Below are 57,671 nucleotides of genomic sequence, written 5' to 3'. Positions count from 1 at the left end.
GCCGCCGAGGTCGAACAGGTTCTCGGCCAAGCCGACCCGGTCGCGTTCCAGCAGGTTGGCGAACAGCCCGGCGATGAGCGTTTCCAGCGGTGCCGCATCCTCCTCCGCTCCGGCGGTGGAGCGGGCCGTCTCCGGGAGGGCGGCCCGGTCGATCTTGCCGTTGCCGAGCCGCGGCAGACGGTCGAGCGGCAGCAGCGCCGCCGGGACCATGGCGTCGGGCAGACGGTGCCGCAGTTCCTCCCTCAGCGCGACCGGATCGAGCGTGGCCCCGGCGGACGGAACGGCATAGCCGACCAGCCGTCCTTCGCCCCAGATCTTCACCGCCGCCTGGGCGACGCCGGGCAGGGCGAGGATCGCGGCTTCGATCTCCGCCGGTTCGACGCGGAAGCCGCGGATCTTGACCTGATCGTCGGCGCGGCCGACCAGTTGGAGGCCGCCCTCCGGCAGCAGTCGGGCAAGGTCGCCGGTGCGGTACAGCCGCTCTCCGTCGCATTCCGGATCGGCGCGGAAAGCCGGATCGTCCGGGCGGCCGAGATAGCCGCGGGCGACCTGGGCACCGCCGACCACGAGTTCGCCGACGGCACCGATCGGCACCGGCCGTCCCGCCGGGTCGAGCAGCCGCACCCGGCTTCCCGCCAGCACGCGGTCGAGCGGCAGCCGCTCCGGCAGCGGGCTTTCCGGCGCCAGCGCGTGGACCATCACGCCGACGGTCGTCTCGGTCGGGCCGTAATGGTTGAAGACGCGGCAGCGGGGGGCCGCGGCGCGGATGGCCTGCAGCAGCGGCCGGCCGGTGGGCTCGCCGCCGAGGATGAGCGTGCCGGGAAGCGCCGGGGACGGCGTGTCGATCAGGGCCGCCAGATGGGACGGCACGATCTTCACGCAATCGATGGCCTCGTCGGCGATGAAGCCGGCGAAGGCGGCACCGTCGGTCATCGTCGCCTCGTCAGCCACCACGAGGCAGCCGCCGGCGGCCAGCACCCCGAACAGCGTGGTGTTGCCGAGATCGGCGGCGACGGTGGAGGTCAGGGCGAAACGGCGGCAGACGCCGAGGTCGAGCGCCGTGCCTGCCGCCGCTACATAGGCGGCAAGCTGCCCATGCTCGATCACCACGCCTTTCGGCGTGCCGGTGGAGCCGGAGGTGAACAGCACGTACGCGGCATCCCGCGCGGTGACGGCGGGCAATGCGGCTTCGGGCGCCGGCTGTGCCAGGAGGGCGGCCACATCGGCGGACTCCAGCACCCGGCACGGGGCGGCTGCCGCGATCACCGCGGCGCGGCGCGCTTCGGGCCAGTCCGGATCGACCGGCACATAGGCACCTCCGGCCCGCATCACCGCATGCAGGGCGATGACCAGTTCGGCGGAGCGGGGCAGGACCAGCGCCACGCGCTGTCCGGACCCGACCCCGTCGCGGTGCAGATGGTGGGCCAGACGCCCGACCAGTCCATCAAGTTCGCGATAGGTCCACCAGCGTGTGCCGTCCTGCAGCGCCGGGGCGTCGGGATGGCTGGCGGCGAGGCCCGACAGCAGGGAGGGAATGGTCGGCGCTGCGACGGGTTCAGGGCCGGTGAGAGCCGCATGGCAGCGAAGGTCGCGCTCCGCCAGCAGCGGCAGATCGGCGACGCGGCCGGCGCGATGGCCGGGAATAGCCGCCAGCGCGGCGAGATACTGGTCGGCCAGCGCCTCGACGGCGGCGGAGGCGATGCGGGTGGGGTCGGCGTGCAGGGCGATGCCCGCAGGCATGCCGCCGGCCATCGTCACCTCCAGGGTGAGGGCGCCGGCCGGTTGCGGCGCCGGCCAGTCCCGCGGCGTCCAGCGCAGGCCGCCGGCGGTGATGGATTCCGGAGCTTCCGTCAGGGCGAAGGCCACCGCGCCGGGCGACAGGACGCCGTCGGGGCGCTGTTCCTGCGCGTCGCGGTGGGCGTCCATCATCGACGCGACGCGGGCGAGCAGCCTGTCGACGGCTTCGTCGCCGTGCAAGTTCAGGGCAAGTGGCAGTGCGTCCTCGAAGGCGCCGACACCGTCGGCGAGCATGTCGTAGTCGCGGCGCGGGTCGTTGATCCACAGGCCGCGGAACGCCTCCTCACCGGTGATGCGCCCGATCAGCAACCACCACGCGGCCTGCAGCACGGCATCGACAGGCTGACCGAGGCTGGAGAGCCCGGCAGCGGTTTGCGGCGGGATGCTGCGGGTGGCGGTGCTGGTTCCCGGTACGACCGCTGCCGGGCCGGGGAGCCGCGGGTCGGTCAGGGCTTCCAGCCCCAACCCGGCCCAATAGGCGCGTGCGTGGGCCGCATCGTCCGACGCGTCCAGTTCCTCCCGCCATGCGGTGAAACGGGCAAGACCGATTCCGGTGGCGGGCGTCCTGCCGGCATAGAGGTCGGCGATGGCGGAGGCGAGCCGGGCCAGTCCGCCGCGGTCGCAGACCAGCGGCGAGACCGCCAGGGTCAGAGTAGCGCCTTCGGCCCCTTGCCGCGACAGCTGCGCGCGGAAGACCCGCCCGGTGGCGGGATCAAGCGGCATGGCCGCCTCGCCGTCGGTCTCCGTCCATGCGACCGGAGACTCGGCACCGACGACCTGCCGCGGGGTGCGGAAGCCCGGCACGGGCAGCAGTGCCGTGCGGAGCGCGTCGAAGGTCGCGGCGGCCTCCTCCACCGCCCGGCGCAGCTGGTCGGGGGCGAGCGGGCCGTCCAGATCGATGACTAATTCCAGCGGCGAACCGTCGGGAGCGCCGTTGGCGATGGCGTCGAGGATGTCGCGCTGGCGCGACGTCAGGGCGGTCGACTCGTCCATCACAGCACCTCCATGGCCCGGCGTTCGACGATGGCGCCCATGGCCACCACGATGCGGCGCGGCCCCTCGAACGGATCGCGGGCGTGGGCGGTCAGCATGTTGTCCACCATCACCACATCGCCGCGCTGCCACTGGAAGCGCACCGCACAGGCCTCGTACGCCTCACCGATCAGGGCCATGGTCTCATCAGGGATGGTCCCGCCGTCGCCGAACAGGACGTTGCGGGGGAAGCGCTCCATGCCGGCCATTTCCAGCAGGTCGGATCGCACCTCTGCTTCCAGGCAGGCGGGGTGGTGGAGTTGCATCTGGTTGAAGAAACTGCGCTCGCCGCTCAGCGGATGGCGGATCACCGCCGGGCAACGGGTCCGGGTCTGCGGCGTGTCGGGATCGAGCCAGCGCAGGTCGATCCCGCCGGCGGCGCAGTGGGCCTCCACCGCCGCGCGGTCGTCGGTCTTGAAGAAGTCGCGCCAATCGACGTCGAGACGCGGCGTGAAGGTGCGGACATAGAGCAGCCCGCGCGTTTCCAGCGTCGCCACCAGAGCGTCCGGCAGGTGGGTCAGCATCCGGCGGCAGTCGACGATGGGGGTGCAGCCGCCGACCGGCGCCACCTGCTCGGCGAAGAACCACTGCTTGCGCGGCCAGCGGTCCAGATGGCTGCTTTCGTTGTGGTAGAGGATCATCTGCCGCTCAGGATACGGCGTGGACCGGTAGGTATTGCGCCCGCCCTCCTTCTTCGGCAGGTCGCCGTAGGAACCGAACAGCCCACCCGGCTCCATCGCCTCGGCGAAACATTCGAAGGCCTGCGGATCGGGCAGGGCGAAACCGCGGAACAGGATGGCGCCGTGGCGCAGCAGCAGATCGTCGATCAGCCCGCGGTTGCCCTCAGCCCAGGCGACCGGGTCGAGGTCGGGGGCCGCCGGTTCCAGCATGATCGGGAAATCCGAGCCCGGTGTCAGGAACGAGCGGCGGATGGGATCGCCTGCTTGCAACCGGGCCGGACGGCAGGGGGCCGCAGGCCCGCCGAGACGGGAGAGCTTGGCGCTGGCGCGCCGGGTCTGGTCCATGGGGGGGAACTCCTGACCGGCAGAAGGGGCGGGGGATGGGGGAAGGATGGGCTGGGACGGGTCGGCGATCGCGCGTTCCAGCAGCCCGACCCAGGCGTCGTGGAACCGGCGCACGGTCGCGGAATCGAACAGGGAACTGGCGAACACCCAGTCGGCGGCCATACCGCCGGCCATCGGTTCAAGGAACAGAGCCATGTCGAACTTCGACTGGCGTTCGGCGGGCGGGGCTTCGGCGATTACGAGGTCCGGCAGTTCCAGCGGCTCGCCGGGTACGTTCTGCAGCACGAACAGGACCTGGACCAGCGGGTTGCGCCCGCGGTCGCGCGGCACCCCGACCGCTTCGACGATGCGGTCGAAGGGTAGGGCGTCATGCTCGAAGGCGTCGAGGGCCGTCTGCCGGGTGCGGTCGAGCAGCGCGTCGAAACTGACCCCAGGCTCCAGGCGGGAGCGCAGCGGCACGACATTGACGAAGAAGCCGATCAGCCCTTCAAGCGCGCGATCCGGCCGGCCGGCGGTGTCGGTGCCGACCAGCAGGTCGGCGGCGCCGGTTTCCCGATGCAGCATGGCATTGAAGGCGGCGAGCAGGGCCATGAAGGGCGTGGCGCCGCGGCGGCGCGCCCAATCCTCCACCCGGGCCAACAGGCCCGCATCAAGGCGCAGGCGCAGGGAGTCGCCGCGCGTCGAGGCGATGGCCGGGCGCGGCCGGTCGGTCGGCAGGGCGAGAGCGGTGGGCGCCCCGGCAAGGTGGTCGCGCCAGAAGGCGGTCTCGCGCGCCAGACGTTCGCCTGACAACAGGCTGCGTTGCCAAACCGCGTAATCCGCATATTGCACCGGCAGCGGCGGCCAGTCGGGAGCCCAGCCCGCCCGTGCCGCGCGGTAGGCGGTGGCGAGGTCGCGGCACAGGACACCGACCGACCAGCCGTCGGCGATCATGTGGTGCATGGCGAACAGCAGCCGGTGGCTGCGCTCGTCCATCCGCAGGAGACGGGCGCGCAGCAGCGGGCCGGCCGCGAGGTCGAAGGGGGGGCGCGCGTGCTCCTCTTCCCGCGCCCGGGCGCAGGACTCCCGTTCTTCCGGTGGCAGCCCGGACAGATCCTCCAGCGGCAGCGGGATCGACAGGGCTACGGCTGCGACGGCGGCGGGTTCCTCGTCGCGCTCCGGATAGGCGGTGCGCAGAATCTCGTGACGGGCGACAACGGCGTTGAGGGCCGTTTCCAGCGCCGCGGCGTCGAGGTCGCCGGAAAGGTCCAGTCGTGCCGCCATCAGATAGGCGGTGCCGTCGCCCGACAGGCGGTCGACCAGCCACAGGCGCTGCTGGGCCGGGGACAGCGGCATCGCCTCCCGCCGCTCCGCCGGACGCAGCGGCGGGGTGTCGTCGTCTCCCTTGCCGGCCAGGGCGTCGAGCCGGGCGGCGAGGGCGTGGAGTTCCGAAGCCTCGAACACTGTGCGCAGGGGCAGGCCGGGCCATCCGTCGCGGCGCAGCCGGGCGATCAGGCGGGCGGCGAGCAGGGAATGACCGCCAAGGGCGAAGAAGTCGGCGTTGCGGCCGATGTCGCTTCCCGGCAGCAGCTCCTGCCAGAGCAGCGCGAGCCGGCGTTCGGTTTCGGTGGCCGGCGGCTCGTCCGCCACGGCGGAAGATGCGGCCTCGGCATCGGGCAATGCCTTGCGGTCGAGCTTGCCGTTCGCGTTGCGCGGCCAGGCGGTCATGCGGACCCAGCGGGTCGGCACCATGTAGGGCGGCAGCGTTTCAGCTGCATGGGCGGCAAGGGTTTCAGCCAGGACTTCGACTAAACTATCGGCCGGTTCCCACCATGCGGTCAGATGGTCGGCGCGGACCTGGACGACGGCGCGGCGGACGGCCGGATGGCGTTCCAACGTCGCCTCGACCTCGCCGGCCTCGATGCGGAAGCCGCGCAGCTTCATCTGGAAGTCGCCGCGCCCGGCCCATTCGATGACGCCCTGCGTTGCCCAGCGGCCGAGATCGCCGGTGCGGTAGAGCCGGGCGCCCGGAGCGCCGTCCGGGTCGGGAATGAAGGACAATGCTGTCCGGCGCGGGTCGCCCAGATAACCGCGGCCGACCCCAATGCCGCCGATGGCGATCTCGCCGACCGTTCCAACCGGGACCGCGGCGAGGTCGCCATCGACGATGCGCAGCTCCGCACCGGCGGTCGGCCGGCCGATGGGAATGGTGGAGCCGGGGGCCGGTGCCGCGTGCAGCGGATGGAAGGCGACGTCGTCGGCGCACTCGGCCGGGCCGTAGGCGTTCATCAGCGGGATGGCGGGATAGGCGTCGAACCACGCCCCGGCATCGGCGGCGGACAGCGCCTCTCCCGTCGGCAGGACCCAGCGCAGCGCCGGCAGCGGCCGTGGGCACCCGCCGGCATCGCGCGTCTCCGCCAGGGTGCGCATCAGCGACGGCACCGGCTCGAACAGGGTGACACCCGCCTGCCCCAGCCGGTCGAGCAGGGCGTCGGGGTCGCGCACCACGCTGTCCGGCACGATCTCCACCACCGCACCCAGGAGCGGCGCGGTCAGGGTCTGCCAGACCGAAATGTCGAAGCAGGAGGGGGCGGTCTGGGCGATGACGTCCCCTTCGCCGAGTTGCAGCGGATCGACCTTCGCCAGCATGTTGTTCAGCATGCCGTCGCGGGTGACCATCGCCCCCTTGGGCGTCCCGGTGGAGCCGGAGGTGAACAGCACATAGGCGCGCTGGTCGCCGCGGAGCGGCATCGCCGGCAAGCGGCCCTCCCCGGCGCGGGCCAGCAGATCGGCGGTGGTGAGGGCGGGCAGGTCGCAAGCGACCGCCTCGTCACGGATCAGCAGCGGATGGCCGGCCTGCTCCATCACCTGGGCCCAGCGGGCCGGCGGATGGGCGGGATCGAGCGGCAGCCACGCGCCCCCGGCCCGCAACACCGCCACCATCAGGCACAGCAGGTCCAGGCCGCGGGGGGCGAGCAGGGCCACCGGTTCGTCGGGACGGAGGCCCGCCGCAACTAGGCCGCGGGCCAGCCGTTCCGAACGCCGCCAAAGCTCGCCATAAGTCAGGCTGGCGCCCTCGCACCGCGCGGCGATGCGGTCCGGATGGGCCTCGACGCGGGCGGCGACCCGCTCTACCCAGTCCGGCGACAGGCGAGGGGAGGCCGCGCCGACGCCCCAGCCCCGCAACGTCTTCGCCTCCGCCTCGCCCATCCGCGGCAGCGCGGCCAACGGGGTTCCGGCACCGCGGGTCAGCAACAGCAGGGCGGCGCGGAAACCGTCGGCGATCCGGGCGAGGGTGGCGGCGTCGATCCGGCGGCCATCGGCGTCGATGGCGACCGCGAGCCGGTCACCGGGGAACACCTCGACGGTGAGGGCGTAGTGCGTGCGCTCCACATTGTCGCGCTGGCGCAGGTCGAGCGCACCGACGCGCCGCCGCCGTCCTTCCAGCATCGGCAGATTCTGGAAGACCAGCAGCGTGTCGAACAGCGGCCCGACGCCGGCCTGTGCCTGGATGTCGGCAAGGGCGCTGTGTTCATGCTCGCGCATCGCGGCATTGTCGGCCTGGATGCCGCGCAGGTAATCACCGAGGCGGCGCTGGCCGGGCACGCGCACCCGCAGCGGCAGCGTGTTGATGAAGACGCCCAGCATATGCTCCGCCCCCTCCAGCTCGGCCGGCCGGCCGGAGGAGGTGACGCCGAACAGCACGTCGTCGCGTCCCGAACGGGCAGCCAGAACGAGGCCCCAGGCGCCCTGCACCAGCGTGTTCAGGGTCACGCCCAGCCCGCGGGCCGCGGCGGCCAGACGGATGGTTTCCGCCTCGTCCAGCAGGAGGGAGTGGCTGAGCGGAACCGCACTGCCGGTCTCGGGCGCCGGTGCCACCATCGGCAGCGGGGTGGCGCCCTCCACGCCGGCGAGGAAACTCCGCCAGAAGCCGGCGGCGCTGCGGTCGTCCTGGTGCAGGACCCAGGCGATGTGGTCGCGGAACGGGCGGCGGGCGGGCAGAGCCGGAGACTCGTTCGCCAAACGGGCGCGATAACGTTCCAGAACCTCGTCCACCAGCAGGATCGAACACCAGCCGTCGACCACGAGATGATGGCGGCTCCACAGAAGCCACCAGCGCCCATTGCCACAGCGGATCAGCGCAAGCCGCATGAGCGGAGCCCGGTCCAGCACGAAGCCGCGCGCCCGGTCCTCCGCCAGGAAGGCGGCAAGGGCCGCCTCGCGGCCGTCGTCGGGCAGGTCGCTCCAGTCGCGATGGGTGACGGGGAGCGTGGCGGTGCGCTCCACCAGCTGGAGGGGGCGGTCCACCCCCTCCCAGCGGAAGGATGTCCGCAGGATAGGGTTGGCGGCGACGGCGTCGTGCCAGGCATCGGTGAAGGCGTCGGCGTCGAAGGGGCCTTCCGCCTCGATCACCAGTTGGTTGACGTAGGCGCCGCCGGCAGGGTCGATCAGGCCGTGGAACAGCAGTCCCTGCTGCAGCGACGACAGCGGATAAGCGTCCTCCAGCCCCGGACGTTCGGCGCGCAGCGCCGCCACCGCATCGGCGTCGAGGCCGCTCAGGGCGAAGGGAGCGGATTCCACCGGGGCGGGCTTGCCCTCGGCCGGAGTCTTAGGCCGTGGGATGGCGGCGGCGATAGAGGCAATGGAGCGCTTCTGGAAGAACAGTTTCGGCTTCAGGGCGAGGCCCTTCGGCCGCGCCTTGGCGATGACCTGGAGCGCCAGGATCGAATCGCCACCGATGGCGAAGAAGTCTTCCTCGACCCCGACCGACGGGCGTCCCAGCACCTCCGCCCAGATGGCGGCGAGCGTCCGCTCGGCATCCGTCAGGGGGCGGCCGGCCGACGGGGCAGGCGGAGCGGCGGTTTCGTCGTCCGGCAGCGACTTGCGGTCGATCTTGCCGTTCGGCAGGCGGGGCAGCGCCGGCAGGACATGCAGTGCCGATGGCACCATCGCGTCCGGCAGGGCGGCGGTCATGGCGCTTCGCAGGGCGTCGCCGTCGAGCGTCGCCGGGGCGACGAAGGCCGTCAGGCGCAAGCCGGACCCGCCGCCAGAGGTCACCGGACGGGCGAGGACCGCCGCCTCCACCACGCCGGGCTGGCGGCGCAGCCAGGATTCGACCTCGCCCAGTTCGACGCGGAAGCCGCGGATCTTCACCTGATCGTCGGCGCGGCCAAGGAACTCCAAGAGGCCGGCGGCGGCGAGGCGTACGCGGTCGCCGGTGCGGTACAGCCGGCCGCCGCTGCGCCACGGGTCGGGCACGAAGCGCTCCGCGGTCAACGCCGGCCGGCCGAGATAGCCGGCGGCGACACCGCTGCCGCCGATGGCGAGTTCGCCGACGACGCCAAGGGGCACCGGGTCGCCGTGTCGGTCCAGCACCGCGGCATGCACGCCGGCCAGCGGGGCACCGATGGGAACCGGACCGCCGGTGTCTTGGGGGGCGGGGGCGGTCAGGCAGCCGACGGTGGTCTCGGTCGGACCATAATGGTTCAGAATCTGGCATCCAGGGGCGAGCGCCCGGAGGCGGGCGACGAAGCGGCCCTCCAGCGCCTCGCCGCCGAGGACGAGGCAGCGGCGCGGCAGCAGCCGGGCCGGATCGGCCACCGCCATCAGCGCGGCGAGGTGCGAGGGCACGATCTTCAGCGCGTCGACCGGCCGTTCGGCGAAGTGGCGGGCCAGCGCATCGGGGTCGTCGGCCAGCGCCGGCGCGATCACCCGCAAGGTGCGCCCGCCGAGCAGCGCCCCGAACCACGCGGTGTAGCCGAGGTCGGCGGTTACCGAAGCCAGCGTGGCAAGGGTGGCCTCCTCCGGCAACTCCATTGCCGCCAGCACGCCCTGGGCATACTGGGCAAGGTTCCCCTGGGTGACCACCACCCCCTTGGGCGTGCCGGTGGAGCCGGAGGTGTAGATCAGGTAGGCCGGCAGGTCGGGGCTGGCCGGGACGATGACGGTGGGGGCGGATTCGTCCGACCGACCGTCCAACTCCAGCCATGCCGCCCCGCCGAGCCAGCTGGGCGCAGCGCCATGACCCACGACGACGCGCGCGCCGCTGTCCGTCGCCAGGAAAGCGAGGCGCGCGTCGGGCAGCGCCGGGTCCAGGCAGAGATAGGCCGCCCCCGCCTTCCACGCGGCGATCATGCCGACGGCCAGCACTGCGCTGCGCGGCAGCCACAGTCCGACGCGGTCACCCGGCCGCACACCGGATTCGGCCAGCCGCCCCGCCAGCAGGCCGGCCGCGGCGTCGAGGTCGGCGTAGGTCAGGGTCCGGTCGCCGTCCTCCACCGCCGCGCGGCCGGGATGACGCGCGACAGCGGCCTCGAAAAGCGCAAGGGCAGGGGGCGGCGCACCGGCGGCTGGTCCCCGGCGCAGCGAACGGTCGGCATCGTCGGCGACCGCCTCCAGGGCGGCGATGGGAGCGTTGGGATCGGCAAGTGCGCGGTCGAGCAGCGCGAGGAAGCCGCGCCGCATGCGGGCGGAGGTCTCCGGTGCGAACACCGACGGGTCGGCGCGCCATTGGCCGGTCAGCCGCTCGCCGTCGTCCACCCAGCGCAGGTTCAGTTCGTTCGCCGCGCCGCGTTGCTGGGCGAACAGCTCCCGCCGGACGGCGCGGTTGACAGCGGCGCGCTCGCCCACCGGGACATAGGTGGTCATGTGGCGGAACAGCGGCCCGGTGTCGCCGGTCAGCGCCGTGATGCGGGCGAGCGGCAGGCGGCGGTGGCGCAGCAGCGCCTTCAACGTCCGCTGTGCGGTGCGCGCGAGGTCGGCGACGCTGGGGTTGCCGGACAGGTCGGCGGGCCAGGGCAAGGCGTTCAGCGTGTAGCCGATCATCGCGCGGTCGGCAGCGCCTTGCCGTCCCGACACCGGCGTTCCGATCGTGAAGCGGTCCTGGCCACTCCAGCGATGCAGGAAGATCTGGAAGACTGTGGTCAGCAGCGGGAAGACTCCCACGCCGGCCTTATCGGCCGCCGCGCGCACGCGCGCCGTTGTGGCGGCATCGAGCCGAAGGTCGGTCTCATTCGGCGGGCCCGGACGGTCGATGCGGTCAATCGGCAGCTCCGGCGGCGGTGTCGCGTCCGTCACAAGTCCGCGCCAGAAGGCGTCCAGCCGCGCGGCTTCGGGGCCGGATTGCAGCGCTCGCTGCCGTTCCAGCCAGTCGAAGTAGCGACCGCCTGCCTCGAAACCGGCGGCGGACGGTGCCTCGTAGGCGGTGAAGGCCTGTTCGCACAGGATCTCGAAGGACAGGTAATCGCCGGCGATGTGGTGCAGGACGACCAGCAGATGCACCGGCCCGTCCGGCTCCGCCAGCAGCCGCACACGGCAGGCGACGGCTCGGTCGAGCGGCAGCGGCAGGTCGGCTTCCCGTTCGAGCCAGCGCAGGCGCTCGGCGTCCGTCATCGCCTCGGCAGTGTGGACGGCGACATCGGCGACGAAACCGGGCCGCCGTTCCATGACGAGGCGTCCGTCGGCATCTTCGCGGTAATGGCTGGACAGCGCCTCGTGCCCGGCGATGACCTGGGCGAAGGCGTCGGCCAGCCGCTGCGGGTCGATGCCGGGCGCCAGTTCCACCGCATAGGTCATGTTGTAGGCCGGATCCTCCGGCGCCAGACGCCAGGCGGTCCACAGGGCGCGCTGTTCCTCGCCGGCGGGAATCGCGGCCGGAACCGCGGCGGGCATGATCGTCATGCTGTCCATGGCCGGGTCCTCAGGCGGCGGGAAGGTCGGGGGAGCGCACCGGGTCGGCCATGGCGACCACGACCTTGCGCCTGCCTGTGAAGGGCTCCCGCCCATGGGCCGCCAACATGTTGTCGAGCATCATCACGTCCCCCTCCTGCCAGGGGAAACTGCGGGTGCAGTCGTCCAGAACGGCGCGGATATGGTCCAGCGCCTCGGCCTCGATGGGCGTGCCGTCGCCGTAGAAGACATGGCGGGGAAGCTCGGACTCGTCCTCCACCACCGCCAGCAGGCTGTCGCGCACCGCGGGTGGCAGGTTGGAGACGTGGAACAGATGGGCCTGATTGAACCAGACCTCCTCGCCGGTCACCGGATGGCGGGCCACCGCCTGGCAGATCTGGCGGGTGCGCAGTTCACCGTCCTCGGTCCACTCCCAGGTGATGGCATTGGCGCGGCAGAAACGCTCGACCTCCGCCGGATTGTCGGTGTTGAAGGCGCGCTGCCAGGGCAGGTCGAGGCCGTTCCCGTAATTGCGCACATACATCAGGCGCTTGGCGGCGAAGCGGGCGCGGATCGCCGGGTCGATGCGCCGGGCGACCAGCCGGCTGTCGGCGATCGGCGTCGCCCCGCCGGTGGCGGCGGCGGTCACGCAGTGGAACCAGATCGTCTGCGGCCACTGCAGGGTATAGGCCTGCTCGTTGTGCAGCGGGATCGTCTGGTGGGCCGGATATTCGGTGGAGGTGTAGACGCCCTTGTCCACCGCGGAGCGCGGGGTGGAGCCGAAATCATAATCGAGCAGCGGCCGGCCGAAGCTCTCGGCGAAGGCGCGGAAGGGGGCGTCGCCAAGCAGCCCGAAACCGCGGAACAGCAGCCCCCCGGCAACCGGCAGCCGGTCGCGCACCACTGCGCGGATGTCCGGCAGCAAATTCCGCCATCCACCGTCGTCCAGCGCGCCGTCCTTCGGCGTCACCAGCAGCGGCAGATCGGCGCCGGGAAGCAGCGGCTGCACGGCCAGCGTTTCAGGGCTTGCGGCCGGGCTTGGATCGAAAATGCGTTGGTCCATGGGGTGATCGGTCCGTCCAATTGCGGGCAGGTCGAGACAGAAACGTCTTTACTGCGAGTGAGAATCGTTCTCATAGTGGGACAGAGCGTTGCTCCTGCCGGCAGGTGGGGCAGCAATCGCAGCGGGTTTTACGCCGTGCTTGGGACGGCTTTGGCGCAGAGGTCGGACAAACAACACAGATCTTGCGGGCAATCCCGCCGGGCCCTGCAGCCGGCACGGACGTTAGCGTACTGCAAATCGACTTGCAAACGAGAATCAATCGCATTATGCAGGAAGACAGGACGCGATCTTCCGAACGCGCATTCCCCGAACACGATTATCCCTTCCGCGCCCTGACCTGAAGGAGCTTCGGCATGAGCTGGGACAGCCCGGACACGCGATTTCACGTCGTGGTGAACGACGAGGAGCAGTACTCGATCTGGCCCGACCACAAGCCGGTTCCGGCCGGTTGGCGCACGGTCGGCGTCAGCGGTCCCAAGGAGGACTGCCTTGCCCACATCGAGCGGGTGTGGACCGACATGCGTCCGCTCAGCCTGCGCCGCGCCCTGGGCGATGCGGCCTGACCGGCCGTGCCCGATCCCGTTTTCCCGCCGAGGGAGATGTGCCCATGACCGCGACCATCACGGCGCCCACCATCGCAGCGCCGTTCGGCCTGGACGGCTTCCGTGCCCAGCCGGCGATCCGCCTCGGCGACGATCCGATGCTTCGCCGTCAGGAAGCGCGCGAGTCCAACGCGCGCTCCTATCCGCGGCGCATCCCGCTCGTGCTCACCGAAGGGCGTGGCATCTATCTGCGCGACAGTGCCGGGCAGCTTTTCATCGACTGCCTTGCCGGTGCCGGCACACTGGCGCTGGGACACAATCATCCGGATGTGGTGGCGGCGCTGCGCGCGACGCTCGACAGCGGATTGCCGTTGCACACGCTGGACCTGACCACCCCGGTCAAGGACCGGTTCGTCGAGGATCTGTTCGCGGCCCTGCCGCCGGCCTTCGCCCGCGATGCCCGGATTCAGTTCTGCGGCCCCACCGGCGCAGACGGGATCGAGGCGGCGATGAAGCTGGCCCGCACCGCCACCGGGCGGCGCACCATCGTCGGCTTCTCCGGCGGCTACCACGGCATGACCCAAGGCACGCTGGCGATCATGGGCAATCTGGGGCCGAAACGGCCACTGGGCGGCGGAACCGGCGACGCCCACATGCTGCCCTATCCCTACGACTACCGCTGCCCCTTCGGGCTTGGCGGCGAGGCCGGGGTGGATGCCGGCCTGTCGATGATCGAGCAACTTCTGAGCGATCCGGAATCGGGCGTCGTGACGCCCGCGGCCGTGGTGGTGGAGGTGGTGCAGGGCGAAGGCGGCGTGGTGCCGGCGCCGGTGCGCTGGCTGCAGGGGCTGCGGCGGCTGACCCGCGCCCATGGCGTCCCGCTGATCATCGACGAGGTGCAGACCGGACTCGGCCGCACCGGCCGGCTGTTCGCCTTCGAGCATGCGGGGATCGAGCCCGACATCCTGGTGCTGTCCAAGGCGATCGGCGGCAGCCTGCCGCTGTCGGTGGTGGTCTACAACGCCGGTCTCGACTGCTGGGCACCGGGCGCCCATGCCGGCACATTCCGCGGCAACCAGCTGGCGATGGCGGCGGGGTCGGCGACCCTGCACCGGATCCGCTCCGACCGCCTGGACGAGCATGCCGCCGCCATGGGCGCGCGGCTGACCGGCCATCTGCGGGCGATCCAGGCCGACCATCCCTGCCTGGGCGACGTGCGCGGGCCGGGCCTGATGATCGGCGTCGAGATCGTGGACGAGCGCCGGCCGCCCCTGCGGCTGGGTGCCCGTCCGGCCGACGGCGAACTGGCCCGGTCGCTGCAACGCCGCTGCCTGGAACAGGGCTTGATCCTGGAGCTGGGCGGGCGCCATGGCGCCGTGGTGCGGTTTCTGCCGCCGCTGATCGTCAGCGCCGCCGAGATCGACGAGATCGCCGACCGTTTCCGGACAGCCTTGCGGGCCGCACTGGCCGACCGGGCGGCCGGCGCGGCCTCCACCAGCCTTGCGGCGGAATAGGTGGGCCTAATCATGCAAATCACTATTAATCTCATAGATCAGGCAGCGCCGCTGTCGCTGGCGCAGGAGCGCCTGTGGCTGCTCAACCGCCTGAACCCGACGGATGCCGCTTACAACCTGACGCGCGCCTTCCGGCTGGACGGAGCGCTGGACGCCGCGGCTCTGGAGCGGGCGCTGGAAGCGCTGGCCTGGAGGCACGCCATCCTGCGGACGCGGTTCGAGGAGCGGGACGGGGCGCCGCAACAGGTCGTGCTGCCCCGTCCGACCCTCCGCCTGACGCGGAAAGCCGCCCAGCCCGACGACGCTGCGCTGGAGGAGCGCATCCGCGAGGAGACTCAGCGGCCATTCGACCTGTCCGCCGGCCCGCCGATCCGCGCGACGCTGCTGCCGCTGGCCGGCGGTGCGGCGGTGCTGCTGCTGGCGATGCACCACGTCCTGTCGGACGGCCCGTCCAACCCGATCCTGGCGCGCGACCTGATGACCGCCTATGTCGCAGCCCTGGCCGATTCGGAAGTCGAACCGGCTGCACTGCTGCCGCCGCTGGCCCTGCAATATGCCGATCATGCGCGGGCGCAGCGCGGCGAGGCGGCGCAGGCGCGCATCGAACGCGCGGTCGAGCGGGCCGTCGAACGGCTCGGCACCGGCATCCCGGCCCTGGAACTGCCCACAGACCGGCCGCGCCCGAGCCTTCGCGGCAGCGCCGGGGCGCGGGTCGAGTTCGCCCTGCCGGCAGAGACGGTTTCGGCCCTGCGCGCCCTGGCGCGGGCGGAATCCTGCACGCCCTTCATTCCGCTGCTGGCGGCATGGCAAGCGCTGCTCGGCCGCTGGTCCGGGCAGGATGATTTCGCCGTCGGCGTGCCGGACGCCGGACGGAACGACGAGGATTTGGAACCGCTGGTCGGCTTCTTCGTCGAGACCCAGGTCTTCCGGGCCCGCCTGACGCCCGGCCTGACCGGCCGCGCCCTCTGCCGGCGGCTGCGCGGCGAGGCGCTGGCGGCGCTGAGCGACGGGGCGGCCCCCATCGAGCGCCTGCTGGAACGGCTCGATCCGGTGCGGGACGGCAGCCGGACCCCGCTGTTCCAGACCCTGCTGAACCTGCGGATGGATGCCCCCGCTACTTTGCGGTTGCCGGGGCTGACCGTGACTGCGCTCCCGGTGCCGGAGACCACCGCCAAGCTGGATTTGGCGCTTGATGTGGCGGTGGGTGAGGCGGGGGCGGCCTGTGCGATCGACTATGCCACCGACCTGTTCGATGCCGCGACGGCCGAGCGTCTTGCCGACGGCTTCCGCACCCTGCTGGCCGGAATGCTGACCGATCCGGAGGCGGAACTGGCCGACCTGCCGCTGATGGCGCCGGCGGCGCGGGCGGAGGAGCTGACGCGCTGGAACGACACCGCCCTGGCGCAGGATCCGGCGGAGGACCTCGTGGCGATGGTGGAGCGCACCGCCGCCGATCTGCCGGACTGCGTCGCCCTGGTCTGCGGTGAAACGGCGCTGACCTTCCGCGCGCTGAATGCGCGGGCCAACCGGCTCGCCCGCTGGCTCGCCGCCCATGGGGTCGGTGCCGACAGTCTGGTGGCGGTGGGGCTGCCGCGCGGAGTCGACCTTCCGGTCGCGCTGCTGGCGATCCAGAAAGCGGGCGGCGCCTATCTGCCGCTCGATCCCGACCAGCCGGCGGCGCGCAATGCCCACATCCTGGCCCATGCCCGGCCGGTGCTGGTGATCGACGCGCCGCTGGCGGAGTTCGCCGCCGGATACGAGGAGTTGGCGGACGGCAATCTCGGCCGCCCGGTGCATCCGCGCCAGCTCGGCTACACGCTCTACACCTCGGGATCGACCGGCGTGCCGAAGGGCGTGCAGATCGACCGGCAGGCCTTCGCCAGCTTCCTCTACGCCATGCAGGCGCAGATCGGCCTCGCCGCCGACGACCGGCTGCTGGCGGTGACGACGCTGGGCTTCGACATCGCCGGGATGGAGCTGTTCCTGCCGCTGGTCGCCGGTGCCCGCGTCATCCTCGCCACGCGCGAGCAGGCCCATGATCCGCAAGCGCTCGCCGGGCTGATCGAACGCCACGGCGTCACCGTCCTGCAGGCGACGCCGGCAACCTGGCGCATGCTGCTGGACGCCACCGAGCAATCATGGCCGGGCCTGCGCGCGGTGTGCGGCGGCGAGGCGCTGGGTGCCGGGCTGGCCCGTCGCCTGCTGGCGCGCGGCGTGCGGCTGCTGAACGTCTATGGTCCCACCGAGACCACCGTCTGGTCCGCCGCCTGGCCGGTGGAGCGGGCCGGGGATGGCGACGGCACGGTTCCCATCGGCCATGCCGTCGCCAACAACCGGCTTTACATCCTGGACAGCCGGCTGGAACCGGTACCAAGCGGCGTGGCCGGCGATTTGTGGATCGGTGGGCTGGGGCTGGCGCGCGGCTATGGCGGACAACCGGGCCTGACCGCGGCCTCTTTCCTGCCGAACCCGTTCCCCGAGGACGGCGCACCCGGCGCCGGTGCCGGCAGCCGCATCTATCGCACCGGCGACCGCGCCCGGCGGCGCACCGACGGGGCCATCGAGTTCCTGGGCCGCAGCGACCATCAGATGAAGATCCGCGGCTTCCGCATCGAGGCGGCGGAGGTGGAAGCGGCGCTCGACAGCCACCCGCAGGTGCGCCAGTCCGTGGTCGCCGCCCATATGCCGGCCGCCGGCGATGCGCTGCTCTGCGCCTATCTGGTGACGGCCGACGGGACCGAGCCGCCGGATCTGCACGCCCATCTCGCCGCCCACCTGCCCGCCTACATGCTGCCGTCGGTCTGCGTCGTGCTGGACCGGCTGCCGCTGAACGCCAACGGCAAGATCGACCGCAAGGCGCTGCCGCTGCCAGACGCACCGGCGGGCTCCACCGGGTTCGAGCCGCCGGCCACCGACACCGAGGCGCGGCTGGCCGCGCTGTGGGAGGAGGTGCTGGAACGGCCGGGGCTCGGTGTCGCCGACGATTTCTTCCGGCTGGGCGGGCATTCCCTGCGGCTGGTCCGGCTGCAGACGCGCATCCGCGGCGCCTTCGGGCTCGACCTGCCGCTGGCCGAGCTGTTCCGCGCCCCGACCGTCCGCGCCATGGCCACCGTGATCGACTCCCGCGGCAGCCGGGACGAGGCGGACGACCTCGCCTTCATGGCCGGCCTGCTGGCAGGCGACGGGACGGCCGAATTGGGCGGTGCGCCATGAGCCTGCTGCTCTCCCTCCTGCGCCGCTTCCGCTGGCGCATGCCGCTGGCGCTGGGGTTGGGCGCCGCCGGGGCGCTGGCCGGTCTGTGGGTGATCGCGCTGGTCAACCGGCTGATCGCCGGGAGTGCGGCGCCCGACGCGCCGACCTTCGCGCTGATCGCCGTGCTGCTGGCGGCGGTGTTCGGCTTCGGCTTCGGTGCGCAGGCGATCCTGACGGCGCTGGGCCACCGTGTGGTGTGCGAGATGCGCACGGCGACGGTGAAGCGTCTGCTCGACACCGACGTGGAGCGGCTGGAGACCATCGGCGCCCCGGCGCTCTATGCCACCCTGACCAAGGACATCGCCACGGTCGGCCAGGCCTTCAACCGGCTGCCCTTCGTCTTCTGCAACGGCGTGCTGGTGCTGGGCGGCTTCCTCTATCTGGGCTGGCTGTCCTGGCAACTCTTCCTGCTCAGCGCCGCGGTGATCGGGCTGGGGGTGGGGGTTGCCTATGGCTGGGTGTCGGCGATGCGCCGGCTGATGGTCGAGGTGCGCGAAACCGACGACCGCCTGCTCGCCGGCTATCGCGGCGCGATCGAGGGCCGCAACGAACTGGCGCTGAACACGGTGCGCAAGCGCGTCTTCCACCGCCACGACGTTGCGGCGGCGGCGGAGCATGCCCGCGACACCGAGACCCGCGCCGACCGTTATTGGGTGCTGAGCCTGAGCTGGACCGCCCTGGTCATCCTCGGCCTGATCGCCGGCATCTTCGCCGCCGGCGAGGCGCTGGGCCTGCCGCGGCCGCACACCGCCGGCTTCGTGCTGGTGCTGATGTTCCTGCGCATGCCGCTGAACGATCTGGTCGGCACGCTGCCCATCCTGCTGTCCGGCAAGGTGGCGCTGGCGAAGGTCGAGGCGCTGCGCCTGGAAGCGCACCGCCCGGACTTCGACCGGCCGGAGCCGGCCTGCGCGGCGCTTCCCGCCAAGGGGCCGCTGCTCAGCCTGTCCGGTGTCGTCTACGACCATCCGGCCCAGGGCGACGAGCCCGGCTTCCACCTCGGCCCGGTCGAGCTGACGGTCGAGGCAGGAGAGACGCTGTTCATCGTCGGCGGCAACGGCGGCGGCAAGTCGACGCTGCTGACCCTGCTGGCCGGCCTGCGCCGGCCGGCCGCCGGCACCATCCGGCTGGGCGGGCTGGAGGTGACCGAGGAGCGTCGCGGCTGGCATCGCGAGCAGATCAGCGCCGTCTTCTCCACCCCCCACCTGTTCGACCGGCTGGTCGGCCCCGACGGCCGGCTGGACGAGGAGCTTGCCCAGGCATTCCTGCGCCGGTTGCGGCTGGACCGCAAGGTGGCGCTGGCCGGTGACCGCCTTTCCGACATCCGGCTGTCGCAGGGGCAGCGCAAGCGCATCGCCCTGCTGGCCGCGGTGGTGGAGGAACGGCCGATCCTGCTGCTCGACGAATGGGCGGCCGACCAGGATCCGCTGTTCCGCCGCTTCTTCTACGAGGAGCTGCTGCCCGAACTCAAACATGGCGGCCGCACCATCATCGCCGTCAGCCACGACGACCGCTTCTTCCACCTCGCCGACCGGGTGCTGCGCTGCGACGCCGGGGTGCTGTCGCCCTGGAGCGAGGTGCCGGTCCAGCCGGCGCATGCGGCGCAATGACCGCCGGGCGGCCGTCGGCCGAACCCCCATCCCTTTCCCAAACGCCTGTCGCCGCGCCTCGCGCGGCCGGACATGAGGAGGCGCTTTCGATGACCGCCGATTCCGACACCCTGACCGCGTCCGGCGGTGTTCCGGTGCCCTGCCGCGCGCTCGGCCGCCCGCTCCGCACCCTGTGGGACGGAGCCGACCTGACCGTCCGGCTGGACGGCGAGGTGCGGCAGCGCTGGCGGCTGTCCGGCGGGGCCGGGGCGGCCGAACTGACCCTGGTGGAGGATGCGGTGCCGGCGGCGGACGGCGACGGCCTCCGGCGTTTGAGCGCCTTCGCCGCGCTCGACGCGGCCTTCATCCGTGCCGACGACCCTGCGACCCTGCGGCTGACGGCTCCTGACCGCCTCGCCGAGGAGCTGCGCCTGGACGGCGTCGTGGTGGAGGATGCCGGCGGCACCCAGTTGGCGACGGCCGGCACCCTGTACCAGCGGCCCGACCTGTGGCTCCTGGGGGCCGGATCGGGCGGATATCCCCAGTCGCACATCGTCTCGAACGGCCGCTACCACCCGCGCCGGCCGCCCAAGCAGCAGGGCACGCTCTATGCCCGCCACATCCCCTGGCTGGAGCAGACGCTGTCCTTCCGGGTCGCCGACATCGGCATGGATCTGGAGCGCTTCCATCGCTGGCAGAACGACCCGCGGGTCGCCTTCTTCTGGCAGGAGGAGGGCGATCTGGCCAAGCACCGCGCCTATCTGGAGGCGCAGCTCGCCGATCCCCACACCATGCCGCTGATCGCCAGCCTGGACGGCGCGCCCTTCGGGTATTTCGAGGTCTATTGGGCCAAGGAGAACCGGATCGGCGCCTTCTATGACGCGCAGGATTACGACCGCGGCTGGCATGTGCTGATCGGCGAGGAGCATGTGCGCGGGCGGGCCTATGTCAGCGCGTGGCTGCCGTCGCTGGTGCATTTCATGTTCCTGGACGACCCGCGGACCCAGCGCATCGTCGGCGAACCGCGCGCCGACCATCACCAGCAGATCCGCAACCTCGACCGCTCCGGCTTCGCCAAGGTCAAGGAGTTCGATTTCCCGCACAAGCGGGCGATGCTGGTGATGCTGTTGCGCGAGCGCTATTTCGCCGACCGACTGTGGGTGCCGCGCGCCGACCCGGCGACGACGAAGCAGGGGGGCTGAGCGATGCACGGCATCCCCTCCCTCATCGGCGACAGCGGGCGGGTCCTGGACCTTGTCGGCGTCGGCTTTGGACCCTCGAACCTTGCCCTGGCGGTGGCGCTGCGCGAGGGCGGGACCGGTCTGGCCTGCCGCTTCCTGGAAAAGCGCGAAAGCTTCGTCTGGCACGGCAACATGCTGCTGGACGGCAGCCGGATGCAGATCTCGTTCCTGAAGGATCTTGTGTCGCTGCGCGATCCGACCAGCCGCTACAGCTTCCTCAGCTACCTGCACAGACAGGGGCGGCTGCAGGACTTCATCAATCTGCGGACCTTCTATCCCAGCCGGCGCGAGTTCAACGACTATCTCGCCTGGGTCGCCGCCGATTTCGACGATCTCTGCGACTATGGGCTGGAGGCGACGGCGATCGAGCCGGCGCGGGTGGGAGAGGCGGTGCCGCATGTCCGCGTCCATGCCCGTGACCGTGCCGGCCGCGAGCGGAGCTGGCTTGCCCGCAACGTCGTGATCGGCGCCGGGGCGACGCCGCTGATTCCCGACGCCTTCGACGGCCTCGTGCGCCGGGGTGGCGCTGAGGCGACCGGCCCGCTGGTGATCCATTCCAACGATTATCTGGCCGCCGCCGAGGAACTGGCGCGGGCCGGCCGGGTCGCGGTGATCGGGCTGGGGCAGAGCGCGGCCGAGATCTTCCTCGACCTGCACGGACGCGGCGTCGCGGTGGACATCATCGGGCGCGGGCCGGCGATGCGGCCGGCCGACAGCAGCCCCTTCGCCAATCAGGTCTTCGACGCCGGATACACCAACTATCTCTACGGCCTTCCCCCGGCCGAGCGTGCCGAACTGCTGCGCGCCTTCCACAACACCAACTACGCCGTGGTCGACCCCGACCTCATCGATGCCGTCTACGGCATCTTCTACCAGCAGAAGGTGGAGGGGGTGGCGCGCCACGCGATGTTGACCCGGCACGAGGTGGTGGCGGCCCGCAGCGGCAACGACGGTGGAACGACGCTCGACCTCGCCATCCTGGACGGCGGCGGGCGCAGCGAGCGCCGCTATGGCGCCGTGGTGCTGGCCACCGGCTATCGCCGCCGCATCCACGAGGACTTGCTGCAGCCAATGGAGCCCTGGCTGGCCGGCGGGGAGGTCGGGCGCGACTACCGCCTGCCGACGGTCCCCGGCTGCACCGCCGGCCTGTATCTGCAGGGCTGCTGCGAGGCGACGCATGGCCTCAGCGACACCCTTCTCTCCATCCTGCCGATCCGCGCGCAGGAAATCGCCACGGCCCTGACGGCGGACGCCGAGCGGGGCCGCGGCCAACAAATCCGCAAAACGACATCAGCACAGTGACGAATGGGGGACTTTCAGAATGAAGACCATTGGGCAGCCCGGACGCCGTTGGGGAAATAACAGGGGGCGCGTCCGTCTGCTGGGGTCGGTCGCGGCGGCAGCCCTGCTGCTGCCGGCCGTCGCACTGGCCCAGACTGCGGTCCAGAACGGGACGCAAAGCACCGGCAACGCCTCGTCCGAGACGATGACGCTGCCGACGATCGACGTCAGCGCCGACCGCCAGCGCGACGCCAACCCGCCGACCACCGTCGGCTCCAAGCTGCCGTCGGCGCCGCGCGAGGTGCCGCAGACCGTCACCACGGTGCCGCGCGAGCGCATTGAGGAACAGAAGCTCATCACGCTGGAAGACGCCATGCGGCAGACGCCGGGCGTCACGGTGGAGCCGATCGACGGCAACCGCCTGAACTTCTATTCGCGTGGCTTCGAGATCACCAACCTGCAGTTCGACGGCGTGCCGACGACGCTGGACGACCGCATCTTCGCCTCGCCCGATCTGGCGATGTATGAGCGGGTCGAGGTGCTGAAGGGGCCTGCCGGCCTGCTGAACGGCATGGGCGGGCCGGGCGGTGCCGTCAATCTGGTCCGCAAGACCCCGAAGAAGACGCTGGAAGGCTATGGCGAGCTGACCGCCAGTTCCTACGCCAACTATCGCGGCGAAGGGGACATCACCGGCTCGCTGAACGAATCCGGCAGCCTGCGCGGGCGTTTCGTCGGCGCCTATCAGGACCGCAACGCCTTCCAGGATTGGACGGAGCAGCGCCGCGGCCTCGCCTATGGCAGCATCGCCGCCGACCTGACGCCGGACACCACCCTGACGGCCGGCGCCTGGTACCAGCGCATGAGCTACCAGGGCGCCTGGAACCTGCCGGCCTATGCTTCGGTGGTGGGCGGACGGCCGCAGCTGCGCCTGCTCGACGTCGACCGCTCGACTTCGCTGGGCGAAAATTGGAACGAGGACGTCTTCACCACCAAGGGCGGCTTCGCCGACCTTGAGCACAAATTCGACAATGGCTGGGCGGTGAAGCTGGCCACCCATTACATCGACAACGAGATGGACCGGAAGATGGCGTATGCCTACGCGCCGGTCACGCCGGGGGTGAACCGGACGACGCTGTTCGCCCAGAAAGTCTGCTACGACCAGGAGCAAATGGGCGCCGATCTGTCGACCACCGGCAATTTCGGACTGTTCGGCCTGACCCACGAGGTGGCCGTCGGCGCCAATTACGAGCGGACGACCTTCCGCCACCGCGCGGCCAATCCGGTCGGCAGCTGGTCGGTGACGCAGAACATCTTCTCGCCCGACGCCGAGGCGGCCGAGCCGGCCTGGCGCGACTGGCAGAAGGACACCAAGACCACCACCGACAGCTGGGGCACCTACGGCGTCCTGCGCCTGAAGCTGGCCGAGCCGCTGAAGCTGATCGTCGGCGGGCGGATGAACTGGTGGCAGACCAAGGTCGATGCCGACGCCCTGGCCGGCACCCCGGAAAGCAGCGCGTCCGTCCGCGGCAAGGTCACGCCCTATGCCGGCCTCGTCTACGACGTCAACTCCACCTATGCTCTCTACACCAGCGTCTCGCAGGTGTACGAGCCGCAATCCTACGTTGATGCATCCGGCAAGGTGCTGGAGCCGCTGAAGGGCCGGCAGTATGAGGCCGGCATCAAGGCCGATTACTTCGGCGGCCGCCTGCACGCCACCGCCTCCGTCTTCCACATCGAGGAGGAGAACCGGCCGCAGTCCGACCCGCGCTTCCCCAACCAGTCCATCTACGTCTCCGGCGGCAAGGCGCAGAGCCGCGGCTTCGAGCTGGATGTCTCCGGCGAGATCCTGCCGGGCTGGGACGTCTATGCCGGTTACACCTTCACCCGCGCCAAGAGCCTGGACAGCAGCGCCAACGCCGCGAGCGCCTTCACCGCCATCGCGCCGATGCATCAGGTGAAGCTGTGGACCAACTACCGCCTGCCGGAGAGCATCGACGACCGTCTCAGCGTCGGTGGCGGCGTCACCGCCCAAAGCTCAATGTACAACGAGTTCCCGTCGCTCGGCGGCGCCCGCCTGACCCAGGGCGGCTATGCGACGGTGGACGCCCGCGTCGCCTATGACGTGACGGAGAAGGTGACGGCGGCGGTCAACGTCAAGAACCTGTTCGACCGAACCTATTACCAGCGCGTCGGCACGCCGCAGTCCGGCAACATCTATGGCGAGCCGCGCACCGTGCTGCTGACCCTGCGGGCGAAGCTGTGACGGCGGGCGCCGGCATCCCCACCGCCGGGAGGCGCGCGCCATCGCGCCTCCGCACCGCCGTGCGGGTGACGGCGGCGGTCTTCGGCGCCTATGGCTTCGCCTGGGGCATCGCCGCCTTCGGGGCGGAATTCGGGACGCTGGCCGGCATGGCCCCGGCCGAGGCGGTGACGGCGGCCAGCCTGCTGGCGCTCCTGGTGCTGCCGGCGGTGTCGCTGTGGGCCTTCGCGGTGCCGCGGGCCGGCGTCGGCTGGGCGGTGCTGGGCGGCGGCGCGGTCGTGATGATCGCCGCGTCGCGGCTTGTCGGGATCACGGCGCCATGACGGCGGCAAAGCGCAAGCTGATCAGCCCGGCGCTGCGCGCCGCGATGCTGTGGCCGCACACCTGGGCGGGGGTGACGCTCGGCGGATTGCTGATGCTGATCTTCTTCATGGGCTCGCTGGCGGTCTTCGCCTCCGAGATCGACCGCTGGATGATGCCGGACACCCGGATCGGCGCGGTGGAGGCGCCGGAGGCGGCGATTTCCCTCGACCGGACCGTGGTGCCGCTGGTGGAGCGGCTCGCCGCCGGCCGGGCTGTCCGCGACTGGTATGTGCAGCTGCCGGACGAGCGGCGCCCGGTGATGGCCCTGCGGGTGCGCACGGAAAGCGGCAATTCCGGCGGCATGGCGACGGCAGGCGGCACGCTGCTGCCGCCGGTGGGGACGCTGGGCGCCAGTTCCTTCTTCTATCCGCTTCATTACAGCCTGCACCTGCGGGCGGGCTTCGTCGGCTATTGGATCGTGTCCTTCGCGTCGGTGGCGATGCTGGCCGGGCTGATCTCCGGCGTCATCATCCATGCGCGGATCTTCAAGGACTTCTTCACCTTCCGCAGCTGGGGCCAGCTTCGCCGCTCGCTGCTCGACCTGCACAACCTGACCGGCGTGCTGGTGCTGCCGTTCCACCTGATGATCACCTTCACCGGGATCGTCATCATCCTGCCGATCGTGCTGCCGGCGGGCGTCCAGGCGCTTTATGGCGGAGACATCCAACGCTTCTACGACGACGCGCTCGGCAACTACAGCCGTCCGCGCGCCGGCATCCCGGCGCCGGCGGCCCCGCTCGACCCGATGGTGTCCGAGGCGAGGCGCCTGTGGGGCGGGGGAGAGCCCGCGGTGGTCTTCGTCTACAATGCGGGCGATGCCGCATCGGTGGTCCGCATCAACCGCGATACCAGCGACCGCATCAGCCTGGATGTCCAGCCGGTCTTCTTCGACGGCGTGACCGGCGCGCTGCTGAAGTACCGGCCGCCGGGACCGATGGTGGCGGCGCACCGGGTGATGTCGGGGCTGCATTTCGCCGCCTTCGAGCATTGGCCGCTGCGCTGGCTCTATTTCCTGTTCGGGTTGACGGGCTGCGTGCTGATCGGCACCGGCATGCTGCACTGGATGGAGAAGCGTCGCGTCGTCCATGGCCTGCCCGGCGTCGGCTGGCGCAGCGTCGCCGCCCTGACCTGCGGCACCACCACCGGGCTGCTGATCGCCACGCTGGCAATGATGGCGGCCAACCGCCTGCTGCCGTCCGGGATACCGTCACGCGAGCTGGTGGAGGTCGGCGTTTTCTTCCTGACCTGGATCGCCACTGCCGTTCATGCCGCCATCCGCACCCGGTCGGATCCGCCCTGGAGCAGCCAGTGCGCCGCCGTGGCCCTGCTGGCCGGGGCCTGCGTGGTGCTGAGCTGGGTCACCACCGGGGAGCATCCCGTCCGGGCGGCGGCGACCGGCGATTGGGCGGTGGTCGGCGTCGATGCGGTGCTGGCGCTGACGGCGGCCGGTGCCTGGAGCGTTTCGAGGCGTCTGGCCCGGCGTGCGCGGCCCGAGCCGTCCACCCTGTCGAGGCTGACCGACCATGCCTGATGTCCTGTCCTTCCCAGCGATTTTCGGCCTCTGCTACATCGCCTTCGCGGCGCTTGCCCTGACGGTGGAGCGGCACTGGCGCGATCTGGTCGAGTCCCGCCGTCCCCCGCCCAGGCGGACGGTCCTCCGCCTGCGCTGTGCCGCGGTGCTGAGCCTGACTGCAGCCCTGTCCGCGGCGGTGCACCGGGACGGCGCCGGTTTCGGTGTCCTGCTCTGGGTGCTGGCGCTGACCGCGGGTGCGCTCGCCGTCAGCGCCACGATCACATGGCGGTGTCGGCCGGCACGCGGCCGGACGCGGTGACGCTTCGGACGACCTCGGCAACCCTGTCCGGGTCGATCACGTCGCCCCGTGCGCCGCCCCGGCACAGGGCGCCGCGAAATCCCAGGATCGACGGACCCAGCATCGCCAGCGGGGCGATGTCGGCAAGCCTCAGGGACCCTGCCAGCCCCGCCCACAGCCCGGCACCGCGCGCCCGTCCGATGAAGTCCTCCAGCGCATCGTCCGGCACATGATCGCGGAGCGTGCGGCCGTCCTTCAGGCCGGTGTCCAGCATCACGCCGATGAAGCCGGCATCGGCCATGGCGCCGACCAGTTCCGGGGTGGGATCCGTCAAGTCGGCCAGGATGACGCCGACCAGCGCGGCGGCTCCGCGTGAATTCGCCGCCGCCGCGATGCAGGTCCGCGGATCGCCGCCGGCGCCGATCCCCATCTTGACGATGTCGACGCCGGTGGTCGCCGTGCCGGCGACGGCGGTCGCCACGCCGTCGGATTCCATCGGCAGGTCGCCGATGGTGGCGCTGACCAATTTCCGTCCGGCAACGGCCGCGAGACAGGCGCGGATCGTGGCGGCCGGCAAGGCGCCCAGGGCTCCCTCCCTCGGGTTCTTCAGGTCGATCAGGTCGGCGCCGGCCCTCACCGCGATCTCGGCTTCCTCGGGATTGGTCACGCTGGCGAGCATGCGGATCATGAGTGCACCTGCGGCTTGGTCACGTCGGGAGAGCGCATCTCGGCGCGGAAAGCGGCCACGCGGTCGCACAGCCAGCCCCAGGCCTCCCGCTCCCGCGGCCCGGCGGTCTTCTCGACGGCGATGGCGAGGTAGGCCATTTCACGCTCCACCTTTTCCCACGGCAGCATATGCAGGCGGCTGCAAAGGATCGCCGCTTCGATCACGGCGGCGGCGGCACGATTGTGGCCGGCGAACGGGCGATGCGCCTCTTCATGGACGCTCCGGCAATGGAAGCGCGGGCGTACCGGGTCGTCCTCCATCCGGACCACCTCCACCTCCCAGTGGGCGAGGCTGTCGGCCAGACGCACGCCGGCGATTGCGGTTGCGGGAACCAGCGGCCAGTCCCGCCGTCCGGTCAGGCAGCCGGCGAACAGCCGTGCATCGTCGGTGAGGTTGATCACGGCCCGTCCGGTGGCATCAAGCGCGGCGAGCGTGACGGAGGGGCGGAAGGGGGCGATCACGAGATCGTCGCCGTCGCGGGTGACGCCGAAGGGGGCGATGTGCGGGGTGCCGCCGGCGTCCAGCGTGGTGACGATGGTTTCGAGGATCATGATGCCTTTCCGCAGGCCCGGCGGCGCTCCTGCAGGGTCGTGCCCGCCGTCTTGAAGCCGTGGGCGTCGCTGTCCGGTTCGGCCGCCGCCTCTACCGTGCAGCCCCAGGAGAGGTCCTCGTCCTGGACATAACGCTTGCCGAGTTGCCAGGCGAGGAAGGCCTTCTGCAGCTCCACCCCCATGTAGAAGGCATGACCGCCATCCTCCGCCAGCCCGAGCAGGGGGTAGAGCTGGTAGGGATCGGTCGCCACATGGTGGCCGTCGCGGTTGTAGACATGGACGCCGTCCTCCGCCACCTCGATCCGGAAGGAGGGGTCGCGGATGCTGCGGGCGGTCTCCGCGATCTCGGCCGGGGTGCCGGCGTAGGGGCGGCGGTCGCGCAGAGCCATCAGCCCGTCGTCGATGCCCTTGGGCAGGCTGCCGCTTTCCGAGGCGGCATGCATGATCCGCCGCGCCCGGTCGGCCTCGCGCACCGCGGTGCGGGCGTGCGGGCTGACCTGAAGGGTGAGGACGGCGCCGATCGACAGTTCCGACACCGTGCCCATCAGAATGGCCGTCGTTCCCGTGGTGTCGGCGTCGGTCAGCTCGGTCAGGTTGCCGATCCCCATCAGCATCTCGATGTCGGGATAGCGCCGGCGCAGTTCGTGATAACGTACCACCGACTCCGTGTAGCCGTAATGGATGGGGTCCAGCACCGGATCGGCGAGGAAACGCCGGCCCGCCGCCCGCAGCCGGTCGACGGCGCGGCACAGCGAGTCGAGGTCGCGCGCCTTTCCCGGAATCAGGATCGGCGTGGCCGCCGTCCGGTCCAGCACCCACAGCGTGTCCTCACTGAGGCTCAGCATATAGGAGGCGCCGGCGGACGCGCCGCGCAGCAGTTCTTCCGGATCGGCGCTGTCGACGCTGACGGTGTGGCCGGCGGCGACCAGGGCGGCGACCGCGGCCTCCAGCCTGCCGAACCGTTCGCCGGGGTGGCAGCCGAGGTCGATGACGTCGGCGCCGTCGCGGCGTAGCCTTGCGGCGGTCTCCAGCAGATTGTCGATGGAGCGGTGGGGGGCGTCGATGATCTCGGCGAAGATCGTCACCGCATGGCGGGACAGGTCGGCCCGCGCCGCCCGCCCGCCGAGATAGGCGGGGATGTCGCGCAGTTCTTCCGGCCCGCGTTCGAAGGTGACGCCGAAATGTCCCGACAATGCCGCCAGATCGCATCGGGTCCGGCCGGGCAGGATCATCCGCGCGCCCGGCGGCGGCGGCGGAAGGCGCCGCTTGATCAGTTCCTCCGTCATCAGGGCGGCGACGCTGACGCCGATCTGCACCACCTCGAAGCCGAAGGCGGCGGGCGCCATCCCGTCGAGCACCGCCCGCAGGCGCGGCTCCGCCAGCTTTCCGGTTACGAAGACGATGTGGTCAGACATTCAAGACGCGCTTTCAGCGCCGCTTCGAGTTCGGGGACGGTTTCGACGACGGTGGTCGCCTCGAACCCGCGCAGCCGGTCGACGTTTTCCAGGTCGATGCGCCGCGGGTAGACCGGCACCATGCCGTGCGGCGCCTCCGTCTTCATTTCCGGCGCGGTGTCGCAGGCGAAGACGATGCAGGGCACCCGGCATTTGCCGGCCTGGGCGAAGGCGTTGGTCGGAAGCGTGTCGGAGATTCCCTGCACGCATTTGGCGACCGTGTTCGAGGTGGCCGGTCCCACCACCAGCGTGTGGTATTCGCCGAAATAGAACCGCCCGATCTGCGGGGCGCTTGCGGCGCGGTCGCGGAACAGGCGGGTGCCTGGCGGGAAGTTGCCGTCGCGGCGGCGGTACATGCGCATGACCTCCTCCGCCGCCTTGCTTAGGAAGACGTCGAGCGGCGGCAGCCGCGCCATCAGGTCGAGCGTCTCCTTGATGTAATGACCGGAACCGGTCAGCGCCCAGGCCAGCCTGGGCGATGCGGGTGGATTCGACATCTCGTTCATGCCCGCACGCCCGGCAGAAGTTCCACCTCCGGATTGCGCAGCAGGGCGCAGCCGGGAGTCGCGCGGCCGGCAAGCGCCTCTTCCATCAGAATGTGGTTGTCGCGATGGATGCACCAGCTTTCGCCGGAAAAGCGCGCGCGCCAGTGCGGAAAGGCCGCGTCGACCAGCCCGTCGCGCGCCAATGCCGCCGCATCGGTCGCAGAACAGGGGCAGGGCCCCGACTTGACCAGAACCAGTGCCGCCGCGTCCAGCTCCACCGCCAGCCACGCCGCGAGGCTGTCGGAGGTGACCTCCCAGCTTTCGGCGATCTCGGGATGGTCCAGCACCATGGCGGACGGCAGCCACACCGCCGGCATCCGTGCCCGGATTAGCGACCGCAGCCGCTCGTGCGTCGCCGCCGTCTGCAGCGCCGGGCAGATGCCGTGCAGCATCAGCCCGAACTGTTCCATCGCCAGCAGGGCCATGCGGTGGGCGAGGCGGTCGTCGAAGCGCCAATTGTCCTGGGCATCGCGCACGGCGTCGGCGAAGGGGCCGCCGCCCGGAACGATGACCAGAGGATGGAGATGGCCGGGACGGGCGATCAGATCCAACCAGGTTCCCAGCCGGTGCCAGTCCGACAGGCTGCCGCCGATCTTGATCACCCAGGGCCGCGCCGCGGCGTCGGACGATCTGTCGGTCGGCAATCCGTCTACCGGCGATGTGTTGGCCGTCATCGGATCAGATCCGCCGGTCGGCCATGACCATCAGGCGATGTGACGCCGGCAGGGACGAGCCCGGCATCTGGTCGCGCGTCCGCTCTAGCCGGATGCCCGGAACCGCGACCCCGTTGTAAATGTCCAGTTTCGCCACCGACACGCGGGCCGACTGCACCTGTTCGTGGGCCAGACACATGCGGGCGATCTTCTCCGCCAGCAACTCGACCAGATTGGTGTGCTCGTCCATCAGGATCCGTTTCAGCCCGGACAGCAGGTCGTCGTAGGACAGCACGTCGCCGATATCGTCGGAGAACTGGGCTCCGTCCTGGCGCACCTGCAGCAGAAGGTCGATGCGCACCCGCTGAGGCGCACCGCGCTCGTAATCGAAGACGCCGATCCGGCAGGGCAGGACGACGTTCTCCAGGAACAGCTCGTAGAGGCCGGCCGGGATGGAGGACCGCTGCGCGTCGGCCGTGGCCGCGCCGCGCGCGCATTGGGCGGAAAGGATCGTTTCGAGCATCGGTGCCGTCCTCCTGGCAGTTGTCCGGCGGGGCCTGACGCGGATCTGGTGTCGGGCAGGCCGATTTATACCTTATCGGCGACCGCAGGAGGATATGTGTTCGAATGCGACACCTTAATGACGATTCCCGCCGCCGCCCCCCTGTTTCCCGGAGTTGAGCCTTTTCCGTACCGGCCGCATCAGGTCAGGCCGGCGAACTCGTGCGCGGCGGCAAGCGGGCTGTGCCGCTGGCTCTGGCGGTCGCTGCGCGGGGCGACGCCGAAGTGATCGCGGTAGCATTTACTGAAATGGGTGGCGGAAATGAAGCCGCAGCTGATCGACACCTCCATCACCGACATGCGGGTCTGGCACAGCAGCTGTCGCGCCCGCTTCATCCTGAGTCCGAGATAGTATTTCGCCGGCGAGCAGTTCATGTATTTGCGGAACAGCCGCTCCAGATTCCGGCGGGACTGGCCCAGTTCCGCGGCGAGCGTCAGCAGGTCCAGCGGTTCCTCGATGTTGGCCTGCATCACCGCCACGGCGGCGTTGAGGTCTTCGTGATCCAGCACCGGATTGGCATGCAGTTCTTCCTGCTGGCGGATGCTGCCGGCCCGGATTTTGGTGTGCAGAAGCTGTTCGGCGATGTCCATCGCCAGCTTCTCGCCATGGCGGGCGGCGATCAGGTGCAGCATCATGTCGGTGGCGGCGGTGCCGCCCGCGCAGGTGAAGCGGTTGCGGTCGATGGTGAACAGCTCCCCCGTCGCCTCGATCTCCGGGAAGGTCTCGGCGAAGCCGGCCATGTTCTCCCAATGGATGGTGCAGCGGTAGCCGTTCAGCAGGCCGGCCCGGGCCAGGATGTGGCTGGCCGTGCACAGGGCGCCGAAGGCGATCCCCTGGGCGGCCGCCCGCCGCATCCACGAGAAAACCGTGCGATCTTCGAACCAGTGGCCTCCGACGCCGCTGCAGACCATCACGGTGGACAGCTGAGGCGCATCGGCGATGGCATGGTCGACGCAGATCCGGATGCCGTTGCTGGCCCGCTCGACCCCGCCGGTGGGGGACAGCAGCACCCACCGATATAGTTCCTTGCCGCTGATGTGGTTGGCAAGGCGGAGAGGCTCCACCGCCGCGGTGAAGGCGATCATGGAGAAATCGGGAACCAGGAGAAAACCGATCGTGTCGACGGCGGAACCGCCGGACTGCTGTTCAATGCACTTCATTGTCCCGTGCCCCTATTCCGCATGCCTGTTCGTGTGTCGTGGGTCGCGAATGGTCGGCGAACACGCTGCTTTCCCGCGGCCTTGTTTGCTTGGGCGGCCACGTTCGGACGGGCGGGAGGATGATCCTTCTCCGCACCATCAAGTTTTTATGACAAGCAGCCTACGCAGGTTGCGGCCCGGCGACATTGAACAAAGCGGACATTATCCTTGAAGGAGCGCGACGTTGATCGAATCGGGATTGTTTTTTATGCAAATCATCCGGGTGTGCGAACGATAATATCATCCGGCGGGGTAATCCCACACACCCCGAACGGCTGGGTCCGGATGATCATTGGGCTGATGCTTTTTTAAACGCAGGACAGCAGCTCGCCGCGTCCGCCGAAGCCACGGTCGCCCAGCCAGCGGCGTGCCCATCCGGTCATGCCCCGGCAGGCGGGTGGAACCCCGTCCAGTTCGGACAGGTGATTGTCCAAAAGTGACAGGAAGGGCAGCTGGTTGAGACCGCAGTCGGCGAATCCCGGCAGCGCATCGATCTCGCCGCGGAACAGGACGGTGCCGTTCCGCATGCCATGGCCGGTGGCGGCGCCCGGCCTGCCGCCGATCAACAGGCTGCCGGCGTTCATGTGCAGGGCGGCATAGGCCCCGACGTCGCCGCCGACCGCGATCAGTCCGCGCCGCATGCGCTCGCCGACACGGTCGCCGCAACTGCCCCGGACCAGGATCCGCCCGCCCGTCATGCCCGCCCGTTCGCCCGGCAGGGCGCCGCCCAGCTCGTTGCCGGCATCGCCGCATATGGTCAGCACGCCGCCGCGCATGGCGGCACCCGCCGCCAGCCCGGCCGTTCCCTCCACCACCAGGGATCCGCCGCTCATGCCGGTGCCGGCGCGGTGGCCGACCGCTCCGGCGACGCGGATGGTGCCGCCGGACAGTCCCGCCCCGACGAAGTCGAGCCGCTCGTCGCCCTCCAGTTCGACGGTGTCGCCGGGGCTGCCCGACAGGTCGAACAGGTCGCCCACCGCGATTTGTCCCCGGCCGAGCCGAAGGGTCAAGGCGGCGATCTCCCTCGGGTCCATCGCCGCCAGCCGGTGCGGCAGCAGGGGAGAGGCATCGACGCGGCCGGTCAACGGGCCTTTCAGGCGGAAGCTCAGCACGCTCATGGCAGCAGCTCGTGAAGGTGGAAGTGGTGGCGGCCCAGCTTGCCGCCGTAATTGCCGGCGGTGACGCCCCACACGCCGGAGCCCCGACCGCGCTCGATCAGGCATTTCAGCCCCGCGGTGGTGGCTGCCGCGACGTCGGCCGCCGTCAGTCCGTCGATGACGATCTCCAGCACCGATTCCACCTCCGCCGGCAGGCGGGAGCGGGGCAGTCCCCGCAGCGTCGGGCAATAGGCATCGTTGGTGGAGGCCGGCATCCCCTTATACTTCGCCCCCACCTTGGAGCCGGAGCGCACGACCCCGCCGGGGAACGGCAGCACCACGTTGGGCACGGCGCGCATGGCGTCCGCCGCCGCCTCCGCCGCCTCCAGCGCCGCCATCCGTGCGTCGGCAAGGATCAGCAGGTTGCCGCCGCCGACCGCCGGGACGCTCCAGCTCGATTCCTCGCACAGGAATTCGCCGTCCATCACCGGGATGCGCCAATAGCGCCGGCCGCCCAGCAGCTTGGACATCTGCTGCCCGTCGCCGAAATAGCGCAGCTTCTGACCCAGCGGTATCAGATCCTCCCTGGCGCCGCGCGGCACGCCGGAGAAGCAGGCGGTGCCGGGGCAGGTCAGGATGCATTGGCCGAGCCGGGTCTCCACCTGCTTGCCCAGCACGCTGCGCCCGGTGGCGAAGAACAGCAGGGACACGCCGGGGCGCCCGTCCGGGGTTTCCTCCGGCGCCAGCTCACGCTCGATTCCCGCCTCGCAGCCGCAGGCGATGACCGAGGTGGCGAATCCGGTCGCCGCCATCCCGGCATGGCGCGCCCAGGCTGGCGTGTCGGCGGTCACGATCAGCCGGGTCGCCTTCATGTCGAAGGCCTCGGCATAGGTGTTCTCGATGTGGATGCCGTTCAGAAGCATGAGTCGGACGCCGTCAGAGTCGGAACGATGGACAGGCCACCGCGGCCATGGTCGAGGATCTCCCCGTCCGCGATGCGGAAGTTGCCGAGCCGTACGGTCTGGTGATCCTCGAACCACGGCTTCAGCCGCCGTTCGATGGCGGAATCGAACTCCGGCCGGACGACGATGGTGTCGCCCCAGCCGGTTGCGGTCAGCTGTCCGTTCCGCGCCACCAGCCGGTCGTTCTTGAACACCAGCGCAGGCGCGGCGAACATCGCCTCGCGGTCGGGCAAATCGTCGTACACCACCACGTCGGCGACGGCGCCGGGGCGCAGATGGCCGCGGTCGCGCAGGCCCAGCACGCGGGCGGGGCCGGCGCGGGTCATGATGGCGATCTCCTCCAGCGTGTATTCGCGGTCGATGGAGCCGAGCCGGCTGTGCGCCGCCACGTCGGGATTGATCCGCGCCAGCTGCTCGTTGCGGAAGCTCCGGTCCATCAGCAGGCGGATCAGGTGCGGATAGCTGGTGAAGGGGCCGCCGTTCGGATGGTCGGTGGTCAGATAGACCCGCCAGGGATCGTCGATCAGCAGAAACAGTTCCAGCCCGATGGCCCATTGCAGGGCGTTGACGAAGGCCTTGTCGCGATAGCGGAACGGCACCAGCCCGCAGCCGCCGTCGCATTCGATGTCGGTGCACACCCATTTGCGTGGGCTGGCGAGGCCGCTGTTGCGGAACTGCGACATGATGTCGGCCGACGCGGTGATGGTCTGGCCGAAGATGATCTGGCCGACATCGACTGAGATGTTCGGGCTGCGGTTCACCGACTCAGCGATCTCGGCGGCGGCCGAGGAGAAGCGGCGGTCGCCCTCCGTCCCATAGCTGTGGAATTGCAGGTGGGTCAGGTGGGCGGGCAGCCCGTCGAGCGCGGCGATGGTGTCGCGCGTCACCGATTCATTGCCGGGGATGCCCAGATTGTTGCAGTGGATGTGCAGCGGATGCGGCACCCCCAGGTCTGACAGCGCGGTGGCCAGCGTGGTCAGGATGCGGCGCGGCGTGATCCCGTAATGGGGATGCGCCTCGTCCAGGTTCAGGCGGCGCTGGTTGAACTTGAAGGCGCTGATACCGCCGGGATTCACCACCTTGACGCCGACCGCCTGGGTGGCGTGCAGCATCCAGGCGACATAGTCGTTGACCTCCGACTGTGTTGCCCCGGCCGCCATCCGCTCCAGCAGGAAATCGTCGTTGCCGAGGACGGCGTAGCAGCCTTTGTCGATGATCGGGACGTCGGCCAGTTCCAGATGGGTGTGGCGGGCGTTGGACGGCAGCATCGCCGGCTCGAACGCCGCGGTGTAGCCCATTTCGGCATAGCGATAGCCGGTGACGAAGCTGGACGGGGTGAACAGACCGCTGCCCGACCGGCGCAGACCGTCGGGGCCGCTGCCATGCTCGCGATGCTCCTCCGGCAACAGCAGGCGGGCGAGATTGACCTTGCCGCCGCCGATGTGGCTGTGGATGTCGATGGCGCCGGCCATGACGATGCGGCCGTCCAGATCGACAACCTCCCCGATGCGGGCATCCGCCGGCGGCGTCGCGGCGATGCGGCCGTCCTTCAGATACAGGTCGCGCAGATCGCCGCCGATCATGGCCCCGGTGGGGTCGCAGACGCGGCCGCCGCGCAGCAGGGTGTAGGCGTCAGACATGCGCTGTCTCTCGGATCAGGACGGGAAGAGGGGAGGCGGGAAGCCGGTCGAGCAGGGCGTTCAGCACCGCCGCGGCAGTCGGCAGGGTGGCGGCGGAGGATTCGGGATACCGCAGCCGGCGCAGCGGCAGGGCGGCGACGCCGTCGCCGCGGTGGACACTGCCGGCATGGTCGAGGCCGGGGATGGCGACCGGGATCAGCACCTCCGGGTCGTGGGGCAGCGGCTGTCCGGGACGGGCCAGCACGATCATCGGGGTGCGGCTGTCCGGCACCTCCGCCCCGTTCAGCGCCGATAGCCAGAGCAGCGCATCGACCCCGCCCTCGGCCAGCAGGCTCTTCAGCCGGTAGCGCAGCGGATCATGCTCCGGCGGGCCGGCACCCAGGCGGGACCGCAGCGGCACGCCATATTGCCAGGCGCAAACATAGTTGGCGCCCAAGGCATTGCCCTTGCCGCCCAGCGACAGGCCGGCGCAGCGGGTGGAGGCGTTGGCGGTCACGACCAGCCGGTTGAAGGCTTCGACCGCGACATCGCCGGCCGCCGGGTCCAGCGTGGCGGAAACCCAGCCGACGACGCCGAAGCGCGCCTCGCGCAATGCCATGGCGACACGGGCGAGATCCGCCATCGCGATGCCGCCCACCCGGTCGCCATGCGGGGTTTCGCCGGCCACCAGCTGCGACAGCGCGGCTGCGATGGCGGGGGCGTAGCGCAGATCGGCGGTCAGACGTTCGAACCCATCCGGCGCCGGGCCGTCGCCGGGACCGATGAGAAAGCCGCGCGCGGCGCCGGCTTCGCGGAACAGGGCCGTCGGCGGCCGGATGAGCCGGTCGAACAGCCGGGGAGCGTGGCGGTCGAACTCCGTCCCGAACAGCACGAACAGGTCGGCACGGTTGCGCACTTCGCCGAAGGTGGCGGTCATGGCGCCGGTCACCTGCAGGGCGCGCAGGCCGTGGAACAGGCTGTCGGACGCGGCATGGTCGACCACCGCACCCAGCCGTTCCGCCAGCGCCAGGGCCGCGGAAACCCCTTCGGTGTCGGCGGCCATTCCGCCGACGGCCGGAAAGGCGGCGTTCCGCAGCAATGCCGCCGCCGCGTCCAGTGCCGCGTCGAGCGGTACGGCACGGCCCTTGATGAAGCAATGGGCCGGCAATGCCGGTAGGGCGAACAGGGTGCGCGACCGTGCGCAGCCGTTGCCGGTCACCCTGAGCCGGCCGACCCGATCATGTGCAACAGTAAGGTCGTCACAGGCCATTGCGCAGAACGGGCAAACGACATCGCTCATCGGTGGCGGAAGATCGGTCCCGCCGAGTTCGTTGTCCATGTCCTAAACCCCGCACGTGATGTCGATTGCGACGAGTTCTGCAAAGATGTTGATGCGTAAAATCGCGCCCGATTTCTTCGTAAGAAACGAGATAAACAGGGGTGCCGATGTCGTGTTTACTTTGTTTATGCGATTTTATAACGTCGTTTCCATTGATTTTATCGCTGTCGATTTTATTATGTCTGAAAGGCGGCTGGTCGCCTTGGCTTTTGCGACAGGTAGGCCATGATTTGCGGCGAACAGCGACCGACGGTCGACGCGGTGCGGGTGGAGGTGCCTGCCCGCCTGCATCTGGGGTTTCTCGACATGGAAGGCGGCCTGGGCCGGCGCTTCGGCAGCCTGGGGCTGACACTCGACGGGTTGGGAACGGAATTGACGCTGGTCCGGGGCGATCCGGTCGGCGATGCCGCTGACCGTTCCGCCGGGCGGGCGAGGGGGTATCTCGACCGGCTGTGCGCCGCGCTGGACTTGGAGAACCGCTATTCCCTGCGCCTGGGCCGGACGATCCCATCCCATTCCGGGCTGGGGTCGGGCACCCAACTGGCGCTGGCCGTCGGGGCGGCCCTGTCGGCACTGACCGGCCGGCCGCTGCCGCCGCGTCGCGTCGCCAGCCTGCTGGACCGAGGCGCCCGGTCGGGTATCGGGGTCGGCGCGTTCGAGCAGGGCGGCGTCATCCTCGACGGCGGCAAGGGCGCATTGGACGAGCCGCCGCCGGTCATCAGCCGGATGGCCCTGCCGGAGTCATGGCGGATGCTGCTGGTGTTCGACGACGCCAACCGCGGCCTGTCCGGCACCGCCGAGACGGTCGCCTTCCGCGATCTGCCGTCCTTCCCGGCGGACAAGGCGGCCTATCTGTGCCGGATGGCGCTGATGGTCGGGTTGCCCGCGCTGGCGGAAGGGGATGCGGTGCGGTTCGGCGCTGCGGTCACAGAACTGCAGAGCGTGGTCGGCGACCATTTTGCACCGGCGCAGGGTGGGCGCTTCAGCAGTCCCGACGTGGCCGAGGTTCTGCGCTGGCTGCCGTCGGTGGGTGCGACAGGAGTTGGGCAGAGTTCCTGGGGGCCGACCGGCTTCGCGATCTTCGGCGATGCCGGATCGGCGGAACGGGCAGCGGAGGGGGCGCGGGCGCGCTGGCGGCTGCAATCCAATCTGCGTTTCGTCGTCTGCCGCGGGCGAAATCGCGGTGCGGTGGTGGAGACATTCGCCGAACGGAGCGCGGTCGCTGCCGGATATGAAACAGTCGCAAAAAAGACAGCGTGAACATGTGAGGTGAAAGACAGTGCCATGAAGCGAACCAAGGACTTCGTTTCATGGAAAAGCCTTATATCCTGCACGCCATTACTCCGGTTAAGGCGGTCAGTCCATTCGACATCAATATGGCTTGCGATGCCGGTTACGGCATCATTGCACCATATACCAATGTCGAGACTGGTGAAGTCCCGGGTCTCGTCCAGGACATGATCTTCTCCCGCGCGCCGGGCGATGCCAAACGGACCGGCCTGTTCATCGCCGGCCGCGACATCCTGAAGGCGCTGGACATGCTGGAGGCGGCGCGTGGCGCCATGGTGCCGCCGTTCGAAATCTCGGTCTTCGCCGATCCGTCCGGCGCCTATACCACCGCCGCAGCGATGATCGCGAAAGTCGAGGCCCAGCTTGAGAAGGCCGGGATGCATCTGGCCGGCGCGCGGGTTGCGGTGTTCGGCGGCAAGGGACCGGTCGGCGGAATTGCGGCGGTGCTGGCAGCCCGTGCCGGCGCGTCGGTGCGGCTGGTCGGCCATGACGGTGCCGCGTCCGTCGCCGAGCGCGCAGTCTCCTATCTTCAGCGGTTCGGCGTGACGCTGGGCGCGGTGGACGGGTCTACCGATGCGCACAAAGCCGCCATCCTGGAGGAGACCGACGTGGTGCTGGCGGTCGCCCGCGCCGGCGTGCAGGTGCTGAACCGCGCGCAGATCGCCGCCGCCCCGTCCGTGCGGGTTGTGGCCGACGTCAATGCGGTGCCGCCGGCCGGCGTGGAGGGGGTGGACGCCTTCAGCGATGGTGCTCCGATCGACGGGACGGATGCCGTCGGCATCGGCGCGCTCGCCATTGGCAATGTGAAGTTCAAGACGCAGCATGGCCTGTTCAAGGCGATGCGCGAGGCGACGAAGCCGGTCTATCTGGCGTTCGACGACGCTTTCACCCTGGCCCGTGCCCAATGCCGGAAAGCGACCTGATCCTGGTCGCCGCCCTGTCGGGCCGCGCCATCGCCCAGGCGGTCGCGCGCACCGGAGCCATGGTGGCGACGCTGGACCAGTTCGGCGATGCCGATGTGCCGATGCCCGCCCGTCGCGTGGCTGGGGATCCGGTCGCCGGCTTCGACGGGGATGCGCTGATCGCCGGCGCAAGGGCGCTGGCCCCGCCGGGCAGCGGGTTGGTCGCTGGGTCCGGGTTCGAACAGGTGCCGGAGTTGCTGGCCGCCCTGTTGCGGGCCGGCCCTTACCGCTTGGTCGGCAATGGTCCGGAGGTGGTGAGGGCGGCCAAGGACCCGACCGGTTTCGCCGCCCGGCTGGCGGCGCTTGGGCTTGCGGAGTTGGGCGTTTCGCATCCGGAAACCCGGATGGAGGAACCCGATCATGCCGTGGCGGAGGATTGGCTGGTCAAGCGCATCGGGGCTGCAGGAGGCTGGCACATCGTCCCCTGGGACGGGGGGCCGCTGCCGGGTGGTCACTATCTGCAACGGCTGGCCGCGGGCCACCCGACCTCCGCCGCCTTCATCGCCGACCGCTCCGGCCGGTGTGAGCTGGTGGCGATCAGCCGGCAATGGGCCGATCCGGCGACGGGTGCGCCCTTCCGCTATGGCGGGGCGGTGCTGCCGGCGGCGGTGCCGACGTCGCTGATCGTCCGGCTGGCGGAAACGGCACGACGCATCGCCAGGGCCTTCAATCTCGTCGGGCTGAACAGCCTGGACCTGCTGGTCGACGGGGAAGCGGTATCGGTGCTGGAGGTCAACCCGCGTCCGGGGGCCACGCTCGACCTGCTCGAACGCCACCGGCTGGGCGGGGTGATGCGCGCCCATCTCGACGCGGCGGCCGGACGCAGCTGGAGCCTTGGGGCGCCGCGTCCGGGCGTCATCGCCGGTGCGGTGGCCTACGCAGCCGAGCCGCTGACGATGCCGGCGGATTTCCCCTGGGCGCCCTGGTGCGCCGACCTGCCGTGCGCCGGCGCCACCGTCGAGGCCGGACAGCCGCTGTGCAGCGTCACCGCCTGGGGCGGGGACGAGGAGGAGGCGCGGCGTCGTCTGTCCTACCGCATCGAACGCATCGTCGCCGACTGCGCGCGGCGGGTCTGCCTTATGGAGAAAACTGGCCCCATGGAGAAAACCGCCGATGTCGTCTCTTCCCTTCAGCGTTAACCGGCTTGCCGCCCCCCTGGTGCATGCGCTGGTGGCGGATGCCGCCATGCTGCGGATCGGGGTGGAGCAGCATGCCGCCGGCTGCACCGTGATCGATGCCGGCATCGATCGGCCGGGCAGCCTGGAGGCCGGGCGCCGCATCGCCGAGATCTGCATGGGCGGCGCCGGCACCGTGCGCATCGCCATGGATTCGCCCTTCGCCCATTGGCCCGCGCAGGTGACGGTCGGGGCGGCCGATCCGGTGCTCGCCTGCCTGGGCAGCCAATATGCCGGCTGGAGCCTGTCGGGCGAGAAGTTCTCGGCCTTGGGATCCGGCCCCGGTCGCGCCCTGGCGGTGAAGGAGCCGCTGTTCGCCGAACTTTGTTATCGCGACATGGCCGACCGCGCCGTTCTGGTGCTGGAGACGGACAAGCGGCCGCCGGCATCGGTGGTGGAGAAGGTGGCGCGCGATTGCGGCGTGCCGGCGGAGCGCGTGACCCTGATCCTGACGCCGACCCGCAGCCCGGCCGGCATCGTCCAGATCGTCGCCCGCGTGCTGGAGGTAGGGCTGCACAAGCTGCACGCCCTGCATTTCCCGCTGGACCGGGTGCGCGACGGCGTCGGCTGTGCGCCGCTGCCGCCGCCGGGCCGCGATTTCGTCCAGGCGATGGGGCGGACCAACGACGCCATCCTGTTCGGGGGCAGCGTCCATCTGCTGGTCGACGGGCCGGACGACGACGCGGCCGACCTCGCCGCCCGCCTGCCCAGTTCGGCCTCCGCCGACTTCGGCCGCCCCTTCGCCGACCTGTTCGCCGCCAACGGCTTCGACTTCTTCAAGATCGACCCGATGCTGTTCAGTCCGGCCCGCGTGGTCGTCACCGCCTTCGAGAGCGGACGGAGCTTCACCGCCGGGGCGCTGGCTCCGGCACTGCTCGACCGCTCCTTCGGCATCGGCGGTTAGGGGGTGGTACGATGGGACGGACCCGCATCGCCATCTTCGTAGACGGCGCCGACTGGCACACCCGGCGGCTGACCGCTGCCTTCGCCCGGCGTGGGGCGACGGCGGTCCCGGTGTCGCTCAGCGCCTGCGGCTTCGGTCCGGAGGGACCGATGATCGCCGGTTTCGACGGCAGTCTGCCCGATGCCTGTCTGGTCCGCACCATTTCCGCCGGCAGCTTCGAGCAGGTGACGCTGCGGCTGGCCGTGCTGCATGCGCTGAGCCATGGCGGCGTGCCGGTCGCCAACACTCCCGCGGCCATCGAACGCTGCGTCGACAAGAGCGCCACCGCTTTCCGGCTGGCCGCCGCCAGAGTGCCGACCCCGCGGACCTGGACCGTCGCCGATCCCGTCCAGGCGTCCGCCATCCTCGCCGCCCTCCATGCCGAGGGCCGGGCGACGGTGCTGAAGCCGCTGTTCGGGTCGCAGGGCAAGGGGCTACGCCGGCTTGATCCCGGCATGGCGCTGCCCGAGCCCGACGAGGTCGCCGGGGTCTACCATCTGCAGGAGTATGTCGGCGCGGTGGATGGCGGCTGGTTCGACTGGCGCGTCTTCGTGGTGGATGGGCGTCCGCTGGCCGCAATGGTCCGTCAGGGCGACCATTGGATCACCAACGTCAAGCAGGGGGCGCGCTGCCATCCGGCCAGCACTGCGGGCGTGCTGGGCGATCTGGCGGTGGCCGCCGCCGCTGCCGTCGGCGCCGACTATGCCGGGGTGGACGTGATTCGCACGCCAGACGGGCGCTTCATGGTGCTGGAGGTCAACAGCATGCCGGCGTGGCGCGGTCTGCAGGCGGTGACGCCGGTCGACGTGGCACAAGCGCTGGCCGATCTGGTCCTGGCCCGTCTGGCCGCCGCCTCGCCCGCATCGGCAGACGCGCGGAGGGTCGGATGAGCGCCCTGCTGCCCACTCCCGGATCAATATCGGGACAGGATTGCCGGGCCCTGGTGGAGGAGGCGGTGTTCACCGCCTGCCGGCTGGAGCTGATGGCGCTGAAGCCCGGCAACGTCCACATCCACGCCGAAGGCCATGGCATGAGCGTGACGCAGTTCCTGGACAGCGCCGCCGCCATCGCCCCGATCCTCGCCACGCCGGGCCTCCGGGTGGGGGAGGCGATCCTGCACGCCGTCACGGCGACGCGGGAAGTCGCCGGCTGCAACACCAATCTCGGCATCGTGCTGCTGCTGGCGCCGCTGGCCGCCGCGGCGCTGTGTCGTAACAAGGGCGAGCCGCTGCGGATGAGACTGGCGGGTGTGCTCGACGGGTTGAGCGTCGCCGACGCCGCCGATGCATTCGCAGCCATCCGTCTGGCGCTGCCCGCCGGGCTGGGGGAGGCCGCGCAACATGATGTCGCGGAGGCCCCCCGCGTCGACCTGCGGGCCGCCATGGCCGTCGCCGCAGACCGCGACCTGATCGCCCGGCAATACGCCACCGCCTTCGCCGAAATCTTCACCTTCGGTGTGGCCCGCGGCCGTTCGGCGCTGCGTCGCGGCGCCAGCGCGGCGGAGGCGGCGAGCGCCATTCATCTGGGCTTCATGGCGCTGCATCCCGACACACACATCGCCCGCAAGCATGGCGCGGCGGTGGCGGAACGGGTGCAGGGCCAAGCCTTCCGGCTGGAGCGGCGCCTTGCCGTCAATTCCGCCTTCGGCGGCCATTCGGGCCATCAGGCCGGAGCAGCCCGCCGGCTTCTTGCTTTCGACCGCGCGCTGAAGCGTCGCGGCCTCAATCCGGGCACGTCCGCCGACCTGACGGTGGCCTGCCTGTTCGTGCTTCGGCTGGCCGGCGAACTGCCTGCCGGACCGTGGCCGCCGGACGACAACCGGCGGAGCCTCATCAAACCAACCACCGTAGGGGATGCGCAATGTCTAAGATCGACAAGGTTATGGTCGGCGAAGCTCTGGTGGGCGACGGCAACGAGGTCGCTCACATCGATCTCATCATCGGTCCGCGCGGCAGTGCCGCCGAGACCGCCTTCTGCCAGACCCTGACCAACCAGAAGGAAGGCGTGAACGGCCTGCTGGCCGTGCTGGCGCCAAACCTGATGGTCAAGCCCTCCACGGTCATGTTCAACAAGGTCACGATCAAGAACGCCAAGCAGGCGGTGCAGATGTTCGGCCCGGCCCAGCGCGCCGTCGCCCTCGCCGTCGCCGAATGCGTCGAGGACGGCACCATCCCGGCGGACGAGGCCGACGACCTGTTCATCTCCGTCGGCGTCTTCATCCACTGGCAGGCGGAGGACGACCGCAAGATCCAGGACTACAACCATGAAGCCACCAAGCTGGCGCTGAAGCGCGCCATCGCCGGCAGCCCGACCGCCAAGGAGATGCTGGACGGCATGGCCGCCGCGGTTCACCCGTTCGCCGCCAACTGACCGGAACCGAAGCGGGCAAGCGTTCCGGCGTCCAGGCGCCGGTCGTGGAGCGCGCTGGCCACCAGAACGGCATCGGCGCCGTGCGTGGCCAGCGCATCCAAATCCGCCGCGTCGCGCACGCCGCCGGCCCCCCACACCCGAACCCCCGGGCGTCGGGCCGCCAGCGCGGCGATGCGGTCGAGGTCCGGCCCCTCGCCCGACCCGACCCGGTCCAGCGTCATGGCGATCACCCGAGCGGGCCAGCGGCCGGCATCCTCATGCAGCACCGCCGGTCCCAGCGGCACGCCCCGCCGGACATCCAGCGACAGCGCCACCCGGTCCTCTCCGGCCAGCGCCAGCGCCGCGTCCAGCGTCGCGCCGTCTGTCTGGCTTTCGCTGCCGATCACCAGATGCCGGATTCCGGCGTCGAGCCAACTGCGGCAATCGTCGGGCGTCGCCAGCCCGGCATCGACCCAGAACGCCACCTCCGGCCAGCGTTCCTGCAGCGCCGCGACGGTGGAGCGATGATCGCCATTTCCCCTGATCGCGTCGAGATCGGCGACATAGCAGGCGCGGAAGGGTTGCAGCGCCAGCAACGCCGCCACGATATCCTGTGGTGCCGATCCTGCGGTCAGCGCACTTTCGATGGGGCGGTAGCGGTCACGCTCCCCCCGCTTTGCATGAACCACCTGCTCGCCCAGCAGGTCGATGACGGGAACGATGTCCATGGAGAACAGCCTTCGTCGGGTTCTGGTCTGCGAGTATGTCACCGGCGGCGCGCTGTGCAACGGGCCGCTTCCGACCGACCTGATGGATGAGGCCAACGCGATGGTCGCGGCCCTGGTCGGCGATCTGGTCGCGCTGGATGGAATACACGTCACGCTGTGCTGGGACAACCGGCTTGCCCCACCGACTTTTCGGTCGGACCGCGTCACACTGTTCCCGGTGGCGCCGGGAGAGGATCCCGAGGCGCGCTGGCGCGATGCAGCCGCCCGGTGCGACGTGGTCTGGCCGATCGCGCCGGAAAGCGACGGGCTGCTGGGCCATGTCGTGGCTCTGTTCCGCAGCACTGGCCGGCCGGTGGTGGCCTGCGCCCCCGACGCCATCGCTCTCGCCTCTTCGAAGACGGCGACGGCGGCGCGGCTGGCCGAACACGGCATCGCGGCCATTCCCACCGTTCCCTTCGGCGCCCCGCCGCCGCCCGCCGCCCGCCATGTGGTGAAGCCGGACGACGGCGCCGGTTGCCTCGACACCTTCATCGTCGCCGACATCGCGACCTGGACGCCGCCGCATGACGGCCGCTGGATCGTCCAGCCGCTGGTCGAGGGCGAGGCGTGCAGCCTGTCCATACTGGTCGACAACGACGGCGGGGTGCGGCTGCTCGGCTGCAATCGTCAAATGGTGGAGCGCGGAACCGACTGCTTCTCCTTCCATGGCGTGGAGGTCGGGGCGATGGAGCACCGCCGTGCCGCCTGGGAGCCGCTGGCCCGCGCCATCGCCGCCGCGATCCCGGGCCTGCGCGGCTATGTTGCCGTCGACCTCATCGACCGGCCTGATGGCCCGATCGTGGTGGAGGTGAACCCGCGCCTGTCCGTCGGCTATTCCGGGCTGTCGCGGGTGTTGGGCTGGAACCCGGCGGGCGACATCCTGGATCTGTTCCACCCGAGATCGGCCGATGCAGGCCGGGAGGAAGCACATGTCTGACACCCGCGGATCGGCCGTAATCGGCTGGGACATCGGCGGCGCCCACCTGAAGGCCGCCTGGGCGGAGCACGGCCGGCTGCGCGACGCGGTGCAGGTGCCTTGCCGGCTCTGGCAGGGAATGGGAGAGCTGGATGCGGCACTCGCCTCGGTGCTGGAGCGCCTGCCGGCCGACGCCGACCATGTGGCGACGATGACCGGCGAACTGGTCGATCTGTTCGACGACCGCGCCCAGGGCGTGCACGCGCTGATCGACCGGATGGCTGCTGCCCTGCCGCGGGGGCGGCTGCGAATCTTTGCCGGCCGGCGCGGACTGATGTCGCCGCCGGAAGCGCGCGAACAGGTGATGGACGTCGCCTCCGCCAACTGGATGGCGACCGCCGCGGTGGTTGCCCGGTGCCTGCCGGCGGCGCTTCTGATCGACATGGGCAGCACCACCACGGACGTCGTGCCTGTACGCGACGGCGCGGTGGTGGCGCGCGGCGTCACCGATCACGAGCGGATGGCGGTGGAGGAACTGCTCTATACCGGGCTGACCCGCACGGCGGTGATGGCGATGGAGCGCACCGCGCTGGTCGCGGGCGAGCGGTTGCCGATGATGGCCGAGTATTTCGCCACCAGCGCCGATCTCTACCGCGTGCTGGGCCGGCTGGACGAGGCTGCGGACCAGCACCCCGCCGCCGACAATGGGGCGAAGACGGTCGAGGCCAGCCTGCGCCGTCTGGCCCGCATGGTCGGGCATGATGCCGGCGATTACGATCCGGCGGTCTGGCGGGCGATGGCCGCCGACCTGACCGAACGTCAGCTGCGCCGCATCCACGATGCAGCCTGCCGGGTGCTGTCGGCCGGGGTGCCGATCCTGCCGATGGATGCGCCCGTGGTTGGGGCCGGCGTCGGGCGTGCCGTCGTGAAGGAGGTGGCCGCCCGGCTGGGCCGCCCATATCGGGAATTCTGCGATGTGGTGGGTGCCCCCGGACAGGGCTGGGTCGCCAGTTGCGCCCCCGCCGCCGCCATGGCGCTGCTCGGTTGAGGGGGCGGATATGAGCCGCGCCTTCGTCAAGGAAAGCGACGCCGAAACCGAGGGGCCGCTGCCGCAGATCACCGGTCCCCTGCATGTGTCCGCCGCCACCGTCGCCGCCTGGCAGGAGGAGCTTGCCGCGGCCGATGCCGAGATTGCACAACTGCGCGGATCCGATGCGCCGGAGGGCCGGCAGGCGATGAGCAGTGCCAAGCGGCGCGCCGACCTGCTGCGTGCCCGTCTGGCCGCGGCGGTGGTGGTACGGCCCGCCGGCTCGACGGATGAGGCCGGCTTCGGCTCCGTCGTCGTCGCAGAGGATGAGAACGGGCGCCGGTGGACATTCACGCTGGTGGGCGGCGAAGAGGCCGATCCCACCGCCGGCCGGATCAGCTGGCAATCCCCGCTGGGCGAGGCGCTGATGGGCGGCCGGGCCGGCGATGTGGTCGAATGGCCACGCCGCAACGGCCCCCTGTCGCTTACCCTTCGTTCGGTGTCGACGTCCTGATTCTCGCCGGTTCAACCGCCATTCCGGCCGCCATCCAGCGCCCGCAGCTGCGGGCGAATTTTCACCATCATCTCGTCATGCTCGCGGCCGGGATCGGAATCGGCGACGATGCCGCCGCCGGCCTGGGCGATGACGCGGTCGGGCGTGACGGTCAGGGTGCGAATGACGATGCTGCTGTCCATCGCCCCGTCGAAGCCGATCCAGGCGACCGACCCGCAATAGGCGCCGCGCCGTGAGACCTCCAGCTCGTCGATGATCTCCATGGCGCGGATCTTGGGCGCGCCGGTGATGGAGCCGCCGGGGAAGGTGGCGCGCAGCAAATCGACCGGACCCAGCCCCGGCTTCAGTTGCCCCTCGATCACCGACACCAGGTGGTGGACGGAGGCGAAGCGCTCCACCCCGCACAGGACCGGCACCCTGACGCTGCCGATGCGCGCCACGCGGCCGATGTCGTTGCGCAGCAGATCGGTGATCATCAGGTTCTCGGCCCGGTCCTTGACGCTGTGCTCAAGCTCCTGGGCCAGGGCGTCGTCTTCCGCCGCATCGGCGCCGCGCGGGCGGGTGCCCTTGATCGGGCGGGTTTCCATGCGGCCGTCGGCATGCAGCCGGATGAAGCGCTCGGGCGAGGCGCTGGCCAGACCGGCGCCGCCGGGCAGCGTCAGGCAGGCCGCGAAGGGCGCGGGGCTGAGCGCCAGCAGGCGGCGGTAGAGGTCGAACACCGACAGCCCGCCCGGCCGGTCGGCCAGGAAGCGCCCGGTGAAGTTGGCCTGGAAGATGTCGCCCGCGCGGATGTATTCCAGCACCTGCTCCACCCGCCGGCAATAGTCGTCCCGCGCGATCTCCGGCCGCCAGGAGGCGGTGGCGGCGTTGGGGGGCGGCAGTGCGGCGGGTGCCGATTCCAGCCGCTCGGCGAAGCGGTGCAGACGGTCGGCGGCGCGGAGGCGGCGCCCGACCGGGCCGTGTTCGGGAAAGCCGCTGGACAGGATCCAGCCGCGCCGTTCCAACTCATCGAAGACGATGACGGTGTCGTAGAGCCCGAAGGCCATGTCGGGCAGGTCGCTGTCGTCGCCATGGCGCGCCGGCAGCCGCTCCAGAACCTGTCCCAACTCGTAGCCGAGGAAGCCGACGGCACCGCCGGCGAAGGGAACGGGCAGATCAGGGGGAATGGTCAGGCGGTGGGCAGTCAGCTGCTGCTCCAGCACCGTGAAGGGATCGCCGGCAACCGCAACTCCGTCAACCGTGACGGAGCCGCCGCGCGCCTCGCCATGGGCCTCGATGGTGCGGAAGGGCTCCGCCGCGACGATGCTCCACCGGCCCCGGCCGCCGGCTTCCGCGGCACTGTGCAGAAGGGCGGCGAATGGCTGGCCGGACCAGGGTGCGAAGGCGGCGACCGGATCGCGGTAGGGAATCTCGCGGACCAGCGGCGGGCACCCGTCGTCCGTGCTCTCCCCGGCCGGAATATCGAAGACCAGGCCGTCCTGCGGCATGTGTCATGCTCCGATGCTGGTGGCGAGGGACTTGACCCAGAAACGAAGGGGTTTGGCGGTCTCCTCCCGGTCGAAGGCGTCGCACCAGGACAGGGTTCCGCCGATCTCGGGCTCCAGCCGATAGCCCAGACGCCGCCACGCGGCATCGGGCGTCCGATAGGTGTTCGGGCGGCGGGGATGGTTGACGGACCGGACGATCTCGCCGAAGGCGATGGACGCGAAGCCGCCGGTATCGCGTATGTGGGATTCGCCGATCTCAAGCAGGGTGGTCCCGATCCCACGCCCGCGATGGGAGGGGAGGACCACCACCTCGCCAAAATAGAAGATGGAGCGCGGGGCGCAGCCGGCATGGGTGAACGGGTCGCGCAAGGCGTCCAGTTCCTGATCGAGCGGTGCACCGGTGACGGCCGCGACCATGCGATTGCGCTCGAACGCGGCCAGGATGAGTCCGCCCGGCAAGCCGCCGAGATCGGACAGATAGCGTTCCTCGTAGGCGGCCGAACCGGAATAGAGATAGGGGAACTCGCCCAGCACCGCCAGTCGCAGGGCCGCCAACTCCTCCACCCGGTCGGCCAGGGCGCCGCCGGTCAGCCGCTCCACCCGTATGCCGCCTCCGATGTCGCCCGCATTGTCACCCGGCAGCCGCGGCCCGTGGGGTGGCGCGGGCCGAGCCGGAAGAGCGGCGGCGAAGCCCCCTTCCGGAAGAGCCCCTGCGCTCACCGTGCCGGCACCGGCATGAAGCGCCGCAGGAACGCGAAGCGTGCAGGGCGCGGAGCGGAGGCGGTCCGGCCGAAGCTTTGCGTGATGCGGTCGAGAACGATCGCCAGCAGCACGACGCTGAGGCCGCTTTCGAAGCCGAGCGCGATGTCCAGGCGCTGGATGCCCTGCAGCACCACGTTGCCCAGACCGCCGGCACCGATCATCGAGGCGATGACGATCATCGACAGCGCCATCATCATGGTCTGGTTCACGCCCGCCATGATCGATGGCAGGGCGTTCGGCAGCTGCACCTTGAACAGAAGCTGGCGGTCATGGCAGCCGAAGGCCTTTCCGGCCTCGACGATCTCGGCCGGCACCTGCTGGATGCCGAGCGAGGTCAGGCGCACCGCCGGCGGCATGGCGAAGATCACGGTGGCGAGGATGCCCGGCACCCGGCCCAGGCCGAAGAACATCACCGCCGGGATCAGATAGACGAAGGCCGGCATGGTCTGCATGAAGTCCAGCGTGGTGCGGACGATGCTTTCGACCACGCGGTTGCGCGCCATCCAGACGCCCAGCGGCACGCCGACCAGCAGGCTGAGCAGGGTGGCGGTCAGCACCAGTCCCAGGGTGGAGGCGGTCTCCGTCCACAGCCCCATGCCGGCGATCAGCGTCAGGGCGGCGACGGTGAAGGCGGCGAAGCCGACGCCGACACGCCACAGGGAGATGGCGACGATCAGTCCGATCAGCAGCCAGGCCGGCGCCCCGACCAGCACATAGTCGATGGCGCCGCCGAAGCCGTTCACCACCGACGCGATCGCGTCGAACGTCGTTTGGAAGTGGTCGAGCATGAAGCTGACCAGATCCTCGACCCATTTGCCGATTCTGATTTCGGAATCCATCGATCAATCCCCCCGGACCAGGGTGTGGAGCATGAGGGCGCGCGAGATGGCGCCGAGGAAGTTGTGGTCGTCATCGACGACGGGCACCGGCCATTCGGTGTCGGCGACGAGGGCGAGCAGGGCGTGGACGGGCGTGGCGGCGTTGACCGTTCGGACGTCGGGCAGGAAGGCGTTGATGAAGCGCGGCTGCGGTCCCTTCAGTTCGCGTTCCAGCGTCGTCTGCGAGACGACACCTTCGAAGCGGCCGTCCTGGGTGCGCACATAGCCGAAATTGTGGTGGTTCTCGCGCAGCTGCTGCAGTGCCGGGGTCAGCTCGCCCGGCAGGCGGATGACCGTGTTGGTCGCCTCGTAGCGCGCCACGTCGCCGGCCCGCAGCACCTTGGACGCATCGACGTTGCGGAAGAAGGAGCGGACGTAATCGTCGGCCGGACGGCTGAGGATTTCATAGGGCGTGCCGACCTGCACGATGCGGCCGCCTTCCATGATGGCGATGCGGTCGCCGATGCGCATCGCCTCGTCCAGATCGTGGGAGATGAAGACGATGGTGCGCTGGTGTTCGCGCTGCAGGCGCAGCAGCTCGTCCTGCATTTCGGTGCGGATCAGCGGATCGAGAGCGGAGAAGGCCTCGTCCATCAGCAGGATGGTGGGGTCGTTGGCCAGCGCGCGGGCGAGGCCGACGCGCTGCTGCATGCCGCCCGACATTTCGCGCGGGTAGCGGTGGGCGTAGGTGCCCAGGCCCACCTGTTCCAGGGCCTGCTGCGCGGCCTTGTGACGCTCGGCCTTGGAGACGCCGGAGATTTCCAGGCCGAAGGCGGCGTTGTCCAGCGCGCTCAAATGCGGCATCAGGGCGAAGGACTGGAAGACCATGCCCATGTTGCGGCGGCGGGCCTGGATCAGCTCGGCCTTGGACATGCTGACCAGATCCTTGCCGTCGAGCAGGATCTCGCCGCTGCTGGGCTCGATCAGCCGGTTCAGCAGGCGGATCATGGTGGATTTGCCGGACCCCGACAGCCCCATGATGACGAAAATCTCGCCGGAACGGACCTGGAAGCTGGCATCCAGAACGCCGACATTGACGTTCAGCTTTTCCAGAACCTCCGCCTTGCTGGAGCCCTGGCGCAGCATGGTCAGCGCCGGCTTGGGATCGGCGGAGAAGACCTTGTAGACGTTCCGCACTTCCAGGCGGACCGCCGCGTCATCGCCGACGTTCGTCCTGGCCGCACCGCGGGGAAAGCCGAGGCCGGCCGGACCGCCGACCGAAACCGCGCTTCGCATCATCGTGTTCATCGACAGGCCTCCCCTCGATTGACGACAGCACGACCTGCGGTACTGGGAGGATCGTTTTGCATGGTGTTCATGGAAGCATTCCCTGTTCGACTAGGCTGTCGTAAATGGCCAGTGCTCCCGCTTCGGCTGTCGGGTTGACCAGCAGTTGGCCTTTTCCGCTCTTGCTCTCGGTCGCCGCTTTCAGCCGGTCGAGGGCCGATCCGCCGCGCTTCACGCGCATCAGCTTGGGCTTTGGTCGCCAAGGCCGATGCTCACAGTCCGACAGGAAGAGGTCGGCGGTCGCCTGGGCCGCCACCGGCTCGATGACGCCCCGCCGGGCCGGGCCGAAAGCCGAGGCGCGGGCGGGCGGGGCGGAAGGATGGATGGTCGCCACGAAACGGCCGGTGGCGGTCAATGCCCGCCGCTGTCCGCGCGGCAGCGCCTGAACGAGGTCGGCCGTGCCCGGCATGGAGTTCTGCGCGTCGGCAGGTCCGATCCGCACCACGTCGGGAACGATAGCAGCGTCGAGGCCGCGGGCGATCAGGTACGGCAGCATGCCGCTGCCCTCGCCGTCCTCCGCCTGTCGCCCGGTCAGGACCATCGACGGGTCGAACTGGCGCAGATGGGCGATCAGCGGTTCGACCGGGTCGGTCCCCTCCGGCAGGGTCAGCAGCGTCAGCCGCTCCAGCCCCATGCCGAGATAGGCGCGCAGCGCCTCGGCATCGGCGGCCGGACCGGCATGGATCGCCGTCAGCCGCCGCGGGCGTAGCGACAGAGCCATCTCCAGCGCCTGCGCGTCGGTGGCGGCACGGCGGGCGCGGCCGGAAACCGGATGGCGGCCGATCGACAGCAGAACGGCGACATCAGTCATGGCGGCGCTCCCGGATGAGCCGGATCAGGGCGGGCATGACGGCCTGCGCATCGGCGACGATGGACAGGTCTGCCCGCTTGATCATCTCGGCGTGGAGGTCGGTGTTGACGGCAATGACATGGCGGACGCCGGTGATGCCCTGAAGATGCTGCGGCGCACCGGCGATGCCGAAGGCTAGGTAGCAGCGGGCGCTGACCACCGTGCCGGAGGCGCCGACCTGCCGTTCGCGCGGCAGATGGCCGGCATCGCAGACCACGCGGCTGCCGGCGCGGGTGGCGCCCAGCGCCTCGCCCAGTTCCGCGAAGCTCCCCCAGTCGGTCACGCCGTTGCCGGCGCTGAGGATGAAGTCGGTTTCCGACAGCGACAGGGCGTCGGGATCGACCGCCAACCGGCGGGCACCGCCCAGGCGGGGCAGAACCTTCTCACCGGCCAGCAGCGGACCGGCGAGGTCGAGCGGCCGGGCTTCATGCCGCACGCCGTCGAGCGGGGCGAAGGCGTCCGCCGCCACCGTCATCAGCCGGGTGGGGCGGTGCCCGGTCTCCAGCGACCCGCCGGCCGATTGCCGGGTGGCGCGGTCGGGGCCGAGGCTCTGTACGCCGGCGAACAGCCGCTCTCCCGCCGCCGCCGCGACCCGCCGTGCGACGTCGGCGCCGTCCGGGCTGTCCGGGAACAGGATGTGGCGGGGAGACAGCGCCTCGATCAGCGCCGAAGCGGTGGCGGCCCGCCGTTCCGGCACGTAGTCGTCTGCCCAATTCTCGGGCAGGGCGACATGGCGGTCGGACCCGGCCTCGGTCAGCGCCTCTCCCGACCCGGTGGAGACGGTCACCACCGCACCGCCGCCGGCGTCGGCCAGCAGGCGGGCGGCGGCGATCACCTGCCGGTCATGCTCGCTGACCTCGCCGCCGGGCCGGTCGAGTATGGCGAGGATCAGATAGGCCGGCTCGGCGATCACCTGCAGCGGGATCGCGGGGGCGACGGCAATTGCGGCGCCCATCATCGGAGCGGGAGTGGTCGAGGCCGCGTCGCGCGTCCAGTCGTAGCGCGGGCGCGGCTGGCGCTGGACCAGGGCGGCGTCGCGGATGGCGCGCGGGTCGCGGCGGCGTTCATTCGTCGCTGCGGCGACCGGCTGGCGCAGCAGGCGCGGACGCTGGCCGGTCAGGATGGTGCGGGCGGCACGCTCGGCGCGGGGATCGACACGGCGGCGGAAGGTCGGAGGAGTGGTCATCGGGCGGTCTCCGTCGCGGCGAGCACCAGTTCGGCGATCTCCGCCACCTCCGGCCGGGGACCGACGACGCCCTCCAGCATCAGAGCGCAGTTGGGGCAGGCGACGGCAACCAGCGAGGCGCCGGTCTCCCGGACATGCTCCATGCGGACGTCGGGAATGCGGCGTTCGCCCGACACGTCGGTTAGCGGAGCGCCGCCACCGCCACCGCAGCAGCTCGACCGCATACCGGAGCGCAGCATTTCCCGGCGCTCCACGCCGATGGCGTCCAGCAGGGCGCGCGGCGCCTCGATCTCGCCATTGTAGCGGCCGAGATAGCAGGGATCGTGGAAGGTGACACTGCGCCCGACCGGCTTGGTGACGGTCAGCACGCCATTGGTGATCAGGTCCAGCAGCAGGGCGGTGTGATGGACGACGGTCCAATTGCCGCCGAAGGCCGGATATTCGTTGCGCAGCGTGTGCAGCGCATGCGGATCGGCGGTGACGATACGGTTGAAGCGGCGGGCGTTCAGCGTCGCGACGTTACGGATCGCCAGCGACTGGAAGGTCGCCTCGTCGCCCAACCGGCGGGCGACATCGCCGCAATCCAGCTCCTCGTCGCCCAGCACGGCGAAGTCCACCCCGGCGCGGCGCAGCAGCACGACCAGTGCCCGCAGCGAGCGCTGGACCCGCAGGTCGAAGGCGCCGTCGCCGACCCACAGCAGCGTGTCGCAAGATCCGCCGGCCGGCAGCCGGGGCAGCGACAGGTCGGCCGCCCAATCCCAGCGCCGGGCGAGCGAGCGGCCGCCGGGGTTGTCGGTGGCGCGCAGCTCCTCCAGCATGACGGCGGCCTTGCCGGGAGTGGCGCCCAGCTCGAGCGTCTGGAAACGGCGGAGGTCGACGACGGCATCCACATGCTCGATCATCATCGGGCATTCCTGCACGCAAGCGCGGCAGGTGGTGCAGGACCACAGCGTGTCGGGATGGATCATCGCGTCCGGCCCGATCAGCGGCAGCGCCGCCCCGCCATGGGCCTTGCCGACGCCGCGGCCGGGATGGGGATTGCCGGCATAGGCGGCGTCGCTGGCCTCGCCGTCCATGGCGGCGACCAGATCCTGCACCAGCTTCTTCGGGTTCAGCGGCAGGCCGGCGGCATAAGCCGGGCAGGCCGTCTCGCACCGCCCGCACTGGACGCAGGCGTCGAAGCCGAGCAGCCGGTTCCAGGCGAAATCGACCGGACGCTCCACGCCCAGCGCGCCCGGCTCACTCTCCTCCGCCGGCGCGAGCGGCAGCGGCTTCAGCCCGGTGTCGCGCCCCTTGCCGTCGTGGAAGCGGGCCGGGCGCGGGTGGAAGGCCAGATGCAGCGCGCCATGCACCGCGTGCTTCAGCGGTCCCTTCCACACCCCCCACACCAGATCGGCCAGCGTCAGCCCGGTAATCGCGACAAGGACCAGGGCCAGCGCCTCCGGCATCACACCGCCCAGCGACTGGTCGAGGGACACCAAAAGCAGACAGCCGGAAAAGCCCAAGAGCGACACCGGAAGGCGGGCGAAGCGGCCCTGCGACAGCTCGCGCGGGCGGACCACCCGGCGGCGATGCCAGACCATCAGCGATCCCGCCAGCATCGCCGCCAGCACCACGGCCAGCAGCAGCCAGACGATGCGCGAGCCGGCCCAGGAACCAGCGATGCCGACGCCCATCGCCACCAGCAGCCCGATCGACGCCAGGAAACCACCAGCAGCCAAGGCGTGGAACCGGGCGTTGAACGGCGTCCGCCCCACCACATCGTGGACATCCACCAGATAGCGGCCGGGCAAAGCGCGCAGTCCGGCGACCACACCGACCGCCGCCGGGCGGCCGGCCAGCCAGCGCCGCGACTGCCAGGCGGCCAATGCCGCGCCGATGGCGAGGACGGCAAGGACGACGGTGGTAAGAGCGGTGGCGATCACGTCGGACGGCTCCTGTCGCGTGGCGGGGGCGGATGGGTGGTCGTCAGATGTCCTTGCACAGCCGGGCCGCGTCGTAGATGGCGGCGTGGATGTTGCGGCCGGCCACCGCGTCGCCGATGCGATGCAGCGTGTAGCCGCCATGGCCGTTGGCCTGCACCGGCTGCGGCCGGCCGGCGATCAGGCTGTCGAGATCGGTCTGGCCGCGGTTCAGCGAGTGGTCCTTCAGATCGAAATAGAGGCCGTCGTTGGGCAGCGTGCCCAGCTCCACCACAATCTGGTCGACCAGCCGCTCCTCCTCCTCGTGGGTGTATTCGTTGCGCAGGACGGCGACGCGGCGGTTGCCCTCCGGGTAGATCTCCACGAGCTGGTGGTTGGTGGTCATCACCACGTTCAGCTTGTACAGCTCGCGCAGGTGGATCGGCTGGTTGGTGGTGCCGACCTCCTCCGCCACCATGCGATCGGGGGTGGCGATCTCTACCAGCGCGCCGCGCTTGGCCATGAATTCGGCACAGGAGGCGCCGTGATGCTGGCCGGTGCCGTCATACATCAGGACGGTCCCCGTCGGCTCCACCGCCCCGGTCAGGACATCCCAGGTCGACACCGCCAAGGCGGCGCCCTTGAAATCGCCGCGGTTGGGCCGGCCGCCGGTGGCGAGGATCACCACGTCGGGATTCTCGGCCTCCACGGTGCTGCGGTCGGCCTCCACCCCAAGGCGGACATCGACGCCCAGCTTGGTGACCTGCTGGGACAGCCAGCGGGTGATGCCGCTCATCGCCTCACGCCAGGTCGCCTTGGCGGCGATGCCGATCTGGCCGCCGGGGGCGGCGTTGCGTTCGAGCAGGACGACCGAATGGCCACGCTCGGCACAGACGCGGGCGGCTTCCAGGCCGCCGGGACCGCCGCCGACCACGACGACGCGGCGCTTGCGCTCCGCCTTCGGGATCACGTGCGGCATGGTGCTCTCGCGTCCCGTCGCCGCGTTCTGGATGCACAGCGCGTCGCCGCCGACATAGATGCGGTCGATGCAATAGCCGGCGCCGACGCACTGCCGCACATCGTCCAGCCGTCCCTCCATCAGCTTGCGCACCAGATGCGGGTCGGCGATGTGGGCACGGGTCATGGCGACCATGTCGACATGGCCCTCCTCCACCGCGCGGGCGGCGGTGGCGAGGTCGGTCACGCGCTGGGCATGGAAGACGGGGATGCCGGCCTCGCGCTTGATGCCGCTGGCCAGATGCAGGAAGGGGGCGACCGGGAAGGACATGTTGGGCAGCGAGATGGCGTGCGCCAGATGATCGCGCGCCTGTCCGCCCAGCACATTGACGAAGTCGATCAGCCCGCGCTCGGCATAGGTGCGGGCGATGGCGATGCAGTCCTCGTGGCTGAGGCCGTCGTCGATCAGCTCGTCGCCCGACATGCGCATGCCGATGACGTAGTCGTCGCCGACCTCGGCGCGGATCGCCTCGAACACCTCGATGCCGAAGCGCATGCGGTTTTCCAGGCTGCCGCCATACTTGTCGGTGCGCCGGTTGACCGAGGGGCTCCAGAACTGGTCGATCAGGTGGCCGTGGGCGGCCGACAGCTCGAAACCGTCCAGACCGCCTTCCTTGCAGCGGCGGGCGGCGGCGGCATAGCTGGCGATGATCCGCTTGAAGTCGAAATCCTCCATCTCCTTCGGCGTGTTACGGTGCGCCGGTTCGCGCGCGGCCGAGGCGGAGACGGTGGGCAGCCAGTTCTCGGTGTCCCAGCGGGTGCGCCGGCCCATGTGAGTCAGCTGGATCATCAGCGCCGCGCCATGGCGATGCACCCGGTCGGAGAATTCACGGAAGAAGGGAATGACGCTGTCGTCGGCGACGGAAATCTGGTTCCACGGCGCCGCCGGGCTGTCCACCGCGACGGAGGATGAGCCGCCGAACATCGTCAGGCCGATGCCGCCTTTGGCCTTTTCCTCGTGGTAGAGCTGATAGCGTTCCTTCGGCTTGCCTTCGGACCCGTAACCCGGCGCGTGGCTGGTGCTCATCACGCGGTTACGGATCGTCAAATGCTTGATCTGCAGAGGCTTCAGAAGGGCTTCGGCGGGTGAGGACATGGCAGGAACGATCCCCAGTATTGAGCCTGCCAAGAATTCACCATCGGCGCGATTGTCGCGTTGCCCCCCGCGACCGGGAATTACCTTTTTGCGACAGAGGCGGAGCGATGCCGGGGCGGGCCGTCAAATGCCTGAATTCTTT

43 protein-coding genes (1 of these 43 cut by a window edge) are annotated in these 57,671 nt (G+C 70.4%); 20 read left to right on the top strand and 23 right to left on the bottom strand.

Going from position 1 to position 57,671, the window contains the following annotated elements:
- The 3 genes in view from PWS46_RS30620 to PWS46_RS30610 are tightly spaced (at most 10 nt apart) and all read right to left on the bottom strand, a layout consistent with a single transcriptional unit that may run on beyond the window.
- A protein-coding gene (locus PWS46_RS30620; protein ID WP_434625807.1) for a non-ribosomal peptide synthetase crosses the window boundary here: on the bottom strand, positions 1-2,790 show its 5' portion. The gene continues 162 nt to the left of window position 1, outside the view; the window shows 2,790 of its 2,952 coding nt (coding positions 1-2,790); it begins with the start codon at positions 2,788-2,790; the stop codon falls past the left edge of the window.
- Positions 2,790-11,522: an amino acid adenylation domain-containing protein gene (locus tag PWS46_RS30615; protein WP_434625806.1), complete on the bottom strand. Its 8,733-nt coding sequence runs from the start codon at positions 11,520-11,522 to the stop codon at positions 2,790-2,792. The genes PWS46_RS30620 and PWS46_RS30615 overlap by 1 nt, the downstream gene beginning before the upstream one ends.
- 10 nt (positions 11,523-11,532) lie before the next feature.
- Entirely contained in the window at positions 11,533-12,564 is a 1,032-nt protein-coding gene (locus PWS46_RS30610; RefSeq protein ID WP_434625804.1) for a TauD/TfdA family dioxygenase, read from the bottom strand.
- A 353-nt stretch (positions 12,565-12,917) separates the two neighbouring features.
- Here PWS46_RS30610 and PWS46_RS30605 point away from each other — a divergent pair, with 353 nt between their 5' ends.
- From PWS46_RS30605 to PWS46_RS30560, 10 genes are all read left to right on the top strand, one after another.
- Positions 12,918-13,127, top strand: coding sequence for an MbtH family protein (locus PWS46_RS30605; protein ID WP_149199763.1), 210 nt, complete (start codon positions 12,918-12,920; stop codon positions 13,125-13,127).
- Between the two features lie 44 nt (positions 13,128-13,171).
- Positions 13,172-14,620, top strand: a complete 1,449-nt coding sequence (locus PWS46_RS30600) for a diaminobutyrate--2-oxoglutarate transaminase (RefSeq protein WP_434625802.1) — start codon at positions 13,172-13,174, stop codon at positions 14,618-14,620.
- Between the two features lie 12 nt (positions 14,621-14,632).
- Positions 14,633-17,833 (top strand): amino acid adenylation domain-containing protein, encoded by a 3,201-nt coding sequence (locus tag PWS46_RS30595; RefSeq protein WP_434625800.1) that lies wholly within the window; start codon positions 14,633-14,635, stop codon positions 17,831-17,833.
- Positions 17,830-19,479 (top strand): cyclic peptide export ABC transporter, encoded by a 1,650-nt coding sequence (locus PWS46_RS30590; protein ID WP_434625798.1) that lies wholly within the window; start codon positions 17,830-17,832, stop codon positions 19,477-19,479. The genes PWS46_RS30595 and PWS46_RS30590 overlap by 4 nt, the downstream gene beginning before the upstream one ends.
- Positions 19,480-19,568: 89 nt before the next feature.
- Positions 19,569-20,660, top strand: a complete 1,092-nt coding sequence (locus PWS46_RS30585; RefSeq protein ID WP_434625796.1) for a GNAT family N-acetyltransferase — start codon at positions 19,569-19,571, stop codon at positions 20,658-20,660.
- A gap of 3 nt (positions 20,661-20,663) precedes the next feature.
- Entirely contained in the window at positions 20,664-22,001 is a 1,338-nt protein-coding gene (locus PWS46_RS30580) for a lysine N(6)-hydroxylase/L-ornithine N(5)-oxygenase family protein (protein WP_434625794.1), read from the top strand.
- Between the two features lie 19 nt (positions 22,002-22,020).
- A complete protein-coding gene (locus tag PWS46_RS30575; protein ID WP_434625792.1) occupies positions 22,021-24,243 on the top strand; it encodes a TonB-dependent siderophore receptor in 2,223 nt (740 codons plus the stop codon).
- A complete protein-coding gene (locus PWS46_RS30570) occupies positions 24,240-24,563 on the top strand; it encodes a hypothetical protein (protein ID WP_434625791.1) in 324 nt (107 codons plus the stop codon). The genes PWS46_RS30575 and PWS46_RS30570 overlap by 4 nt, the downstream gene beginning before the upstream one ends.
- Positions 24,560-26,134: a PepSY-associated TM helix domain-containing protein gene (locus PWS46_RS30565; protein ID WP_434625789.1), complete on the top strand. Its 1,575-nt coding sequence runs from the start codon at positions 24,560-24,562 to the stop codon at positions 26,132-26,134. Before PWS46_RS30570 ends, PWS46_RS30565 begins: the two co-directional genes overlap by 4 nt.
- Entirely contained in the window at positions 26,127-26,435 is a 309-nt protein-coding gene (locus tag PWS46_RS30560; protein WP_434625787.1) for a DUF3325 domain-containing protein, read from the top strand. Before PWS46_RS30565 ends, PWS46_RS30560 begins: the two co-directional genes overlap by 8 nt.
- Here PWS46_RS30560 and PWS46_RS30555 read toward each other — a convergent pair.
- From PWS46_RS30555 to PWS46_RS30505, 11 genes are all read right to left on the bottom strand, one after another.
- Entirely contained in the window at positions 26,395-27,102 is a 708-nt protein-coding gene (locus PWS46_RS30555) for a (5-formylfuran-3-yl)methyl phosphate synthase (RefSeq protein WP_434625786.1), read from the bottom strand. The genes PWS46_RS30560 and PWS46_RS30555 overlap by 41 nt on opposite strands.
- A complete protein-coding gene (locus tag PWS46_RS30550) occupies positions 27,099-27,692 on the bottom strand; it encodes a DUF447 domain-containing protein (RefSeq protein WP_434625784.1) in 594 nt (197 codons plus the stop codon). The genes PWS46_RS30555 and PWS46_RS30550 overlap by 4 nt, the downstream gene beginning before the upstream one ends.
- Positions 27,689-29,107, bottom strand: coding sequence for a DUF6513 domain-containing protein (locus PWS46_RS30545; RefSeq protein WP_434625782.1), 1,419 nt, complete (start codon positions 29,105-29,107; stop codon positions 27,689-27,691). Before PWS46_RS30545 ends, PWS46_RS30550 begins: the two co-directional genes overlap by 4 nt.
- Positions 29,083-29,643 (bottom strand): flavoprotein, encoded by a 561-nt coding sequence (locus tag PWS46_RS30540; RefSeq protein ID WP_434626042.1) that lies wholly within the window; start codon positions 29,641-29,643, stop codon positions 29,083-29,085. Before PWS46_RS30540 ends, PWS46_RS30545 begins: the two co-directional genes overlap by 25 nt.
- A 5-nt stretch (positions 29,644-29,648) precedes the next feature.
- Positions 29,649-30,365, bottom strand: a complete 717-nt coding sequence (locus PWS46_RS30535) for a uridylate kinase (RefSeq protein WP_434625780.1) — start codon at positions 30,363-30,365, stop codon at positions 29,649-29,651.
- Between the two features lie 4 nt (positions 30,366-30,369).
- Positions 30,370-30,867: a dihydroneopterin aldolase gene (locus PWS46_RS30530; RefSeq protein WP_434625778.1), complete on the bottom strand. Its 498-nt coding sequence runs from the start codon at positions 30,865-30,867 to the stop codon at positions 30,370-30,372.
- 179 nt (positions 30,868-31,046) lie between these two features.
- Positions 31,047-32,066, bottom strand: a complete 1,020-nt coding sequence (locus tag PWS46_RS30525) for a GlxA family transcriptional regulator (RefSeq protein ID WP_434625776.1) — start codon at positions 32,064-32,066, stop codon at positions 31,047-31,049.
- Positions 32,067-32,413: 347 nt separating this feature from the next.
- A complete protein-coding gene (locus tag PWS46_RS30520) occupies positions 32,414-33,223 on the bottom strand; it encodes a formylmethanofuran dehydrogenase subunit C (RefSeq protein WP_434625774.1) in 810 nt (269 codons plus the stop codon).
- The gene (gene fhcD / locus PWS46_RS30515; RefSeq protein WP_434625772.1) at positions 33,220-34,125 is read right to left on the bottom strand and encodes a formylmethanofuran--tetrahydromethanopterin N-formyltransferase; all 906 of its coding nucleotides are present in this window, start codon (positions 34,123-34,125) and stop codon (positions 33,220-33,222) included. Before fhcD ends, PWS46_RS30520 begins: the two co-directional genes overlap by 4 nt.
- On the bottom strand, positions 34,116-35,804 hold the full coding sequence (locus PWS46_RS30510) for a formylmethanofuran dehydrogenase subunit A (protein WP_434625770.1): 1,689 nt from the start codon (positions 35,802-35,804) through the stop codon (positions 34,116-34,118). The genes fhcD and PWS46_RS30510 overlap by 10 nt, the downstream gene beginning before the upstream one ends.
- Positions 35,797-37,122 carry a formylmethanofuran dehydrogenase gene (locus tag PWS46_RS30505; protein ID WP_434625768.1) on the bottom strand — a complete coding sequence of 442 codons (1,326 nt, stop codon included), beginning with the start codon at positions 37,120-37,122 and terminating at the stop codon, positions 35,797-35,799. Before PWS46_RS30505 ends, PWS46_RS30510 begins: the two co-directional genes overlap by 8 nt.
- A gap of 225 nt (positions 37,123-37,347) precedes the next feature.
- Here PWS46_RS30505 and PWS46_RS30500 point away from each other — a divergent pair, with 225 nt between their 5' ends.
- The 7 genes from PWS46_RS30500 to fae are packed head-to-tail and all read left to right on the top strand — an operon-like array spanning position 37,348 to position 43,862.
- Entirely contained in the window at positions 37,348-38,382 is a 1,035-nt protein-coding gene (locus PWS46_RS30500) for a beta-ribofuranosylaminobenzene 5'-phosphate synthase family protein (RefSeq protein WP_434625766.1), read from the top strand.
- A gap of 50 nt (positions 38,383-38,432) precedes the next feature.
- The gene (locus tag PWS46_RS30495; protein WP_434625764.1) at positions 38,433-39,335 is read left to right on the top strand and encodes an NAD(P)-dependent methylenetetrahydromethanopterin dehydrogenase; all 903 of its coding nucleotides are present in this window, start codon (positions 38,433-38,435) and stop codon (positions 39,333-39,335) included.
- Positions 39,317-40,513 carry an ATP-grasp domain-containing protein gene (locus PWS46_RS30490; RefSeq protein ID WP_434625762.1) on the top strand — a complete coding sequence of 399 codons (1,197 nt, stop codon included), beginning with the start codon at positions 39,317-39,319 and terminating at the stop codon, positions 40,511-40,513. The genes PWS46_RS30495 and PWS46_RS30490 overlap by 19 nt, the downstream gene beginning before the upstream one ends.
- Positions 40,488-41,453 (top strand): methenyltetrahydromethanopterin cyclohydrolase, encoded by a 966-nt coding sequence (mch, locus tag PWS46_RS30485; protein WP_434625760.1) that lies wholly within the window; start codon positions 40,488-40,490, stop codon positions 41,451-41,453. Before PWS46_RS30490 ends, mch begins: the two co-directional genes overlap by 26 nt.
- A gap of 11 nt (positions 41,454-41,464) precedes the next feature.
- Positions 41,465-42,382 (top strand): ATP-grasp domain-containing protein, encoded by a 918-nt coding sequence (locus PWS46_RS30480; RefSeq protein WP_434625758.1) that lies wholly within the window; start codon positions 41,465-41,467, stop codon positions 42,380-42,382.
- Positions 42,379-43,479 (top strand): triphosphoribosyl-dephospho-CoA synthase, encoded by a 1,101-nt coding sequence (locus PWS46_RS30475; RefSeq protein ID WP_434625756.1) that lies wholly within the window; start codon positions 42,379-42,381, stop codon positions 43,477-43,479. Before PWS46_RS30480 ends, PWS46_RS30475 begins: the two co-directional genes overlap by 4 nt.
- Entirely contained in the window at positions 43,374-43,862 is a 489-nt protein-coding gene (gene fae / locus PWS46_RS30470) for a formaldehyde-activating enzyme (RefSeq protein ID WP_244560998.1), read from the top strand. Before PWS46_RS30475 ends, fae begins: the two co-directional genes overlap by 106 nt.
- Here the strand turns inward: fae and PWS46_RS30465 are convergent.
- Complete coding sequence (locus PWS46_RS30465; RefSeq protein ID WP_434625754.1) at positions 43,841-44,569, bottom strand: HisA/HisF-related TIM barrel protein; 729 nt, start codon at positions 44,567-44,569, stop codon at positions 43,841-43,843. The genes fae and PWS46_RS30465 overlap by 22 nt on opposite strands.
- Between PWS46_RS30465 and PWS46_RS30460 the strand changes: the two genes are divergently transcribed.
- The 3 genes from PWS46_RS30460 to PWS46_RS30450 are packed head-to-tail and all read left to right on the top strand — an operon-like array spanning position 44,568 to position 47,065.
- Positions 44,568-45,545, top strand: a complete 978-nt coding sequence (locus tag PWS46_RS30460) for an ATP-grasp domain-containing protein (protein WP_434625752.1) — start codon at positions 44,568-44,570, stop codon at positions 45,543-45,545. The two genes, PWS46_RS30465 and PWS46_RS30460, sit on opposite strands and share 2 nt — an antisense overlap.
- Positions 45,538-46,572, top strand: coding sequence for a hydantoinase/oxoprolinase family protein (locus PWS46_RS30455; RefSeq protein WP_434625750.1), 1,035 nt, complete (start codon positions 45,538-45,540; stop codon positions 46,570-46,572). The genes PWS46_RS30460 and PWS46_RS30455 overlap by 8 nt, the downstream gene beginning before the upstream one ends.
- Positions 46,573-46,582: 10 nt before the next feature.
- Positions 46,583-47,065 carry a GreA/GreB family elongation factor gene (locus PWS46_RS30450; RefSeq protein ID WP_434625748.1) on the top strand — a complete coding sequence of 161 codons (483 nt, stop codon included), beginning with the start codon at positions 46,583-46,585 and terminating at the stop codon, positions 47,063-47,065.
- Between the two features lie 11 nt (positions 47,066-47,076).
- Here PWS46_RS30450 and pabB read toward each other — a convergent pair whose 3' ends face one another.
- The 8 genes from pabB to PWS46_RS30410 all read right to left on the bottom strand — a co-directional run bounded on the left by pabB (position 47,077) and on the right by PWS46_RS30410 (position 57,529).
- Positions 47,077-48,552, bottom strand: a complete 1,476-nt coding sequence (gene pabB, locus PWS46_RS30445) for an aminodeoxychorismate synthase component I (RefSeq protein WP_434625746.1) — start codon at positions 48,550-48,552, stop codon at positions 47,077-47,079.
- Positions 48,553-48,555: 3 nt separating this feature from the next.
- The gene (locus PWS46_RS30440) at positions 48,556-49,152 is read right to left on the bottom strand and encodes a GNAT family N-acetyltransferase (protein WP_434625744.1); all 597 of its coding nucleotides are present in this window, start codon (positions 49,150-49,152) and stop codon (positions 48,556-48,558) included.
- 116 nt (positions 49,153-49,268) lie between these two features.
- Positions 49,269-50,153, bottom strand: coding sequence for an ABC transporter permease (locus PWS46_RS30435; protein ID WP_434625742.1), 885 nt, complete (start codon positions 50,151-50,153; stop codon positions 49,269-49,271).
- A 3-nt stretch (positions 50,154-50,156) separates the two neighbouring features.
- Complete coding sequence (gene proV, locus PWS46_RS30430; RefSeq protein WP_434625740.1) at positions 50,157-51,440, bottom strand: glycine betaine/L-proline ABC transporter ATP-binding protein ProV; 1,284 nt, start codon at positions 51,438-51,440, stop codon at positions 50,157-50,159.
- A 67-nt stretch (positions 51,441-51,507) separates the two neighbouring features.
- Entirely contained in the window at positions 51,508-52,290 is a 783-nt protein-coding gene (locus PWS46_RS30425) for an electron transfer flavoprotein subunit beta (protein WP_434625738.1), read from the bottom strand.
- Entirely contained in the window at positions 52,283-53,515 is a 1,233-nt protein-coding gene (locus tag PWS46_RS30420; RefSeq protein WP_434625737.1) for an electron transfer flavoprotein subunit alpha/FixB family protein, read from the bottom strand. Before PWS46_RS30420 ends, PWS46_RS30425 begins: the two co-directional genes overlap by 8 nt.
- Positions 53,512-55,440 (bottom strand): (Fe-S)-binding protein, encoded by a 1,929-nt coding sequence (locus tag PWS46_RS30415; protein WP_434625736.1) that lies wholly within the window; start codon positions 55,438-55,440, stop codon positions 53,512-53,514. Before PWS46_RS30415 ends, PWS46_RS30420 begins: the two co-directional genes overlap by 4 nt.
- Positions 55,441-55,483: 43 nt before the next feature.
- The gene (locus tag PWS46_RS30410; RefSeq protein WP_434625735.1) at positions 55,484-57,529 is read right to left on the bottom strand and encodes an FAD-dependent oxidoreductase; all 2,046 of its coding nucleotides are present in this window, start codon (positions 57,527-57,529) and stop codon (positions 55,484-55,486) included.
- Between the last annotated feature and the right edge of the window lie 142 nt (positions 57,530-57,671).

This window comes from Azospirillum sp. B2RO_4, from assembly GCF_051124815.1.
Taxonomy (GTDB): Bacteria; Pseudomonadota; Alphaproteobacteria; order Azospirillales; family Azospirillaceae; genus Azospirillum.
Note: the sequence above shows the minus strand (reverse complement) of the source record. Positions and strands in the feature narration are given on the sequence as shown.

What these genes read in the sequence shown, in the direction of transcription:
- PWS46_RS30615 (WP_434625806.1), bottom strand. Translation starts at nt 11,522, where the DNA reads ATGGACAGCATGACGATCATGCCCGCCGCGGTTCCGGCCGCGATTCCC.
- PWS46_RS30610 (WP_434625804.1), bottom strand. Translation starts at nt 12,564, where the DNA reads ATGGACCAACGCATTTTCGATCCAAGCCCGGCCGCAAGCCCTGAAACG.
- PWS46_RS30605 (WP_149199763.1), top strand. Translation starts at nt 12,918, where the DNA reads ATGAGCTGGGACAGCCCGGACACGCGATTTCACGTCGTGGTGAACGAC.
- PWS46_RS30600 (WP_434625802.1), top strand. Translation starts at nt 13,172, where the DNA reads ATGACCGCGACCATCACGGCGCCCACCATCGCAGCGCCGTTCGGCCTG.
- PWS46_RS30595 (WP_434625800.1), top strand. Translation starts at nt 14,633, where the DNA reads ATGCAAATCACTATTAATCTCATAGATCAGGCAGCGCCGCTGTCGCTG.
- PWS46_RS30590 (WP_434625798.1), top strand. Translation starts at nt 17,830, where the DNA reads ATGAGCCTGCTGCTCTCCCTCCTGCGCCGCTTCCGCTGGCGCATGCCG.
- PWS46_RS30585 (WP_434625796.1), top strand. Translation starts at nt 19,569, where the DNA reads ATGACCGCCGATTCCGACACCCTGACCGCGTCCGGCGGTGTTCCGGTG.
- PWS46_RS30580 (WP_434625794.1), top strand. Translation starts at nt 20,664, where the DNA reads ATGCACGGCATCCCCTCCCTCATCGGCGACAGCGGGCGGGTCCTGGAC.
- PWS46_RS30575 (WP_434625792.1), top strand. Translation starts at nt 22,021, where the DNA reads ATGAAGACCATTGGGCAGCCCGGACGCCGTTGGGGAAATAACAGGGGG.
- PWS46_RS30565 (WP_434625789.1), top strand. Translation starts at nt 24,560, where the DNA reads ATGACGGCGGCAAAGCGCAAGCTGATCAGCCCGGCGCTGCGCGCCGCG.
- PWS46_RS30560 (WP_434625787.1), top strand. Translation starts at nt 26,127, where the DNA reads ATGCCTGATGTCCTGTCCTTCCCAGCGATTTTCGGCCTCTGCTACATC.
- PWS46_RS30555 (WP_434625786.1), bottom strand. Translation starts at nt 27,102, where the DNA reads ATGATCCGCATGCTCGCCAGCGTGACCAATCCCGAGGAAGCCGAGATC.
- PWS46_RS30550 (WP_434625784.1), bottom strand. Translation starts at nt 27,692, where the DNA reads ATGATCCTCGAAACCATCGTCACCACGCTGGACGCCGGCGGCACCCCG.
- PWS46_RS30545 (WP_434625782.1), bottom strand. Translation starts at nt 29,107, where the DNA reads ATGTCTGACCACATCGTCTTCGTAACCGGAAAGCTGGCGGAGCCGCGC.
- PWS46_RS30540 (WP_434626042.1), bottom strand. Translation starts at nt 29,643, where the DNA reads ATGTCGAATCCACCCGCATCGCCCAGGCTGGCCTGGGCGCTGACCGGT.
- PWS46_RS30535 (WP_434625780.1), bottom strand. Translation starts at nt 30,365, where the DNA reads ATGACGGCCAACACATCGCCGGTAGACGGATTGCCGACCGACAGATCG.
- PWS46_RS30530 (WP_434625778.1), bottom strand. Translation starts at nt 30,867, where the DNA reads ATGCTCGAAACGATCCTTTCCGCCCAATGCGCGCGCGGCGCGGCCACG.
- PWS46_RS30525 (WP_434625776.1), bottom strand. Translation starts at nt 32,066, where the DNA reads ATGAAGTGCATTGAACAGCAGTCCGGCGGTTCCGCCGTCGACACGATC.
- PWS46_RS30520 (WP_434625774.1), bottom strand. Translation starts at nt 33,223, where the DNA reads ATGAGCGTGCTGAGCTTCCGCCTGAAAGGCCCGTTGACCGGCCGCGTC.
- fhcD (WP_434625772.1), bottom strand. Translation starts at nt 34,125, where the DNA reads ATGCTTCTGAACGGCATCCACATCGAGAACACCTATGCCGAGGCCTTC.
- PWS46_RS30510 (WP_434625770.1), bottom strand. Translation starts at nt 35,804, where the DNA reads ATGTCTGACGCCTACACCCTGCTGCGCGGCGGCCGCGTCTGCGACCCC.
- PWS46_RS30505 (WP_434625768.1), bottom strand. Translation starts at nt 37,122, where the DNA reads ATGGACAACGAACTCGGCGGGACCGATCTTCCGCCACCGATGAGCGAT.
- PWS46_RS30500 (WP_434625766.1), top strand. Translation starts at nt 37,348, where the DNA reads ATGATTTGCGGCGAACAGCGACCGACGGTCGACGCGGTGCGGGTGGAG.
- PWS46_RS30495 (WP_434625764.1), top strand. Translation starts at nt 38,433, where the DNA reads ATGGAAAAGCCTTATATCCTGCACGCCATTACTCCGGTTAAGGCGGTC.
- PWS46_RS30490 (WP_434625762.1), top strand. Translation starts at nt 39,317, where the DNA reads ATGCCGGAAAGCGACCTGATCCTGGTCGCCGCCCTGTCGGGCCGCGCC.
- mch (WP_434625760.1), top strand. Translation starts at nt 40,488, where the DNA reads ATGTCGTCTCTTCCCTTCAGCGTTAACCGGCTTGCCGCCCCCCTGGTG.
- PWS46_RS30480 (WP_434625758.1), top strand. Translation starts at nt 41,465, where the DNA reads ATGGGACGGACCCGCATCGCCATCTTCGTAGACGGCGCCGACTGGCAC.
- PWS46_RS30475 (WP_434625756.1), top strand. Translation starts at nt 42,379, where the DNA reads ATGAGCGCCCTGCTGCCCACTCCCGGATCAATATCGGGACAGGATTGC.
- fae (WP_244560998.1), top strand. Translation starts at nt 43,374, where the DNA reads ATGGTCGGCGAAGCTCTGGTGGGCGACGGCAACGAGGTCGCTCACATC.
- PWS46_RS30460 (WP_434625752.1), top strand. Translation starts at nt 44,568, where the DNA reads ATGGAGAACAGCCTTCGTCGGGTTCTGGTCTGCGAGTATGTCACCGGC.
- PWS46_RS30465 (WP_434625754.1), bottom strand. Translation starts at nt 44,569, where the DNA reads ATGGACATCGTTCCCGTCATCGACCTGCTGGGCGAGCAGGTGGTTCAT.
- PWS46_RS30455 (WP_434625750.1), top strand. Translation starts at nt 45,538, where the DNA reads ATGTCTGACACCCGCGGATCGGCCGTAATCGGCTGGGACATCGGCGGC.
- PWS46_RS30450 (WP_434625748.1), top strand. Translation starts at nt 46,583, where the DNA reads ATGAGCCGCGCCTTCGTCAAGGAAAGCGACGCCGAAACCGAGGGGCCG.
- pabB (WP_434625746.1), bottom strand. Translation starts at nt 48,552, where the DNA reads ATGCCGCAGGACGGCCTGGTCTTCGATATTCCGGCCGGGGAGAGCACG.
- PWS46_RS30435 (WP_434625742.1), bottom strand. Translation starts at nt 50,153, where the DNA reads ATGGATTCCGAAATCAGAATCGGCAAATGGGTCGAGGATCTGGTCAGC.
- proV (WP_434625740.1), bottom strand. Translation starts at nt 51,440, where the DNA reads ATGAACACGATGATGCGAAGCGCGGTTTCGGTCGGCGGTCCGGCCGGC.
- PWS46_RS30425 (WP_434625738.1), bottom strand. Translation starts at nt 52,290, where the DNA reads ATGACTGATGTCGCCGTTCTGCTGTCGATCGGCCGCCATCCGGTTTCC.
- PWS46_RS30420 (WP_434625737.1), bottom strand. Translation starts at nt 53,515, where the DNA reads ATGACCACTCCTCCGACCTTCCGCCGCCGTGTCGATCCCCGCGCCGAG.
- PWS46_RS30410 (WP_434625735.1), bottom strand. Translation starts at nt 57,529, where the DNA reads ATGTCCTCACCCGCCGAAGCCCTTCTGAAGCCTCTGCAGATCAAGCAT.